This is a genomic window from Leifsonia sp. Leaf336 (genome assembly GCF_001423695.1).
Lineage (GTDB): Bacteria > Actinomycetota > Actinomycetes > Actinomycetales > Microbacteriaceae > Leifsonia.
This window is the reverse complement of the sequence record NZ_LMOZ01000003.1, coordinates 447629-504061: the sequence shown is the minus strand read 5'-3', so window position 1 is coordinate 504061 and position 56433 is coordinate 447629. Positions and strand designations below refer to the sequence as shown.

Annotated in this window: 56 protein-coding genes (2 of these 56 only partly in view); 28 read left to right on the top strand and 28 right to left on the bottom strand. The window is 70.2% G+C overall.

From position 1 onward, the window contains the following. Together ASF88_RS17660 and ASF88_RS17655 are read right to left on the bottom strand one after the other, a co-directional pair. A protein-coding gene (locus ASF88_RS17660; protein ID WP_055921851.1) for an isoprenylcysteine carboxyl methyltransferase family protein crosses the window boundary here: on the bottom strand, positions 1-306 show its 5' portion. 225 nt of this gene lie to the left of the window's left edge; 306 of the gene's 531 nt are visible here — the first part of the coding sequence; it begins with the start codon at positions 304-306; its stop codon lies beyond the left edge, outside the window. After that, a complete protein-coding gene (locus ASF88_RS17655; RefSeq protein WP_055921848.1) occupies positions 303-1412 on the bottom strand; it encodes a type III polyketide synthase in 1110 nt (369 codons plus the stop codon). The genes ASF88_RS17660 and ASF88_RS17655 overlap by 4 nt, the downstream gene beginning before the upstream one ends. Before the next feature lie 135 nt (positions 1413-1547). Here ASF88_RS17655 and ASF88_RS17650 point away from each other — a divergent pair, with 135 nt between their 5' ends. Further along, positions 1548-2123, top strand: coding sequence for an RBBP9/YdeN family alpha/beta hydrolase (locus ASF88_RS17650; protein WP_055921845.1), 576 nt, complete (start codon positions 1548-1550; stop codon positions 2121-2123). Between the two features lie 21 nt (positions 2124-2144). Here the strand turns inward: ASF88_RS17650 and ASF88_RS17645 are convergent, their stop codons facing one another. The 6 genes from ASF88_RS17645 to ASF88_RS17620 all read right to left on the bottom strand — a co-directional run bounded on the left by ASF88_RS17645 (position 2145) and on the right by ASF88_RS17620 (position 7720). Next, entirely contained in the window at positions 2145-3296 is a 1152-nt protein-coding gene (locus ASF88_RS17645; RefSeq protein ID WP_055921843.1) for a mannitol-1-phosphate 5-dehydrogenase, read from the bottom strand. Between the two features lie 13 nt (positions 3297-3309). Beyond that, positions 3310-3747: a PTS sugar transporter subunit IIA gene (locus ASF88_RS17640; protein ID WP_055921840.1), complete on the bottom strand. Its 438-nt coding sequence runs from the start codon at positions 3745-3747 to the stop codon at positions 3310-3312. Then, positions 3744-5360 (bottom strand): PTS mannitol transporter subunit IICB, encoded by a 1617-nt coding sequence (locus ASF88_RS17635; protein WP_055921837.1) that lies wholly within the window; start codon positions 5358-5360, stop codon positions 3744-3746. Before ASF88_RS17635 ends, ASF88_RS17640 begins: the two co-directional genes overlap by 4 nt. A gap of 30 nt (positions 5361-5390) precedes the next feature. Next, the gene (gene ptsP, locus ASF88_RS17630) at positions 5391-7079 is read right to left on the bottom strand and encodes a phosphoenolpyruvate--protein phosphotransferase (RefSeq protein ID WP_055921834.1); all 1689 of its coding nucleotides are present in this window, start codon (positions 7077-7079) and stop codon (positions 5391-5393) included. Positions 7080-7081: 2 nt separating this feature from the next. Further along, positions 7082-7348, bottom strand: coding sequence for an HPr family phosphocarrier protein (locus tag ASF88_RS17625; RefSeq protein WP_055921832.1), 267 nt, complete (start codon positions 7346-7348; stop codon positions 7082-7084). 63 nt (positions 7349-7411) lie between these two features. Then, positions 7412-7720 (bottom strand): PTS sugar transporter subunit IIB, encoded by a 309-nt coding sequence (locus ASF88_RS17620; protein ID WP_055921830.1) that lies wholly within the window; start codon positions 7718-7720, stop codon positions 7412-7414. A 199-nt stretch (positions 7721-7919) separates the two neighbouring features. Between ASF88_RS17620 and ASF88_RS17615 the strand changes: the two genes are divergently transcribed. The 3 genes from ASF88_RS17615 (at position 7920) to ASF88_RS17605 (ending at position 13724) form a co-directional block, all read left to right on the top strand. Next, positions 7920-10649, top strand: coding sequence for a glycoside hydrolase family 97 catalytic domain-containing protein (locus tag ASF88_RS17615; RefSeq protein WP_055921827.1), 2730 nt, complete (start codon positions 7920-7922; stop codon positions 10647-10649). After that, positions 10646-11743, top strand: a complete 1098-nt coding sequence (locus ASF88_RS17610; protein ID WP_055921824.1) for an acyltransferase family protein — start codon at positions 10646-10648, stop codon at positions 11741-11743. The genes ASF88_RS17615 and ASF88_RS17610 overlap by 4 nt, the downstream gene beginning before the upstream one ends. A gap of 79 nt (positions 11744-11822) precedes the next feature. After that, complete coding sequence (locus ASF88_RS17605; RefSeq protein ID WP_055921819.1) at positions 11823-13724, top strand: BglG family transcription antiterminator; 1902 nt, start codon at positions 11823-11825, stop codon at positions 13722-13724. Between the two features lie 48 nt (positions 13725-13772). Here ASF88_RS17605 and ASF88_RS17600 read toward each other — a convergent pair whose 3' ends face one another. From ASF88_RS17600 to nucS, 4 genes are all read right to left on the bottom strand, one after another. Continuing rightward, complete coding sequence (locus ASF88_RS17600; RefSeq protein ID WP_055921816.1) at positions 13773-14183, bottom strand: hypothetical protein; 411 nt, start codon at positions 14181-14183, stop codon at positions 13773-13775. Positions 14184-14265: 82 nt separating this feature from the next. Further along, positions 14266-14961 carry an HAD family hydrolase gene (locus ASF88_RS17595; protein ID WP_055921813.1) on the bottom strand — a complete coding sequence of 232 codons (696 nt, stop codon included), beginning with the start codon at positions 14959-14961 and terminating at the stop codon, positions 14266-14268. Positions 14962-14998: 37 nt separating this feature from the next. After that, a complete protein-coding gene (locus ASF88_RS17590; RefSeq protein ID WP_055921809.1) occupies positions 14999-15421 on the bottom strand; it encodes an SseB family protein in 423 nt (140 codons plus the stop codon). Next, complete coding sequence (nucS, locus tag ASF88_RS17585; protein WP_055921807.1) at positions 15421-16116, bottom strand: endonuclease NucS; 696 nt, start codon at positions 16114-16116, stop codon at positions 15421-15423. The genes ASF88_RS17590 and nucS overlap by 1 nt, the downstream gene beginning before the upstream one ends. A gap of 56 nt (positions 16117-16172) precedes the next feature. On the opposite strand from nucS, the gene ASF88_RS17580 reads away from it, so the two are divergent. Next, complete coding sequence (locus tag ASF88_RS17580) at positions 16173-17225, top strand: lactonase family protein (RefSeq protein ID WP_055921804.1); 1053 nt, start codon at positions 16173-16175, stop codon at positions 17223-17225. A 5-nt stretch (positions 17226-17230) separates the two neighbouring features. On the opposite strand, the gene ASF88_RS17575 is transcribed toward ASF88_RS17580, so the two are convergent. Continuing rightward, on the bottom strand, positions 17231-18490 hold the full coding sequence (locus ASF88_RS17575; protein WP_055921802.1) for an MFS transporter: 1260 nt from the start codon (positions 18488-18490) through the stop codon (positions 17231-17233). A 67-nt stretch (positions 18491-18557) separates the two neighbouring features. Between ASF88_RS17575 and ASF88_RS17570 the strand changes: the two genes are divergently transcribed. Together ASF88_RS17570 and ASF88_RS17565 are read left to right on the top strand one after the other, a co-directional pair. After that, positions 18558-19628, top strand: a complete 1071-nt coding sequence (locus tag ASF88_RS17570) for a LacI family DNA-binding transcriptional regulator (RefSeq protein ID WP_055921799.1) — start codon at positions 18558-18560, stop codon at positions 19626-19628. Positions 19629-19761: 133 nt separating this feature from the next. Continuing rightward, a complete protein-coding gene (locus ASF88_RS17565; RefSeq protein ID WP_055921795.1) occupies positions 19762-20970 on the top strand; it encodes an amidohydrolase in 1209 nt (402 codons plus the stop codon). Between the two features lie 22 nt (positions 20971-20992). Here the strand turns inward: ASF88_RS17565 and ASF88_RS17560 are convergent, their stop codons facing one another. Further along, on the bottom strand, positions 20993-22327 hold the full coding sequence (locus tag ASF88_RS17560; protein WP_235493541.1) for an MATE family efflux transporter: 1335 nt from the start codon (positions 22325-22327) through the stop codon (positions 20993-20995). Between the two features lie 75 nt (positions 22328-22402). Between ASF88_RS17560 and ASF88_RS17555 the strand changes: the two genes are divergently transcribed. The 8 genes from ASF88_RS17555 (at position 22403) to ASF88_RS17520 (ending at position 30584) form a co-directional block, all read left to right on the top strand. Continuing rightward, entirely contained in the window at positions 22403-23029 is a 627-nt protein-coding gene (locus ASF88_RS17555; RefSeq protein ID WP_055921792.1) for a hypothetical protein, read from the top strand. Continuing rightward, positions 23026-23799: an HNH endonuclease family protein gene (locus ASF88_RS17550; protein WP_055921789.1), complete on the top strand. Its 774-nt coding sequence runs from the start codon at positions 23026-23028 to the stop codon at positions 23797-23799. The genes ASF88_RS17555 and ASF88_RS17550 overlap by 4 nt, the downstream gene beginning before the upstream one ends. A 53-nt stretch (positions 23800-23852) precedes the next feature. Continuing rightward, positions 23853-24827, top strand: coding sequence for an ABC transporter ATP-binding protein (locus ASF88_RS17545; protein WP_200935320.1), 975 nt, complete (start codon positions 23853-23855; stop codon positions 24825-24827). Further along, the gene (locus tag ASF88_RS17540) at positions 24824-26524 is read left to right on the top strand and encodes an ABC transporter permease (protein ID WP_055921786.1); all 1701 of its coding nucleotides are present in this window, start codon (positions 24824-24826) and stop codon (positions 26522-26524) included. The genes ASF88_RS17545 and ASF88_RS17540 overlap by 4 nt, the downstream gene beginning before the upstream one ends. 10 nt (positions 26525-26534) lie before the next feature. Beyond that, a complete protein-coding gene (locus ASF88_RS17535; protein WP_055921783.1) occupies positions 26535-27011 on the top strand; it encodes a GbsR/MarR family transcriptional regulator in 477 nt (158 codons plus the stop codon). An 88-nt stretch (positions 27012-27099) separates the two neighbouring features. Then, positions 27100-27501: a hypothetical protein gene (locus tag ASF88_RS17530; protein WP_055921780.1), complete on the top strand. Its 402-nt coding sequence runs from the start codon at positions 27100-27102 to the stop codon at positions 27499-27501. Between the two features lie 32 nt (positions 27502-27533). Continuing rightward, positions 27534-29510 (top strand): M13 family metallopeptidase, encoded by a 1977-nt coding sequence (locus tag ASF88_RS17525; protein ID WP_055921777.1) that lies wholly within the window; start codon positions 27534-27536, stop codon positions 29508-29510. Between the two features lie 159 nt (positions 29511-29669). Further along, positions 29670-30584, top strand: a complete 915-nt coding sequence (locus ASF88_RS17520; protein ID WP_055921773.1) for a serine hydrolase — start codon at positions 29670-29672, stop codon at positions 30582-30584. 28 nt (positions 30585-30612) lie between these two features. Here the strand turns inward: ASF88_RS17520 and ASF88_RS17515 are convergent, their stop codons facing one another. The 6 genes from ASF88_RS17515 to ASF88_RS17490 form a co-directional block, all read right to left on the bottom strand. Then, on the bottom strand, positions 30613-31680 hold the full coding sequence (locus ASF88_RS17515; protein WP_055921770.1) for an NAD-dependent epimerase/dehydratase family protein: 1068 nt from the start codon (positions 31678-31680) through the stop codon (positions 30613-30615). 44 nt (positions 31681-31724) lie between these two features. Beyond that, positions 31725-34286 carry a bifunctional lysylphosphatidylglycerol flippase/synthetase MprF gene (locus ASF88_RS17510; RefSeq protein ID WP_082519046.1) on the bottom strand — a complete coding sequence of 854 codons (2562 nt, stop codon included), beginning with the start codon at positions 34284-34286 and terminating at the stop codon, positions 31725-31727. Between the two features lie 54 nt (positions 34287-34340). Beyond that, on the bottom strand, positions 34341-35729 hold the full coding sequence (locus ASF88_RS17505; protein WP_055921766.1) for a glycine--tRNA ligase: 1389 nt from the start codon (positions 35727-35729) through the stop codon (positions 34341-34343). Between the two features lie 177 nt (positions 35730-35906). Next, complete coding sequence (locus tag ASF88_RS17500) at positions 35907-36683, bottom strand: DUF3800 domain-containing protein (RefSeq protein WP_055921764.1); 777 nt, start codon at positions 36681-36683, stop codon at positions 35907-35909. Between the two features lie 29 nt (positions 36684-36712). After that, positions 36713-37336, bottom strand: a complete 624-nt coding sequence (locus ASF88_RS17495; protein ID WP_055921761.1) for a GNAT family N-acetyltransferase — start codon at positions 37334-37336, stop codon at positions 36713-36715. Positions 37337-37368: 32 nt separating this feature from the next. Next, positions 37369-38673 (bottom strand): glutamyl-tRNA reductase, encoded by a 1305-nt coding sequence (locus tag ASF88_RS17490; protein ID WP_055921758.1) that lies wholly within the window; start codon positions 38671-38673, stop codon positions 37369-37371. A 113-nt stretch (positions 38674-38786) separates the two neighbouring features. On the opposite strand from ASF88_RS17490, the gene hemE reads away from it, so the two are divergent. The 11 genes from hemE to hemL all read left to right on the top strand — a co-directional run bounded on the left by hemE (position 38787) and on the right by hemL (position 48753). Further along, positions 38787-39953, top strand: a complete 1167-nt coding sequence (gene hemE / locus ASF88_RS17485) for a uroporphyrinogen decarboxylase (protein ID WP_055921755.1) — start codon at positions 38787-38789, stop codon at positions 39951-39953. Next, positions 39950-41560, top strand: a complete 1611-nt coding sequence (gene hemG / locus ASF88_RS17480; protein WP_055923055.1) for a protoporphyrinogen oxidase — start codon at positions 39950-39952, stop codon at positions 41558-41560. Before hemE ends, hemG begins: the two co-directional genes overlap by 4 nt. 7 nt (positions 41561-41567) lie before the next feature. Next, entirely contained in the window at positions 41568-41924 is a 357-nt protein-coding gene (locus ASF88_RS17475) for a hypothetical protein (protein WP_200935345.1), read from the top strand. Positions 41925-41960: 36 nt separating this feature from the next. Then, positions 41961-42371, top strand: coding sequence for a phage holin family protein (locus ASF88_RS17470; RefSeq protein WP_055921752.1), 411 nt, complete (start codon positions 41961-41963; stop codon positions 42369-42371). Further along, positions 42361-42576 (top strand): DUF3618 domain-containing protein, encoded by a 216-nt coding sequence (locus ASF88_RS17465; RefSeq protein WP_055921749.1) that lies wholly within the window; start codon positions 42361-42363, stop codon positions 42574-42576. Before ASF88_RS17470 ends, ASF88_RS17465 begins: the two co-directional genes overlap by 11 nt. A gap of 55 nt (positions 42577-42631) precedes the next feature. Further along, positions 42632-43366 (top strand): hydrogen peroxide-dependent heme synthase, encoded by a 735-nt coding sequence (gene hemQ / locus ASF88_RS17460; RefSeq protein WP_055921746.1) that lies wholly within the window; start codon positions 42632-42634, stop codon positions 43364-43366. Then, the gene (locus ASF88_RS17455; RefSeq protein ID WP_055921743.1) at positions 43363-44544 is read left to right on the top strand and encodes a ferrochelatase; all 1182 of its coding nucleotides are present in this window, start codon (positions 43363-43365) and stop codon (positions 44542-44544) included. Before hemQ ends, ASF88_RS17455 begins: the two co-directional genes overlap by 4 nt. Then, positions 44541-45542 (top strand): hydroxymethylbilane synthase, encoded by a 1002-nt coding sequence (hemC, locus tag ASF88_RS17450; protein WP_055921740.1) that lies wholly within the window; start codon positions 44541-44543, stop codon positions 45540-45542. The genes ASF88_RS17455 and hemC overlap by 4 nt, the downstream gene beginning before the upstream one ends. Beyond that, positions 45539-46330 carry a uroporphyrinogen-III synthase gene (locus tag ASF88_RS17445; RefSeq protein WP_055921737.1) on the top strand — a complete coding sequence of 264 codons (792 nt, stop codon included), beginning with the start codon at positions 45539-45541 and terminating at the stop codon, positions 46328-46330. Before hemC ends, ASF88_RS17445 begins: the two co-directional genes overlap by 4 nt. A gap of 114 nt (positions 46331-46444) precedes the next feature. Beyond that, on the top strand, positions 46445-47371 hold the full coding sequence (hemB, locus tag ASF88_RS17440; protein ID WP_055921734.1) for a porphobilinogen synthase: 927 nt from the start codon (positions 46445-46447) through the stop codon (positions 47369-47371). 11 nt (positions 47372-47382) lie between these two features. Continuing rightward, positions 47383-48753, top strand: coding sequence for a glutamate-1-semialdehyde 2,1-aminomutase (hemL, locus tag ASF88_RS17435; protein WP_082519105.1), 1371 nt, complete (start codon positions 47383-47385; stop codon positions 48751-48753). Positions 48754-48765: 12 nt separating this feature from the next. Here the strand turns inward: hemL and ASF88_RS17430 are convergent, their stop codons facing one another. From ASF88_RS17430 to ASF88_RS17410, 5 genes are all read right to left on the bottom strand, one after another. Beyond that, entirely contained in the window at positions 48766-49002 is a 237-nt protein-coding gene (locus ASF88_RS17430; protein WP_055921732.1) for a hypothetical protein, read from the bottom strand. Between the two features lie 38 nt (positions 49003-49040). Continuing rightward, complete coding sequence (locus tag ASF88_RS17425; protein WP_055921729.1) at positions 49041-50294, bottom strand: sugar ABC transporter permease; 1254 nt, start codon at positions 50292-50294, stop codon at positions 49041-49043. Beyond that, positions 50291-51130 carry an ATP-binding cassette domain-containing protein gene (locus ASF88_RS17420; RefSeq protein WP_055923051.1) on the bottom strand — a complete coding sequence of 280 codons (840 nt, stop codon included), beginning with the start codon at positions 51128-51130 and terminating at the stop codon, positions 50291-50293. The genes ASF88_RS17425 and ASF88_RS17420 overlap by 4 nt, the downstream gene beginning before the upstream one ends. Before the next feature lie 128 nt (positions 51131-51258). Further along, a complete protein-coding gene (locus tag ASF88_RS17415) occupies positions 51259-52377 on the bottom strand; it encodes an ABC transporter substrate-binding protein (protein ID WP_055921725.1) in 1119 nt (372 codons plus the stop codon). A gap of 149 nt (positions 52378-52526) precedes the next feature. Continuing rightward, the gene (locus ASF88_RS17410) at positions 52527-53708 is read right to left on the bottom strand and encodes an ROK family transcriptional regulator (protein ID WP_055921722.1); all 1182 of its coding nucleotides are present in this window, start codon (positions 53706-53708) and stop codon (positions 52527-52529) included. A gap of 140 nt (positions 53709-53848) precedes the next feature. Between ASF88_RS17410 and ASF88_RS17405 the strand changes: the two genes are divergently transcribed. Then, on the top strand, positions 53849-54235 hold the full coding sequence (locus ASF88_RS17405) for a hypothetical protein (protein ID WP_055921718.1): 387 nt from the start codon (positions 53849-53851) through the stop codon (positions 54233-54235). 4 nt (positions 54236-54239) lie between these two features. On the opposite strand, the gene ASF88_RS17400 is transcribed toward ASF88_RS17405, so the two are convergent. After that, complete coding sequence (locus tag ASF88_RS17400) at positions 54240-54629, bottom strand: DUF1304 domain-containing protein (RefSeq protein WP_055921715.1); 390 nt, start codon at positions 54627-54629, stop codon at positions 54240-54242. 24 nt (positions 54630-54653) lie between these two features. On the opposite strand from ASF88_RS17400, the gene ASF88_RS17395 reads away from it, so the two are divergent. Further along, complete coding sequence (locus ASF88_RS17395) at positions 54654-55874, top strand: FAD-dependent oxidoreductase (RefSeq protein WP_055921710.1); 1221 nt, start codon at positions 54654-54656, stop codon at positions 55872-55874. Between the two features lie 35 nt (positions 55875-55909). Here the strand turns inward: ASF88_RS17395 and ASF88_RS17390 are convergent, their stop codons facing one another. Both ASF88_RS17390 and acuI read right to left on the bottom strand, forming a co-directional pair. Further along, positions 55910-56290, bottom strand: a complete 381-nt coding sequence (locus ASF88_RS17390; protein WP_055921707.1) for a DUF1304 domain-containing protein — start codon at positions 56288-56290, stop codon at positions 55910-55912. 27 nt (positions 56291-56317) lie between these two features. After that, on the bottom strand, positions 56318-56433 hold the end of the coding sequence (gene acuI / locus ASF88_RS17385; protein ID WP_055921704.1) for an acrylyl-CoA reductase (NADPH). 907 nt of this gene lie beyond the right edge of the window; the window shows 116 of its 1023 coding nt (coding positions 908-1023); the start codon falls outside the window, past its right edge — the gene reads right to left on this strand; the stop codon is at positions 56318-56320.

Below are 56433 nucleotides of genomic sequence, written 5' to 3'. Positions count from 1 at the left end.
GATCACGCGCGTGTTCCAGCGCGGGCCGAGCGTCGCGATGCACCACCACCGCAGCCCCTGGCTCGCGAGCACGAGCACCAGCATCGGCCAGCCGAGCCACGGGAGGAACGGGCGGTCCAGCAGCCACACCTCGGCAAGACACGCCAGCAGGAGGCCGGTGTGCAACGCGACCATCGGCGGGAAGTGCCGCCGGCCGTACTCGACGCCGCCCCGCGCGAACGACCAGCGGGCGTTCCGCGACGACACGACCAGTTCGGCGATCCGTTCCGCCCCCGTGGCGAGGACGAGCACGGTGTACCAGATCACGCGGCCGCTCCGAGCTCCGGGGAGGTGCGCGCGGCCGGGGCCCCGTCGGCCCAGCGCAGCAGCACCAGCTCGCTGGTGACACCGGGGCCGAGCGCGAACAGCAGGCCGATCGTGCCGGGCGGGTGCGCGTCAAGCTGCTCCGCGAGCACGTGCAGCACGGCAGCCGACGACAGGTTGCCGACCCGGGCGAGCGATCGCCAGCTGGCGTCGAGCGCGTCGGGCGGGAGGTCGAGAGAACGGGAGAACGCCTCCAGCACTTTGGGGCCGCCGGGATGCGCGGCCCACGCGCCGACGTCCGAGACCGCGAGGTCGTGCTCCGAGAGCAGGCCCCGGGCGTCGTCGGCGAAGTTGCGGTCGATCACGTCGGGCACGCCGGCGCTCAGCACGATGCGGAACCCGGTGCCGCCGATGTCCCAGCCGATCACGTTCTCCGTGTCGGGGTAGATCCGGCTGCGGGTGTCGATGATCTCAGGACCGGGGAGGCCGAGCTCGCGGGCGCGGTCGTCGCCGGCCATCACCACGGCGGCGGCGCCGTCGCCGAACAGGCCGCTCGCCACGATGTTGGCCATCGAGTCGTCGGCGGCCTGCACCGTCAGCGAGCACAGCTCCACCGACAGCAGCACGGCGATCTCGCCCGGGTGGCCCTGCAGGTAGTCGTTGACCCTGGCGATCCCGGCCGCGCCGGCGACGCAGCCGAGCCCGAAGCTCGGCAGGCGTTTGACGTCGGGCCGCATCCCGAGGCGCTGCACGAGCTGCGCATCGATGGAGGGGGCCGCGATGCCGGTGACGGAGGTGAAGAGCAGGAAGTCGACGTCCGTCGCGAGCAGTCCGGCCGACGCGAGGGCCTGGGTCACGGCCCGCTCGGCGAGCGTGGTGCCCTCGGCGATGAAGAAGTCGTTGGATTCGCGGAACGACCCGAGCGAGCTGTACCGCTCGAGCGGCATGACGAGACTGCGGGTCTCGACGCCGCTGGCCGCGTGGATGCGACGCATGACGGCCTGTCGGCCCGGGTCGCTCGTGATCATCGCGAGGAGCGCGGCGGTGATCTCGCCCTGGCTGTAGCTGCGGGCGGGAAGCACGGGCGCCACGGCCACAATACGGCTCACATGCGAAACGTACCACCGGGGACGGTCGGTGCGGCGGGGTCGCGGGGAACTGCCAGTCCGGCGGGCGGACCGCGCCATCCCAGCGCGGCGGCCTCGACCCCTGGCCGTGCCCGGCCGGGCGCTACGCTCGGCAGCATGCGCGCCTTCCTGATCCTGCACGGCTGGGACAACTTCCGACCTCCCGGGCATTGGCAGCACGAACTCGCGACCGCGCTGCATCGGCGCGGGGAGCGCGTGGTCTACCCGCAACTGCCCGACGCGGCGCATCCCGAGGTGGAGGCGTGGCGGACGGCCGCCGCGGCCGCCCTCGACGAAGCAGCGGCCGGAGGCGCGCGCGTGACGGTCATCGCGCACAGCCTGGCCGCGACGCTCTGGCTGGGCGGCCGGCCCGACGACGCCGGTGCCGGATCCGGTGTCGACCGGGTCCTCCTCGTCGCGCCGCCGTCGCCGGGCTTCCTGCGCGACAACGCCGAGGTCGCGGCGTTCGCGGACCTGCCGCTCAGCCGCCCTGCCGCCGAGACGCGCGTCGTCGCTTCCGACGCCGACCCGTGCTGCCCGGAAGGGGCCGCGACCATCGTCGCCGAGCCGCTCGGCATCCCGCTGACGACGATCCCGGGCGCGGGTCACTTCACGATCGCGTCGGGATACGGCGAGTGGCCGTCGGTTCTCGACTGGGGTCTCGATCCGACGGCCACGATCGTCGCACGGTAGCGGGCTCGGCCGCTGCCGCGATCACGCCTGCGCGGCGCGGACGACCTCCACGAGCGGCTCGAACAGCTCCTCGCCGCGCTGCACACCCATGACGTCGTCGACGATGTCGGCCGCCGCCGCACGCTGGAGCAGCTGCTGCAGCTCGAAGCTCTGCGAGTCCTCCGGCACGTCGAACCGCAACGCGGCACCGACCGCCGCGAGCAGCGCCTCCGGAACGCCGCCGACGTACTGGACGTAGTCGGAGGCCGGCCCGATGAACCGGTCGTTGCGGCCGAGCTTGCGCAGCGGCTCGCGGCCCACGCGGGTCACCTCGTCGACGAGGTACGGGTTGCGGAAGCGGTTCAGGATCTTCGCCCGATAGGCCGCCAGCTCCTCCGGGTCGAGGCCGTGCTTGGCGCTGAGCGCTGCCGAGGTCTCCGCGAGCGCGGCCTCCGCGGCCTCCAGCACCGATGGGATGCCGATCGCCTGGCTGATGGTCGTCGCACCGGCGAGGAAGCCGGTGTACGCCACCGTCGCGTGCCCGGTGTTCACCGTGAACAGCTTGCGCTCGATGTACGGGCCGAGCGAGTCGACGAAGTGCGCACCGGGGATCGCGGGCACGTTCCCATTGAACGGGCTGCGGTCGACGACCCACTCGTAGAACGTCTCCACCGTCACGCCGATACCCGCGTCGGGCGCCTGGGCGGGCACGATGCGGTCGACCGCGGTGTTGGCGAAGACGGCACGGGAGGCGAGCTCGTCGCGGGTGTCGTCGTCGGGGAGGCCGTCCATGAGCTCCGCGCAGAGTAGGTCGGTCGCGCCGATCGCGTTCTCGCACGCCATCACCGCGAGGCGGGGGGCGTCCGACGCGCGCGCGGCCAGGCCGCGCGCGATCACCGGGGCGACGAAGCGCAGGATGCGCGGCCCGACGGCGGTCGTGACCACGTCGGCGGTCGCGATCTCACCGACGAGCGCCTCCTCGTCGGTGGCGCTGTTGATCGCCCGGAACCCGGTGACCGTCTTGGTCTGCGACTCGTCGCCGACCAGATGCACGTCGTAGGAGTCGGCGGCGGCGAGGGCGTCGATCAACTCCGCGTTCACGTCGGCGAACACCACCTCGTACCCGGCTTCGTGGAGCAGGAGCCCCACGAAGCCGCGGCCGATGTTGCCTGCCCCGAAATGGACGGCCTTCATCCGAGCCTCCGCCTCAGTCGTTGACGTCGCCGAGGAGCGCGAACAGGGCGTCCGCGTCCGGCGCGTCGATGAGCTTCTGCACGTCGTCGTCCTCCGAGAAGAGGATGGCGATCTTGCTCAGGATGTCGAGGTGCTCGTTGTTCCGTCCGGCGATGCCCACGACGAACCGCACCTCCTCGCCGCCCCAGTCGAGCGGCGAGGAGTAGCGGACGAAAGAGAGCGCCGATCGCACGATCTCGTCCTTGGACTCGTTGGTGCCGTGCGGGATGGCGAGACCGTTCCCCATGAAGGTGGAGACGGTCGCCTCGCGCTGCGCCATCGAGTCGACGTACCCCGGCTGCACGGCGCCCGCCTGTACGAGCAGTTCGCCGGCCTCCCGGATCGCGTCCTCCCGCGTGGTCGCGCTGCCCGCGGCCACGACGTTCGCCCGGTCGAGAATCGTGTCGGTCATTTGGTGGCGTCCTCCGTTGCGTTCTGGTTCTGCTTGGCGACCAGGTCGACGACCTCGTCGTACTTGGGGCTGTTCATGAAGTTGTCGACCGAGACATGCACCGAGTTCGGCGACTGCCCCTTGGCCCGATCGGTGAGCTCGCGCTGCGTGATGACCAGGTCGGCCGTGCCGTCGAGGTTCGAGATCGCCTGGTTGGTCACCGTGACCCCCTCCACGCCGGCCTTCTTGAACTTGTTCCGCAGCACGGACGCGCCCATCGCGCTCGAGCCCATCCCAGCGTCGCACGCGAACACGATGTTGCGCACCAGTCGATCGGTGGCGTCGCCCTGGGCGTCGCCGGTGTCGTGCTCGCCCTCCTGGACCAGGCTGCCGAGCACCGAGGACTCCTTGCCCTTGTTGGCCTCGGTCTGCGCCACGGCGGCGGTGAGGTCGCCCACGTTGCCGGCGGCGATGTCGCGACGGCGGCTGGCCCGCAGGATGATCGACGCGACGACGAACGAGACCGTCGCAGCGCCGACGACCGAGAGGGCGACGCCGGGGATGCTGGTGAGCGGCGCCTGCACCAGCACGGCGATGATCGACCCCGGGGAGGCCGGGGCACGCAGACCGGAGTTGAACGTCACGTTGATCGCGATGCCGGTCATGCCGCCGAGGATGGCCGCGATGACGATCATCGGCTTCATGAGCACGTACGGGAAGTAGATCTCGTGGATGCCGCCGACGAACTGGATCAGCGCGGCCCCCGGCGCGGTCGCCTTGGCGATGCCCATACCGAAGATCGAGTACGCGATCAGGATGCCGAAGCCGGGGCCGGGGTTGGCCTCCAGCAGGAACAGGATCGACTTGCCCTGCTGCTGCGCCTGCTCGATGCCGAGCGGGGTGAGCACGCCGTGGTTGATGGCGTTGTTGAGGAACAGCACCTTGCCCGGCTCGATCAGGATGCTCGCGAACGGCAGGAGGTGCACCGAGATCAGCCAGTTGACCGCGTTGCTCAGGATGGAGCTCAGCCACTCGACGAGCGGGGCTATCCCGAAGAATGCGCCTAGCGAGAGCAGCATGCCGACGATACCGGCGGAGAAGTTGTTGACCAGCATCTCGAAGCCGGCCTTGATCTTGCCCTCCCAGAGGCGGTCGACCTGCTTCATGACCCAGGCGCCGAGGGGACCCATGATCATCGCGCCGATGAACATGGGGATGTTCGAGCCCACGATGACGCCCATGGTCGCGATGCTGCCGACCACGCCGCCGCGGACGCCGTAGACCATGCGGCCGCCGGTGTTCGCGATGAGCAGGGGGAGCAGGTACGTGATCATCGGGCCGACGAGGCCCACGTACTGCTGGAACGTGTGGCCGCTCGGGTCCTGGGCGAGCACCGTGGCGGCGCCGGTCCAGCCGATCTTGGCCTGGTCGCCGAAGCCGCCGACGATTCCATTGATCGCCCAGCCGGTGTCCTTCAGCCAGCCGGTCGCGATGAACAGGGCCGTGATGAACCCCCAGGCGATGAACGCCGGGATGTTCGGCATGACCATGTTCGAGAGGAAGGTCCCGAAGCGCTGCACGTGGACGCGAGCGCTGCTGGGCTTCTTCGGCGTCGTCGCTGTCGCCGATGTCATGATGGTGCCTCGTTTCTGTGTCGGCCCGCGCTAGGCAGCGTCGGGATGGGTGAACCCGGCGGCCGTGGTTCGGACGGCCTCCCGGGCTTCGGCCGCGCCATCGGCGGCCAGGGCGGCCTCGGCCAGGGTTCGGGCCTGGTCGAGGGTGTAACGGGTGAGGGAGAGCCGCACGTCGGCGAGAGCCGCCGGCGACATCGAGAGGGTCGTCGCGCCGAGGCCGACGAGGACGACCGCGAGGAGCGGGTCTGCTGCGGCCTCGCCGCAGATCCCCACAGGCTTCCCGAGCGCGGCTCCGGCGGAACCGACCTCGCCGATGAGGCGGAGGACGGCCGGATGCCACGGGTCCTGGAAGCCGGCGACCGAGCCGAGGAGGCGGTCGGCCGCGAGCGTGTACTGGGTCAGGTCGTTCGTGCCGATGGAGGCGAACGCCGCCTCGCGCAGGACTCGGTCGGCGAGCAGTGCGGCGGAGGGGACCTCCACCATCACGCCGACGGTCTTGAGCCCGAACTCGGTGGCGAGGCGCACGAAGTACCGCGTCTCCTCCACGGTTGCCACCATCGGGGCCATGACCCACAGGTCGGCCTCCGTCGCGGCGTCCGCTTCGGCGAGGGCTGTCAGCTGCTCGCGCAGGATGTCCTCGTTGGCGCGCAGCGAGCGGATGCCGCGCAGGCCCAGAGCCGGGTTGTCCTCGTGTGCGTCGTTGAGGAACTCCAGCGGCTTGTCGGCACCGGCGTCGAGCACGCGCACGACGACCTTCTTGCCGGGGAACGCCTGCAGCAGCTTGACGTACTGCTCGCGCTGCTGCTCGACGGTCGGCGCCATCCGGGCGTCGAGGAAGAGGAACTCCGTGCGGAACAGGCCGATGCCCTCCGCCCCCGCCTCGACCGCCTTCTCGGCCGCTTCGGCCGAGCCGAGGTTCGCCAGCAGCGGGATGGGGGTGCCGTCGGCCAGCGCGCCCGGCTCGAGTCCACCCGCGAGGGCCGCGTCGCGATCGGCGATGCGTCGCCGTGCGTCATCGCTCTGGTCGTCGCTCGGCGCGACGGTGACCGTGCCGGCTCCGGCGTCGAGGATCACCTCGGTGCCCTCCGCGAGGTCGTCGGCCCCGGCCACTCCGACGATCGCGACGATCGCCTTCTCGCGCGCCAGGATCGCGGTGTGGGAGGTCGGTCCGCCCTCGCGGGTGACCAGGCCGAGCACCTTCGTCAGGTCGAGCAGTGCCGTGTCGGCGGGCGCGAGGTCGGTCGCCACGAGGACGTAGGGCACATCGGACTCGGGGACGCCGGGCGCGGGCCGCCCCTCCAGCGCCGCGATCACGCGCTGGGCCACATCGTCGAGGTCGGTCGCGCGCTCGCCCATGTAGCCGCCGAGGCCGATGAGCATGTCGCGGAACACTCCGAAGCCTTCGAACACCGCGCGCTCGGCGGTGGCGCCGCCGTCGATGCGGGTGGCGACGTCGTCGGCGAGGGAGGAGTCCTCCGCCATCATGGACTGCGCCTCGAGCACGTCGGCGGCAGTACCGGTGACCTTGCCTGCGCGCTCGCGCAGGTCGGCGGCCACGGTCCGGACGGCGGCGCTGACGCGCGTCTTCTCCTCGTCGGGAGTGCGCGTGCTGGGAGCGGCCTCGGGCTCGGGCAGCGGGTCGGACATCCGCAGGACCGGGCCGAGGGCGATGCCCTGGCCGATGCCGGCTCCGGTGAGGACTGTGCTGGTCTCGGTCATGATCAGGCGTCGTGGTCGGTGGTGAGGATCTCGGCGAGGTCGTCGAGCACTGCTTCGGCGTTCGGCGCGTCGGTGGTGAGCACGATCTTGTCGCCGTGGTCGATCCCGAGTGAGATCACTCCGAGGATGCTGCCCGCGTCGACCGTGCGGCCGCCCTCCTTCGAGAGGGACACCTTCGCGCCGGAGGCGCCGACGGCTTCGACGAAGAGCTTGGCGGGACGGGCGTGCAGCCCGTGGGTCGATCCGACGGTGATGATCCGCTCAGCCATGGTTTCGGTCTCCTTCGTTCTCCAGTGGCACAATTCGCCGCGACTCCGCGGCGCCGTTCGTTCTCATCGTGCCCCGGTCTTCGCGTTCAGGGCCAGGTCCAGCGCGCTGGAGCCGTCCAGCGATGCGGGGGAGACGGGCGGGAGGACGGCCACGGCGGTTCCGGTCGTGGTGGCCCGGGCGCGCAGCCCCGGGACGGCGGCCTCCAGGTGGGAGCCGACCAGGACGACGTCGATGCCGGTGAGCGACTCGAGCTGACTCGCGCTGCCCGCGGCGACCTCCACGTGCAGGCCGCGCGCCGCGGCGGCGGAGCGGAGCTTCGCGGCGACGAAGGTGCTGGAGGCGCCCGCGCCGCAGACAACGATGATCTTCATCGACCTCTTGCCTTTCGGTGACACTGGAACGGGTGTGACGGGTGGAGCTGGACCGATGGTCCGGTGGATCGTGACCATCGTCGTCCGCGTCTTCTTCCGGTGCCAGCAGCGTTTCTTCCTGGGGGGAGGAAGCCGCGCAGGAGACGGCATTCATGCCTGAGGCATAAACATCCGAGCTTTGATGCTCTACATTTAAGGCATGAGTTACACCGCCTCTCGAGTCGCCCTGTCCAGGGCGACGCGCACCGTCGTCACGGCCACGCTGGCTCTCGCGTTGGTCGCCTCCACCACCGCGGCCGCGGCGTTCGAAGGTCAGCCGGCCGAGCATCGAGAAGGTATCGCTTCTGCCGACGGGCGCATTTCGGCCGAGCTGAACACGCGAGCCGACGGCTCGCTCGACATCGCTGTCGCTCTGGACGGGAGGCCGGTGCTCGACGCTGTGCGTCTCGGTCTCGTGACCGAGTCGGTCGATCTCTCCTCCGGCTTGATGTTCGAGAGTGCACGGCACCGCCGATTCGACCAGGAGTACGAGCCGGGAGGAGCCGTGAACGGCCCCGTCTCGTCCATCACGGACGAGCTCGTCGCCACGTTCCGCAAGGGTTCGGCGGAGCTGCTGATCAACCTGCGGGCGACCTCCGACGGCATCGCATTCCGCTACGAGGTGTCCCTTGAGGGATCGTCGGCCGTGGTGTCCGAGGCGACGGCATTCGACCTGCACGACGGATCGACGCTCTGGGCAGGAGAGTACGAGCGCAACTACGAGGGAAAGCCGCAACGCCTCACCACCAGCGAGTTCGGGCACCACCGGCTGGCTATGCCGGCTCTCGTCTCCACCCCCGGTGGGCCGTGGCTCCAGCTGACCGAGGCGGATGTCCGGGCGGGCGGCGCCTATCCGGCGGTTCGACTCGACGCCGACGGTAACGGTGACGGCGTGCTTCACACGGCGCTGCCCGGCCCTGACTCCGCCGTTTTCGACACCACGCCGGCCAACGTTCGCGTGCCGTTCTCGACATCGATCGCCACGCCCTGGCGGGTGATCGGGATCGGCAGCGAACTCGGCGCACTGGCCGATTCGAGCCTCCTCACCGACCTCAACGATCCACCCGCGCCCGAACTGACGGGAGACGACGCGAACTGGATCAAGCCGGGCATCTCACTGTGGCCGTTCTGGGCGTACTACATGATCGGTGAGGACTACGTCGCCCTCCACCGTGAGTACGTGGATGCAGCGGAACGGCTGGGCTTCCCCTATGTGACGGCCGACTCGGGCTACACGTCGTGGAGCGAGATCGAGGACATCGCCGCATACGGCGCGGCTCGGGGTGTCGGGGTCTTCGTGTGGATGCACCGCAACGAGTTCCGTCGGGCCGACAAGACGCTGTTCGACCAGGACGAGATCGACGCGGCGATGAAGGCGATCGCGGCTCGCGGCGTTGTGGGTCTGAAGCTCGACTTCTTCGATTCGGACCGGGCCGACATCATGCAGTTCTACGACAGGCTCAGCATCGGCGCAGCGAGGGCGAAGCTCATGGTGAACTTCCACGGTTCGACGAAGCCGGGCGGTGAGCAGAGGACCTATCCTCACGTGCTCACGAGCGAAGGCGTCGCCGGCGCCGAGGGATACAAGAACGGCAATCCGTCGTCCGCGCGCGACAACGTCAACATGGCGCTCGTCCGCGGCCTGGTGGGGAGCGCTGACGCGACGCCCGTCGCTCTTTCGCTCGGGTCTCCGTTGACGACGCAGTCGCACCAGCTCGCGCTCGCGATCGCCTTCTCCTCCGCCCTCACCACCCTGGCGGACTCGCCGACGGCGTACGAGGGATGGACGGGTCTGGACGCTCTGCGATCACTCCCGACGGTGTGGGAACGATCCCGGCTGCTCGACGCGGAGCCCGATAGTCACGCGGTGTTCGCACGCCGATCCGGGGAGACCTGGTGGGTCGGTGCGATCTCCGACGGGGCGAAGGAACTCTCCGTGCCACTCGCGTTCCTGTCCGCCGGGAGCTACACGGCGACCGTCTATCGCGACGGGGACCCGAGCGGTCAGCCCGTCGTCGAGCGGGCGACCGTCACGGCGGGCGATGCGCTCAGCCTCACGCTGGCCGAGCACGGTGGTGCGACGGTGGTCCTGACGCCGGGTGAAGCACCGGAGGTCGTGAAGGCGAATCGTGTGCTCGAGGCCGAGTCGGCGACGATGACCGGCTACGCCCGCGTCACCCCGTGCCCATCGTGCTCCGGCGGCGCCAAGGCGGGCTACGTCGGTCAGACGGGGATCGTTTTTCCCGATGTCGAGGCCGAAGGCTCCTACACCGCCCGGATCGCGTATCTCTCGGGCGAACAGCGAGGACTGACCGTCTCCATCGACGGAGTGCCTGTTCGATCGGTCAACCTGCCCGAGTCGGGCCGCGGCGCTGGCGAGCCGAACGGCTGGAATGTCCCGCGCTCCGTCGAGGTGCCGCTGAAGCTCGCGCCCGGCCGCCACACCATCGTCCTCGCGTCCACCGAGGGTTACGCACCGGACATCGATCGAATGACCCTGATCCGGAGGTACGAAGCGGAGGATCCAGCCAACCTGCTCCTCGAGCCGGCGATTCGAAGGGCGTGCACGGCGCCGGGATGCACCGGCGGGATCGTCGGGAACATCGGCGACGAATCGTCGCTGACCTTCGTCGGGGTCTGGGCCGCGAAGGCGGGTGCCACGACCGTGGGCATCCGTTACTCGTCCCTCCAGAACCGATCGGCCCTCATCCGTGTGAACGACGGGGAGGAACGCCTCGTCGAATTCCCGCCCACTCGGTCCTGGGACGACTGGAGTCTCCGAACGATCACCGTTGATCTCGAAGCCGGATCGAACACGATCTCTTTGTCATCGATACCCGGCTGGTGGAACTGGGCACCCGATATCGACGCCATCGAGGTCGCTCAGTGATCGCTGCGCTCGATCTCCTCCGGTTGGCGGCGGCGCTTTCGGTCGTCGCGTACCACTGGCTGTTCTGGGGGCCTGAGAACGGCGCCATCGTCGCCTTCTCGTCGACCTCCGTCGGCTGGCTGGCGGCGTACGGGTTCCTCGGCGTCCAGCTCTTCTTCCTCATCAGCGGCTTCGTCATCCTCCGCTCGGCATTCGGACGCACGGCCTCCGCTTTCGGGGCCGGGCGTGCCGCGCGGCTCTATCCAGCCTTCTGGGCCGGGGTCGTGCTCACCTCGGCCACTTTGCTGATCACCGCGCAATCGGCACCCTCCGAGCTCCTCCCGAGGGTCCTCGCCAACCTCACGATGATGCCGGGAGTCTTCGGGCAGCCGCACCTCGACGGCGTCTACTGGACTCTGACGCTCGAACTGCAGTTCTACGCATTGGTGTTCTTCTTCCTCGTGATCGGACGACGCCAGTGGCTCGAGGGATTCTTCCCGTTCTGGGCGATCGGCATGCTCGCGACCACCGTCTTCTATCCCGACGTCGCAGCGCTTCCCCTCTGCGGCGACCTTTTCACACTGTTCGCGGGTGGCGCGATCGTCGCGCTGATCTCGCGTTCCGGGTGGAGTGTGCACCGCGCGGCCGGACTGATCGCCAGCGTCGTCGGAGCCGTCGTCGCGACGATCCGCCACGCTGCGGCGGCCGGTGAGGGAGACTCGACCAACCCGGTCGTTCTGGGCGCTGTGGTGGTCCTCCTGTACGCATTCATCTTCGTTCTCACGCTTCCGAGGATGGCCGCGATCCGCATCCCCGGGAGTCGGTTCATGGGAGCGTTGACCTATCCGCTGTACCTCAGCCATGCCGTCGTCGGATACGCGTTGCTGAACCTGTGGGTGAATCCGGCATCGATCGGGATTGGTATCGCGGTCGTGTTCGTCGTCGTCGTCGTCATCGCTCTGTACATTCATCTGGCGGTGGAGAGAGCGGGTGCGCGACTGTGGCGTTCGCTGTTCCGTGTCGTGTTCCTGCCGCTCACATGGTTCGAGGGGCGAGCGATCGGCCGGCGAACCGCATCCGACACGGCGGGGCTCTCGGCCAGCCGCCCTTCCTGAGGGCAGGAAATCTCTCGCGGCCTTCCTGCGCCGACCGCCGGCAAGTGGTTGACTCGATGCGGAAAGGTGGTTGCGGCCGGTGGCTCTCTCGGCGAAGCAGACGAGGATGCTGGACATCCTGTCGCGTCGTGCTGCGTGGGTGACCGCCGCCGAGCTGGCGCACGACCTCGGGGTGACCTCCCGCAGCATCCGCAGCTATGCGGCGGCGCTCGGCGAACTCGTCGAGTCGGGGCCGAACGGTTATCGAGTCAGAGCCGACGCCTATGCCGCCTACCTCGCAGCCGGGACCGCGGGGTCACCCTCGGTGGGATCGCCGCAGGAGCGGCTGGCCTTCCTCGCCCGCCGACTGCTCGACGAGCCGGACGGGATCGACGTCTACGAGACGGCCGAGAGCCTGTTCGTCAGCGACTCCACGATCGAGGCCGACCTGACCCGAGTGCGCGGCCTTCTCGCCGGCACCGAGCTCGAGGTCGATCGGCACGGGGCCATCGCGCGCCTCACCGGCCCGGAGATCGCCCGGCGCAAGCTCATCAGCCGGCTGTTCCGCGACGAGATGCGACAGGGCGTCGTCGACGTCTCCCGCATCCAGGAGGCGTTCGCCTCCGAGGGGCTGGCCGCGTTCAAGTCCGACCTGGTCGAGATGCTGGACGCGCGCGGCTTCTTCGTCAACGAGTACGGCATCAACGACGTCCTGTTGCACATGGCCGTCGCACTCGACAGGGTGGCGAAGGACCGCGTGCTCCCTGCAGCGGGAGCCGCCGATGCTGGGGAGGCGTTGCGCGGACTGGCCGACGACCTCGGCGAGCTCGTGCACAAGCACTTCGACGTCGAGCTCGACCGGACCGAGCTCCGGTATCTCGCGATCCTGCTGCGCACCCGGGTGATCGCGCCTGGCGCGGGCGCGGAGAGCGTGGCGGAGTTCGTCAGCGAGGAGGACCTGGCCGTCGTGCGCGGGATCGTCGCGCGGGCCTCCACCGAGTACCTGGTCGACCTCCGCGACGAGGATTTCATCGTGCGTCTCACCCTGCACGTTCAGAACCTGGTGGCCCGCGCACACGAGAACACCTACTCCCGCAACCCGCTCACCCGCTCGATCAAGAGCTCGTACCCGATGACCTACGAACTGGCCGTCTACATCGCGAGCCGGCTGCAGACCGCCGAGGGCATCGCCGTCAACGACGACGAGATCGCCTACATCGCGATGCACGTCGGCGCCTACCTCGAGCAGCAGTCGCGTCGACGGGACGCCGTCCGCACCGCTGTGGTCTGCCCCAACTACTACGACATGCACATCCTGCTGCGCGAGAAGCTCGAGAGCGCGCTCGGTGACGAACTGGACATCGTGAGCGTCATCACCTCCACCGACGCCGACTGGTCGTCGATCGACGCCGACCTCGTTCTGACGACGATCGATCCGCGCGGACGGCGCGAGAACACCGTGATCGTCCAGCCGTTCCTCACCGAAACCGATGTGGAGCACATTCGCCAGTCGGTCGCGCGGATCCGGCGCCAGCGCCGTCGCGCCGGGATCAAGAACGAGCTGCTCGAGTACTTCGACGAGAGCCTCTTCCTGCGCAACTTCTATGCGCGCGACGCGATCACGATGATCCGGGCGCTCGGCGACCGGATGATCGCGGCGGACGCGATCGGCAGCGACTACGTGCAGCAGGCGATCGAGCGCGAGCAGATGTCGTCGACGGCGTTCACGGACACCCTCGCGGTACCGCACGCGATGACGATGAACGCCAAGCGCACGGCCATCGCGATCGTCGTCAACGACACCGCGATGGACTGGGGCGATGCGCGCGTCAACGTGATCGCATTCATCGCGTTCTCCGAGGGCGGGCGGGCCGCCTTCCAGACCGTCTTCGACCAGTTCGTGGAGGTCTTCTCCGACCGGGAGGCCGTGCTCGGGCTGATCCGCCGCGCCGACACCTTCACCGCCTTCATCGACGAGCTCGTCCGCATCATCGACGCGTGAGTGCCGCCGGGCACGCGGAGGCGTGCCCGGCGGCCGCGGTGGTGCCGGTCAGTTGGCGGTGACGATGTACGTCACGGCCACGCCGGGGGTGCCGACGGCGACGGTGTACTTCGCGTTCGTGTACACGGCCTTGCTGTCGGTCGCGCCGGCCTGAACCGTGTAACCCGCCTTCTCGAGAGCGGCCTTCGCGTCGGCGAAGCCGTTCTTGTCCTTCGGCTGCACGGTGACGGACCAGCCGTTGTCGTGGTCGCCATTGGCGACGATGATCGTGCCGTCGACGATCGGGACGTCCGACTTCGGGAAGTCGGACGGAAGCGACTTGGAGGTCGCCTCCTGCGAGGCCGTCGCCGTGGGCGACGAGCTCGAGCCGCTCCCGCCACCGGAGCAGCCGGTGAGCGAGGCGATGGAGAGTGCCGCGACGATGGCGGCGGGGACGAGCAATTTACTGTTGGTGCGCATGATTCTTCCTAGTGCTGTATGCGTGTGGGTAGTGCAACACCCCAGCCTACTGCGCGACCTCCGACAGGCCGGTGGGGGCGAATCAGCCCAGCAGAAGTGCGCTGAGCTGGTCGGCCGAGTGCACGACCGCGATGGCGCCCGCCGCCTCGGCGGGCGACCCGTAGCCCCACTCGACGAGGATCGTGGGCAGGCCGTGCTCGCCGGCGCCCTCCACGTCGTATTGACGGTCGCCCACCATGACGGTGTGGTCGAGGGCGACCCCCTGCTCGGTCAGTCGACGGAGCGCCTCCGCCACGACGTCCGCCTTCGCGCTGCGGCTCTCGTCGTCGGTGGCGCCCGCGATGACGTCGAAGTACTGGGCGAGCCCGAAGTGCTCCAGGATGCGCGTGGCCTGCGTCTCCGGCTTGCTGGTCGCGACCGCGAGGGGGATGCCCGCCGCGTGCAGCCGCTGGAGGAGTCCGCGGATGCCGGGGAAGACGGCGCTGTCGAAGGCGCCGTGGGCGGCGTAGTCGGCGCGGTAGACGGTGAGGGCCGCGCGGGCGCCCGCCTCGTCGAAGCCGGCCATCGACTGCAGCGAGTCGAGGAGCGGAGGTCCGACGTACTCGACGAGCTCCGCCGGAGTCGGGACGGGCAGCCCGAGGGTCTCGAACATGCGCGCGAGCGACGCGGTGATTCCGGGCGCCGAGTCGGTGAGAGTGCCGTCGAGATCGAAGAGGACGCACGTCCAGGTGCGTGCGACGGTCGCCGTCGGCGGGGTGGTGGTGGTCGGGTTGGTCATAGCCGTCCTATGGTATGTGACGTATTCGAGAGCGACGTCAGCGCTCGCTGAGAGCGGACTCGATATGCGAGCGGGCGACGACCATGGTGTGTGCCGCGCCCGGATCGAACTGCACCGCCACGAAATCGGCATTGTGGATGTACCCGAGCGCTTCTGCGGCCGGTACGATCACGGCCTGCACACGGGTGCCCTTGCCTCCGGCCGCGCCGACGGCGTCGCGCAACGCCTTCATCGAGGTGAACAACGGCAGGACCGGCTCGCCGGCCGTCGACTCGATGGTCCGCAGGCGCACCTCCCCCGGATCCGATCCCGTGACGTCGACGACGAGGCCGCCCTTCAGAGCGGCGCCGAGGAGGGCCTCCAAGTGCTCGAGCGTCGGCTCGGCCGCGATCTCGGCGAGGGCCTTGCGGACCGGGCCGTTCTCGTAGCTCTGCGGGAAGCGCCCCGACGGTGCGGCCATCAGAACAGCCTCGAATCGCTGTCGTCGAGGCCGCGCATGGCGTCGTAGTCGAGCACGAGGCAGCGGATGCCGCGGTCTTCGGCCAGGGTGCGGGCCTGCGGCTTGATCTCCTGCGCCGCGAACACGCCGCTCACGGGCGCGAGCAGCGGATCGCGGTTCATCAGTTCGAGGTAGCGGGTGAGCTGTTCGACGCCGTCGATGTCGCCGCGGCGCTTGAGCTCGACGGCGACGGAGGCGCCGCGCTCGTCCCTGGCGAGGATGTCCACGGGACCGATCGCTGTCATGTACTCGCGGCGCACGAGCACGTGGCCATCGCCCAGGAGGTGGATCTGCTCGGCCAGCAGCTTCTGGAGGTGCGCTTCGACGCCGTCCTTCTGCAGCCCGGGGTCGATGCCGAGGTCGTGCGCCGAGTCGTGCAGCACTTCGTGGATCGAGACGATGAGGAGGTCGGCGGTCTTCGCCTGAGCGACCCGCCACACCTGGGTGATCCCGGCCTCCCGCTGCTGTTCGTCGGGCTCGTCGACCGTGAGCGTGCACGGCGGGCTCATCCAGTTGAGCGGCTTGTACGACCCGCCGTCGGAGTGGACGAGCAGACTGCCGTCGGCCTTGAGCATCAGCAGCCGCTTGGCGAGCGGGAGGTGAGCGCTCAGTCGCCCGGCGTAGTCGACGGAGCAGTTGGCAATCACGAGGCGCACCGGTCAAGTGTACGGTGCGCGCGCCGCCGTGGTCGGCCTGCTGGCAGGATGAGGAGATGGCTCACGACCTCCTCATCGGCACGTACACACAGGCGCTCCCGCACGTCGACGGACATGCGGAGGGCCTGCTCGCCGCCCGGTTCGACCGCACCGCCGTGGTCGACGTCGCGGTGGAGGCGCGGGTGGCCAATCCGTCGTGGGTGGTCGTCGCCGACGGTGGCGCGCACGTCTACGCGGTCGAGGAGACCGGGCCCGACGGCGGCGTCTCGGCGTTCGCCCGGAGCTCGGACGGGACGCTGAGTCCGCTCGGACGCGTGTCCAGCGGCGGTGACTCGCCTGCGCACCTGATGGTGCATCCTTCGGGGCGACTGCTGGCGACCGGCACGTACGTCGGCGGCTCCGTCTCGGTCTTCGCATTGGGCGACGACGGCTCGATAGGCGAGCGGACGGCGTTCGTGCAGCACGAAGGCCACGGGTCGCATCCGCGGCAGGAGTCGCCGCACGTGCACCAGCTCGTCCTCGACCCGCTGTCGGGAGACCTGGTCGTGGTGGATCTCGGGCTGGGTGAGGTGCGCTGGTACGCCCTGTCCGAGACGGGTGCTCTCACCCTGCGGCCGGAGGCGACCGTGACGGTCGGAGCGGCCGGCCCCCGTCACCTGGCTTTCCACCCGGACGGTGTGCACCTCTTCCTCCTCAACGAGCTCGACAGCACGCTCGTCCTGTTGCGCCGGGAGGGCGACCGCTTCGAGCAGGTGGCGTCCCTCGGCACGCGCGGGCCGGAGCGGGCGGGGTCGGTAGCGAACAACCAGACGGCCGCGGTCCGGGTCTCCGCCGACGGGCGCACGGTGCTCGTGACCAATCGCGGAGATGACACGGTCGGAGTGTTCGCGTTCGACGCGGCGGCCTCCACGCTCGAGTTCGTGCGCGTCGTGGAAGTGGGCGGCCGGGCGCCGCGCGATCTGGTGTTCGCGCCCTCCGGTGACCGGGTGCTGGCCGCCTGTCAGGACAGCGACGAGGTCGTCGTCTTCGCGTTCGACGCGGGCTCCCGCTCGCTGACGCGGCTCGGCGCCTCTCCGGTGCCGACCCCGGTCTGCCTCGCGTTCGTCTAGGCGCGCTACTCGGTGGCGGGGGCTGCGGCGCGCGCGCGGCGCTCGGCCAGCGGACGGACGGCGGGCGCGGCCAGGAAGGACGCGACCAGCAGCACGAGGATGAGGTAGAGCGCGTTCAGGAGGCCGAACTCCTTGCCCAGGAAGCCGATCAGGGGCGGCCCGACGAGGAAGGCGCAGTATCCGATGATGGCGACCGCCGACACGCGGGCCGCGGGGTTGTCCTGACCCTCCGAGGCCGCCGACATCCCGAGTGGGAAGCCGAGCGAGACGCCGAAGCCCCAGAGCACGGTTCCGAGTACGACCACCCAGAGCGGGCCTCCGAGGATGAACAGCAGGAGCCCAGCGACGCCCATCGCCGCCGTCGCCCGGATCGCCATGACCCGGCCGACACGGTCGACGATCGGGCCGCCCAGCACCCGGCCCAGGGTCATCGCCGCGACGAAGAAGCCGAACACGACGGCGCCGGTGGAGTTCTGCTGGCCGTGGCCGTCGACCGTCGCCAGCGCGATCCAGTCGTTCGCCGATCCCTCGCCGAACGCCATGCCGAGCATGACCACCCCGATCAGGATGAGTCGCCAGTCGGCCCACACCGCGAGCGAAGCGCGCAGGCGCTGGCCGAACGGCATGCGCGGCTGGGCGTCCGTCTCGTCGCCGAGCTCCGCCTCCCGCGGGATGTACCGGATGGCGACCAGGGCGACCGCGACCATCAGCACCGCGATGACCGAGAGATGCCACGACACCGCGATGTGGAGGGCGGCCGCGGCCGCGCCGATGCCGGCGCCGAGAACCGTGCCGAAGCTGAAGAACGCGTGCATGAGGGGCATCAGCGTCTTGCCGATCTCGCGCTCGACCGCGGTGCCTTCGACGTTCATCATCACGTCGACCATCCCGTTGCCGAAGCCCAGCAGGATGAGGCCGATCGCGACGAGCGGCACCGCGTGGAAGACGCTCGAGCCGAAGCCGATGAGGAGGGTGCCGATGGCGACGATCGTGAGGCTGCCGACCATGCCCTTGTGCGGTCCGAAGCGGACCATGACCAGCGACGAGACCGACAGTCCGACGATGGCGCCGACGGACATCCCGAGGATGAGCAGCCCGACCGACGACGGGTTGCGGCCGAGCCCGAGGTCGTCGCGTACGCCGGGGATGCGGGCGACCCAGGTCGCCATCGCGAGCCCGCTGAGGATGAAGATCACGAAGACGGCGTTGCGCCAGACACGCAACTCGCGGCTCGAACGGGTCGTCGTCGGGGTCGGCTGTGACATCGGCTTTTCCTGGTGAATTCGGCACTCGAATCGTTTCGATCGAAACGATTCGACTAAGCTACCACACGTGAACGACAGCAGCACACCCCTCCTGGGCGCCCGGCCGACGCTGGCCGCGGTCGCCCGGCTGGCCGGTGTCTCCAACTCCACCGCCTCCCTCGCCTTCTCCGGCACAGGACCCGTGTCCGACGCCACGCGCGAGCGCGTGCTCGAGGCGGCCAAGCAGCTCAACTACGCCGGCCCGGACCCGCGGGCCCGCTCGCTGCGCCGCGGTCGCTCCGGCATCGTCGGGGTCGTGATGGAGGAGCGGGTCGGCGACGCGTTCCGCGACCCGATCAAGATCGCCCTGCTCGACGGGATCTCCGACGAGATCGCGGCTATCGACGCGGGCCTGCTCATCCTCACCGACGCGGGCGAGACCGCGCAGCGCATCGAGGACGCGCCGATGGACGCCGTGGTGCTCGTCGGCTGCAGCCCGCGGCTCGACGAGTCGGTCGCGATGCTGCGCCAGCGCGGCATTCCGCTGGTCGCGATCGAGGGAGGCACGTCCGACGACGTCCCGTCGATCGGGCAGGACAACAGGGAGGCCACCCGCCTGGCCGCCCAGCACCTCCACGATCTCGGCCACCGCGACGTCGCGATCGTCGCGCTGCCGCTCACTCGCGACCGCGCGCGCGGACCGCTGACCGCCGAGAACGTGAGCAGCGGCAGTTCCACCACGGCCAAGGAGCGTCTCGAGGGCGCGCGCGACATCTTCCCCTCCGCGGGCGGCTGGATGACGCGGGGCTCGTTCGTCGAGGAGGGCCGGATCGCCGGAATGGCGCTCCTGTCTGACCCGGTCCGGCGCCCGACCGCCGTCATCGCGCAGAGTGACCTGCTCGCCGCCGGCGTGATCCGTGCGGCGGAGGAGCTCGGGCTGGAGGTGCCGGGCGACGTCAGCGTCGTCGGGTTCGACGGCGTGCGCGTAGACGGCCTCTGGCCCTATGACCTGACCACGCTCGTCCAGCCCGCTGTCGACAAGGGCCGCGCCGCCGGCCACGCCATCGTCGAGATGCTGGAGGGCCGCGTGCCGCGCCCCACCTCGTTCACGAGCGAGTTCCACCGCGGCAACACGACCGCGGAGCCGCGCCCGGCCTAGGCGCTGCTCCACGCGGCGAACGGAGGGGATCCGCGCCAGCACAGTCGGGAATCCTCCGTTCCCTGCCGTTTCGGGCATCCCCGGCACCGATCTCCTCCGGTAGCTGCATGCTCGGCACCCATAGGGTGGACCCATGGATCTCGAAGCCCTCTACCGTGACCTCCACGCCCACCCTGAGCTCTCGTTCGAGGAGCACCGCACAGCAGGGATCGTCGCCCAGCAGCTCACGGCGCTCGGCCTCGAAGTTCACACGGGGATCGCCCGCACGGGCGTCGCGGGCGTCCTGCGCAACGGCGAGGGACCGACCGTCCTGCTGCGCGCCGACATGGACGGCCTCCCCGTCCTGGAGCAGACCGGACTTCCGTGGGCCTCCACCGCGACGGCGCCCGGCGACGACGGCCACCCCGTCCCGGTCATGCACGCGTGCGGTCACGACATCCACATCACCTGCCTCCTGGGTGCGGTCGAGCGGCTGGTCGCGACGACCGACGAGTGGTCGGGAACCGTGGTCGCCGTCTTCCAGCCCGCCGAGGAGCACGGCGGCGGTGCCGAGGTGATGGTCCAGGACGGCCTCTACACGAAGGTCCCGGTGCCCGACGTCGTGCTCGGCCAGCACGTGACGCCGTTCCCCGCCGGCATGGTGGGTGCGCACCCCGGTGCGGCCATGGCCGCGGTCGATGCCTTCGAGGTCACGCTGCACGGGCGTGGAGGCCACGGATCGCGCCCGGAGACCACCATCGACCCGGTCATCATGGCCGCGGCGGCGGTGATGCGCCTGCAGACCGTCGTCTCGCGCGAGATCGCGCCGCAGGACACGGCGGTCGTGACGGTCGGCACCCTCCACGCCGGCACGAAGAACAACATCATCGCGCCGACGGCGACCCTCGGCATCAGCGTGCGCAGCTTCGACGAGACCGTCCGCCGACACGTGCTGGACGGCGTCGACCGCATCATCCGCGCCGAGGTGCAGGCCAGCGGCTCGCCGCACGAGCCGACGGTCGAATGGGGCGAGCGCTACCCGGTCACCGTCAACGACGAAGACGCCACCGCCCGGGTCAATGCCGCTTTCGCTGCCGAGTTCGGCGCGGAGGCCGTGCTCGAGCCGGGCGCCCTCTCGGGCAGCGAGGACGTCGGCAATCTCGCCACGGCCGCGGGCGTCCCGCTTGTCTACTGGCTGCTCGGCGGGGGCGACCCGGAGGTCGTCCGAGCGGCGATGGCGGCAGGCACGGTCGACACGGACATCCCGTCGAACCACTCGCCGTTCTTCGCCCCGCTGGCCCAGCCGACCATCGACATCGGCGTTCGCGCCCTCGTGGTCGCGGCGCAGGAGTGGCTCGCCTGAGCTTCAAAATGGGGCGCTACAGCTAGCGCTCGGCGCCCGGCCGCATCCACGCCTGCCCCCTCGCGCGGAGGCCGAGGGTGAGCGCCCGCGCGCCGAGGTACCCGAACGCGAAGGCCGCGGTCAGCGCGGCGAGGCCACCCGCGTCGTGCGATCCCCACGCGACCACGGCCAGCGCGAGGGGGATGAACACCGCGACGTTGAGCACACCCGTCAGCGCCAGGTAGCGCGCGTCTCCGGCCCCGATGAGCACGCCGTCGAGCACGAAGACGTACCCGCCGAGGGGCGCGCTCACTCCGATGATCGCCAGTGCGACGGGCAGGAGGGCCGCGACCGACGGGTCGCTCGTGAACAGCCCGGCGGCCACCGGGCTGAGCGCGAGAGTCGCGGCGCCGAGCACCACCCCGGCTCCGAGTCCCCACTGCACGCAGCGGCGGAGGACCTCGCGCACATCGTCGAGCCGCCCGGCCCCGAGGCCCTTGCCGACCAGCGCCTGCGCGGCGATCGCGAGAGCGTCGAGCGCGAAGGCGAGCGTCGCGAACACCGTCATCGTCACCTGGAATGCCGCGAGTTCGTCGGGCCCCAGCCGCGTCGCCGCGAAGACCGCCAGCAGCATCGCGGCGCGCAGGCTCGCGGTGCGCAGGAACAGCCAGCCTCCCGCACGCGCGGTGCGGCCGATGCCGCCGTGGTGGGGGAGCAGCGGAGCGCCCACACGGCGGGCATGGCGCACGACGATCACCGCGTAGACGACGACCATCGCCCACTGGGCCACCACGGTGCCGAGCGCCGACCCGGCGATTCCGAGACCGGCGACGTAGATGAAAACGAAGTTCAGGATGATGTTCGCCCCGAAGCCGCCCACAGCGACTGCCAGCGGCGTCCGCGTGTCCTGCAGTCCTCTCAGCAGGCCGGTCGTCGCGAACACGAGCAGCATGGCGGGGAGGCCGAGCATCGACAGCGTGAGGTAGGTCGTGGCCTCGGCGGTGACGTCGGGCGAGGCTCCGAACAGCCCGACGAGGAACGGTGACGCGAGCCAACCCGCCGCCGCCAGCACGATCCCCAGGCCGAGCGCCAACCAGCTGCCGTCGACGCCGGCGGCCACGGCCCCGCGTTCGTCGCCGGCACCGAGGCGCCGCGCGACCGCCGGCGTCGTCGAATAGGCGAGGAACACCATCAGGCCGACGATCGTCTGCAGCACCGCGCTCGCGATCCCGAGGCCGGCCAGCGGCGCGACTCCGAGGTGACCGACCATGGCCGAGTCGGCCAGCAGGAAGAGGGGCTCGGCAACAAGCGCGCCGAGCGCGGGCACGGCGAGACGCAGGATCTCTCGATCGAGCGGACGGCGGAGGAGGACGTTCACGGCTCGACAACGCTTCCGCGGGCCTCCGACGTGTCGTGCGGGCCCGGTGTCGGAGGCTCTTCCTAGGGTGAAGGCATGAGCCACCTGATGCCGGAACTCCTGTCCACCTGGTCCTGGCGTCTCGATCGCGTCCGCAACGGGCGCACGGTGCTCACAAAGGGCCAGGCGGCCTCCGCTCGCACCGATCTGGCGCACGATCGGTCGGCCCACCCGTCGGATTACGCCGGGTACGAAGAGGAGTACGCCTCGGCGGTGGATGCGCTCGAGGTCCTCGCGCACCAGGCCAACCGCAGCGACGACCTCCTCGCGGTCCTCCGCGCGGAGCGGCGCGCGAGCGATCAGCCCGCCCGCGAGCGCTATGCGACTGCACCCGACGCCGCGGGAGTCCCGCGCGCATCGCTCGCCGCCGAGCACGACCGGGTTCCCGCAGGGCTGCCCGAGGCGCTCGACGAGTGGGTGCACCGGCTCATCCGGTATAGAGGTGGTGCCAAGGTCATCACGGCGCTCGAGGCCGCGCGCGCCGAGATCCGGCTGCGCAACGAGGCCGACCTCCACCCCGGCGCGTACCGGAACGCGACGGCCGCTCCTTTCTACGGCCGCGTGATGCGGGAGCTCGGCGAGATCGCCACGTCGCAGCGGCCGGGCGTGCACGTTTCGCGTCGCGGGCTGCACCGCGGGCTCGCGGACGATTCCTACCTGTGACGCGCGCCGGCACCCGACGGCGTCGCACGGCCCCCTGGCCGATCGTTGCCGCCGTCCTTCTGATCGCACTCGCGAGTGCGGGAGGCTACGCCGCCGTGAGCGGCGGCACAGCGGACGGCAGCGGGCAGGCGGGCGCGACGAGCTCGGTCGCACCGACAGCCTCCGCCCCCGCCGGCGCGCGCGGCGCCGTCGGCCTCCTGGACGCCGCTGCAGCACGCACCGCGCTCGCCGGCCTCCCGGTGAAGGGCAGGGCGCCTGCCACCGGATACGACCGTGTCGCCAAGTTCGGCGAGGCCTGGCTCGATGTCGACCACAACGGGTGCGACACCCGCGACGACATCCTTGCCCGTGATCTCTCCGGCGTCACGCGGCAGTCGGATTGCCGCGTGCTCACCGGTACTCTTGCCGATCCGTACACCGGCACGACGATCGCCTTCACGCGGGGCCAGCAGACCTCGGCCAGGGTGCAGATCGACCATGTGGTCGCTCTCCTCGACGCCTGGGAGACCGGCGCTCAGTCGCTGAGTCAGGAGACGCGCGTCCGACTCGCCAACGATCCGCTCGAACTCCTGGCCGTCGACGGCCCCACCAACCAGGCGAAGGGCGCCGGCGACGCGGCGACCTGGCTGCCGCCGGCCGTCGGCTTCCGCTGCGAGTACGCCGCCCGCCAGGTGGGCGTGAAGGTCAAATACGGGCTCTGGGTCAAGCCGGCGGAGAAGGCGGCGCTCCAGCACATCCTCTCCGGATGCCGACCGCCCGACACGCCGTAAGGATTCCGTTAATAGATTTCACAAATTACTGAAATAAGCGTAGAGTCCCGCCCATGATCACAGTGATTGAGGCCTCTGGCCTCGAGAAGCGATTCGGCCGGGTGCGGGCTCTCGACGGGCTCGACCTCGCCGTCACCGAAGGAGAAGTGCACGGATTCCTCGGGCCGAACGGCGCGGGCAAGTCCACCACCATCCGTGTGCTGCTGGGCCTCGCCCGCTCCAGCGGCGGCAGCGCCAACGTCTTCGGGAGCGATCCCTGGCGCGACGCCGTCGCCCTCCACCGTCGCATCGCGTACGTCCCGGGCGACGTCAGCCTCTGGCCGAACCTCTCCGGCGGCGAGGCGATCGACCTCCTCGCACGCCTGCGCGGGGGCACCGTGGACAAGGCGGTGTACGCCGAGCGCAAGAAGCGGCTGGTCGACGTCTTCCAGCTCGACCCGACCAAGAAGGGGCGCGCCTACTCGAAGGGAAACCGGCAGAAGGTCGCGCTCGTCGCCGCCTTCGCGACGCCGGCCGACCTGTACATCCTCGACGAGCCGACCAGCGGCCTCGATCCGCTGATGGAGGCCACCTTCAATGCCGAGATCGCCCGCGTCGCCCGCGAGGGCGCGACCGTGCTGCTGTCGAGTCACATCCTGTCCGAGGTCGAGCAGCTCTGCGACCGGGTGAGCATCATCCGCGCGGGCAAGACCGTCGAGTCCGGCACGCTCGAGCAGCTGCGACACCTGACCCGTACCGAGATCTCGTTCGCGGGCGACGGTGTGACGCAGGAGCAGCTCGCCCGGATCCCGGACGCGCACGACCTGCGCGTCGACAACGGTCGCGTGAAGTTCACCGCCGACAGCGACGCGCTTCCGCCCGTGCTCGCGGCGCTCGCCGGCCTCGATGCGAAGAGCCTGACGGTCGCGCCTCCGTCGCTCGAGGAGCTGTTCCTCCGGCACTACGGCGACGAGCTGGCCGCCGTCGAGCAGGCCGATGCCGATCGTGACGGAGCCGATAAGGCCGGCGAGGGGGCGAAGACGCGATGAGCGCCACCACTGCCGATCGTGCGGCCACCCGCTCGGGAGGCCACTCCGCCTCGCCCGCGCGCGGGGGAGGCGGGACCGTGCGCGTCCTGCTGCGTCAGCGCCTGCGGCGGGACCGCTGGCAGCTGGTCATCTGGATCCTCTGCATCGCGTTACTCGCGCTGTTCTCCGCCGCGAGCATCGACCAGACCTACGGCTCGGCGTCCGGCCGCGCCGAGCTGATCCGGCTCGCGATCGCGAACCCGACGGTGCTGGTGCTGCGCGGCCTCCCGCAGGGGACCGGCCTCGCCGCCGTCACCTTCTTCGAGATCTACACCTTCCTCGCGCTGCTCGCCGGCCTGATGAACACGTTCCTCGCCGTGCGGCACTCGCGCGCTGAGGAGGAGTCCGGTCGCGCCGAGCTCGTCGGCTCGACACCCGCGGCACGGATCATGCCGACGATCGCCACGGTCATCCACGGCGTCCTCGCGAACATCGTGCTGGCACTCGCCACCGCGCTCGGCTTCATGGCCTCGGGTCTTCCCGTGTACGGATCGCTCGTCGCGGGCGCGGCGGTCGGCGGAGCCGGAGTCGCCTTCCTCGCCGTCGGCCTCCTGCTGGCGCAGGTCATGAGCACCTCTCGCGGCGCGAACGGCCTCGCCGCCGCCGTCGTGGTGGCCGCCTGGGCACTGCGTGGAATCGGCGACGCCATCGGCACCGTCACCAGCACCGGCACCACGATGGTGTCGGGATGGCCGACGTGGCTCAGCCCGATCGGCTGGGGCGAGCAGTTCTCGCCGTACGTGCAGAACGACTGGTGGCCACTGCTCCTGCAGCTCGGCTTCGCGGCTGTCCTCATTGCCGGCGTGTTCGCCCTCCAGGCCGTGCGCGACTCGGGAGCGGGCATCGTGCCCGAGCGCGCGGGCCGACGGAACGCGCTGCCCATGCTGAACGGGCCGCTCGGCCTGGCGTGGCGGCTGCAGTGGCCGATCATCCTCGGCTGGACCGTCGGCGGCCTCCTTACCGGCGTGCTCGCGGGTGCGCTCGGGAGTGTCGTGAGCTCGTCCATCGCCTCCGACCCGAACCTCTCCAACATCCGGGAGGCCGTCGCCCACCTGGGCGCGGGCGGCTCCGGTCCGATGACCGCGCTCTTCCTCTCGGCGATCATGTCGATCGTCGGCGTGCTCGCGGCGGCGTGTGCGGTCCAGGCGGTCATCCGGCTGCGCCAAGAGGAGGTCGGCGGGTCCGCCGAGGTGATGATGGCGACGCCCGTCTCGCGGGTCCGCTGGCTGCTCGAGTTCGTGCTCGTCGGCCTGATCGCGATCGTGCTGGTCCTGGTGGCCGCCGCGCTCGCCGCAGGACTGTCGGCGGTAGCGGCGGGTGAGACGGCCTCCACGTTCAACGACGCCTTCGCAGCGGCGGCCGCGCAGTTCCCGGTGGCACTGGTGTATCTGGGCGTGCTCACCCTGGTGTTCGTCCTGCTGCCGAGCTGGACGGCGCCCGTCGGCTGGGCGGCCCTCGGCGCCGGCGCCTTCATCGGGATCTTCGGAGCACTGATCAAGCTGCCTGATTGGCTGCGGCACGTGTCACCGTTCGCGGACGCGCCGGTCGTCGTCGGAAAAGTCGATTGGACCGGGGGATACTGGATGTTCGGCATCGCGCTGGTCGCGCTCGCCGCGTCCGCGGCCCTCATCCGTCGCCGGGACTTCGCGATCGGCTGAGGAGGGCGGCATGGCCAGGGACGAGCAGGCTCTCACCGAGATGATGGAGCATTCGGCGGCGGTGCTCACCGCCGCCGGGTTCCCCAAGATGCCCGCCCGGGTGCTGATGGCCCTGACGGTGACCGACTCCGCCGGCCTCACCGCATCGCAGCTCGCGGAGCGTCTCGACGTGAGCGCCGCGGCGATCTCGGGCGCCGTGCGCTACCTCCAGACGCTCGGGATCGTGCGCCGGCTGTCGCAGAACGGCAGCCGGCGGGATCTCTACCAGATGCCGGCCGACTGGTACTCGCTCATGGTGCGCAACAGCCCGATCTACGGTGTGCTCGCCGACCAGGCCGACACCGGTCTGGCGGCGATCGATGACCCGGCCGACCCCGCGACGGAGCGACTGCGCGACATGGCCGGCTTCTACCGGTTCATGCAGGACCGCCTCCCGGCCATGATCAACGAGTGGGAGCAGATCCGCGCGCAGCGTTCCGACAGGTGATTCATTCGGGCTGACGCGATCCGGCGTGCCGTCCGCGACTCCTCGCCAAAATCTGAAATCCTAGCTAGGAATTCACCCAGGGGGCAGCATGCGTTTCACCAGTCCGGCTCAGAAGGCGCTCGTCGTCGCCGTGCTGCTGGGGGTCGATCTGGTGCTGGCGCTCGCGTTCGACGCCCTGCACTCCGAGGCCGCGTCCATCGTCCTGACCGTGCTACAGCTGCTCGGCTGGTATGTCGCGTCGAGAGTGTTCCGCGGCCCGGGGGAGTCGGTGCGCGCCGCGCGCCCGTGGTGGCGGATGACGAACCGGCCGCTCCTCTCCGGCGTGCTCGGCGCGGGCTACGGTCTGCTCGCGGTGGTCAACATCGGGTTCTCGCTCGCCGGCTACGGCAGCCTCTCGGGCGCGGTTTCGATCCTTGCGGAGATCGTCCTCGCCGCCCTCTTCCTCTTCTCGTTCTCGCGACTTCGCGCGACCTCCCCGGCGCGCGCCTGACAGCCGCTGGCCCGGCCACGTAGGCTGGCTCCATGACGCTCACCTCCGGAATCGCGACCGACGACCTCGACCCCACGATCCGCCCGCAGGACGACCTGTTCCGGCACGTCAACGGCAGTTGGATCTCCCGCACCGAGATCCCGTCCGACAAGGCACGCTGGGGCTCCTTCATGGAGCTCGCCGAGCAGTCGGAGGCAGCCGTCCGCGCGATCGTGGAGGCGGCGCAGAACGCGCCGGAAGGCACCGAGGAGCGCAAGTTCGGCGACCTCTATACGAGCTTCCTCGATGAGGAGCGCGTGGACGGGCTCGGGGCGAAGCCGATCGAGGCGCAGCTGGCGATCGCGAGCGACGTCGACAGCATCCCGGCCTTCCTCGAGACCCTCGGCCGCCTCGAGCGCCACGGTGTCGGCGGGTTCTACCAGCTCTTCGTCGACAACGACCCGGGCGACCCGGAGCGGTACCTGGTGTTCGCCGAGCAGGCCGGCATCTCGCTCCCGGACGAGTCCTACTTCCGCGAGGAGCGGTTCGCGCCCGTGCGTGAGGCGTTCGCCGCCCACATCCAGCGGATGTTCGAGCTCGCCGGGTTCGACGACGCCCCCGAGCGCGCTCAGCGCGTCTACGACCTCGAGGTCGAGATCGCCGCGCAGCACTGGGACAACGTGCGCTCGCGCGACTCCGAGAAGACCTACAACCTGTACTCGTGGGCCGACGCGGCGAAGCTGTTCGCCGGCGGCGGCGACAGTGGAGGCGCCGCGAGCCTCGACAGCTGGGCCGAGGGGCTGGGGGCGCCGGACGGCGCACTGGCCGAAGTGGTCCTGCGCCAGCCGTCCTTCACCTCCGGTATCGCCGGCCTCCTCACCGACGACCGCCTCCAGTCATGGAAGGACTGGCTGGCCTGGCAGATCATCCACGGCTCGGCTCCGTACCTCTCGGGCGACTTCGTCGACGCCAACTTCGACTTCTACGGGCGCACCCTCACCGGCACGCCCGAGATGCGGGCCCGGTGGAAGCGCGGCATCTCGCTCGTCGAGGGCGCGATGGGGGAGGCCGTCGGCCGCATCTACGTCGAGAAGCACTTCCCGCCCACGGCCAAGCAGGCGATGGACGGCCTCGTCGCCAATCTGATCGAGGCATACCGGGAGAGCATCCAGAAGCTCGAGTGGATGGGTGAGGACACCCGCGACCGCGCGCTCGACAAGCTCGCCAAGTTCACTCCCAAGATCGGCTACCCGGTGAAGTGGCGCGACTACTCCTCGCTGGTCATCGACCCCACCGACCTGATCGGCAACGTGCGCGCCGGTGCGTTGTTCGAGTTCGACCGCGAGCTCGGCAAGATCGGCAAACCGCTCGACCGCGACGAGTGGTTCATGACCCCGCAGACGATCAACGCCTACTACAACCCCGGCTTCAACGAGATCGTCTTCCCCGCCGCCATCCTGCAGTACCCGTTCTTCGACGAGACCCGCGACGACGCCGCCAACTACGGCGCCATCGGCGCGGTGATCGGGCACGAGATCGGTCACGGCTTCGACGACCAGGGGTCCAAGTTCGACGGCGACGGCAAGCTCGAGGATTGGTGGACCGCCGCCGACCGGGCAGCATTCGAGAAGCGCACCGGCAGCCTCATCGCGCAGTACGACGTGCTCGCCCCCGCGCAGGTCCCCGACCATCACGTCAACGGCGCGCTCACCATCGGAGAGAACATCGGCGACCTCGGCGGCCTCGGCATCGCCTGGAAGGCGTATCTGCTGTCCCTCGGCGGCGCGCAGCCTCCCGTCGTCGACGGACTCACGGGTGCCGAGCGGTTCTTCCTCTCGTGGGCGCAGGCCTGGCAGCAGAAGTCGCGCGACGAAGAGGTCATCCGGCTCCTTGCGATCGATCCGCACTCGCCGAACGAGTTCCGCTGCAACCAGATCGTGCGCAACATCGACGCGTTCTACGACACGTTCGGGGTGACCGAAGCCGACGCGTTGTGGCTCGCGCCGGAGGACCGCGTCACCATTTGGTGATGCGGTCGCGGCCGACCCGCGAAAGGTCTCTGACGTGACCCCCCGATCGGGGTAACATCATCCCTATCGTGTCGGGGTGCCCTCCCCGCCGCGACGCGGGCCGGGGGGACCGCTGAACCAGCCGATGCCCCGACTCGGAAGAAAGCTCCAGCGCGACTCGTGACGATCCAAACCCCGGAGACCGACCACCGACGCCGTCATGTCACCACGCGCCGAGGGCGCCACCGCGGATCGGCTGCGGCCACGCCGGAGGTGTTCACCCGCGGGTTCGACGCGCTCGGACGGCTCGCCGTCCAGGGCGTGCAGGTGTCCGCCCGCGCGACCGACCTCTCCACCGGGGAGGTGCTGTTCACGGTCGACGACCACGTGGTGATGCCGACCGCGAGCATCGGCAAGGTGCTCCTCCTCGTGGAGGTCGCCGCCCGGCTGCAGTCGGGCCAGCTGAGCCCGTTGGTCCAGCTCGATCGGGCGCCGCAGGACGTCGCGGGCGACTCCGGGATCTGGCAGCACCTGCAGGTGCCCGCCCTTCCCGTGTCCGACCTCGCCGCCCTGGTCGGGGCGACCAGCGACAACCTGGCCACCAACGTGCTCCTCCGCCGCGTCGGCCTGGAGGCCGTGAGCGCTCGCACCGAGTCGCTCGGCCTGACCCGCACAGCCCTCCTCGACCTCGTCCGCGACCACCGCGGGCCCGATGATGCGCCGCAGCTGTCGGTCGGCAGTGCCAACGAGCTCACGTGGCTGTTCTCGGCGCTCGCCCGAGGGGAGGTCGTCGACGCGCAGACCAGCCGCCAGGTCATCTCGTGGCTGTCGCTCAACAGCGACTTCTCGCTGGTCTCGAGCGCGTTCGGTCTCGACCCGCACTCGCACCGCCACCCCGAGCACGGCATCCTGCTCGTCAACAAGACCGGCACCGACGCGGGCGTCCGCAGCGAAGTCGGCGTGCTCCGCGGTCCGCGCGCCGGCGTCACCTACGCGGTCTCGACCTACTTCGACGACACCTCCCTCCCCGCCCGGCTGGCGGTCATCGACGGGATGCGCACCGTCGGCCTCGACCTCCTCGAGTACGTCTTCTAAAGCTGCTCGAGGCGACCCGAATCCGGGGTCAGCCGCGCATGAACGCGTCCTCGGCGCCGTAGTCGAACCATCGGTCCGCCTCGGCCCGTTGCGCGATGGAAGGGAACACCTTCTCCCAGCTCTCCTGACGACGATCGGCGGCGCGCGCTTCGCGGACGGCCCAGTCGACGGCCGCGGCGACGGCCTCCGCGTAGCGGACGGGCTGGTGGTAGCCGAGCTCGACGGTCGCCGCCGCCATGCTGAGCAGCAGCGGGTTCGCGACCGTCCAGGGCGTTCCGCCGAGGCCGTCCTCCGGCGGACCGGGGAACGTCACGACCTCCACCTCGCGGTCGAGCGCGGCGTACACGGATCGGGCGATCTCGGCGACGCTCAGATTGTCCTCGTCCACTGCGTTGAGCACGCGACGGCCGGGGTGCGAGGCGCACAGCGCCACGAGCTCCGCGATGTTGTCCGTGGAGGACGTGCTGAACCGGTTGGCGCCGCCGTCCGACAGCAGCACCCGATGGCGGCCGTCGAGGGCGCGCTTGATGAAGTACCACTCGCGCAACGCCGGGCTGAACGGCCCATAGATCGCACCGGGCCGCAGGATACTGACCGGCAGCCCCTCCACGGCGAGCAGCCGCCGCTCCATCGCGGCCTTGAGCGGCGAGTATGTCCGCTCGGTGTTGTCGATGGTCGGGTCGGTCTCGCGCAGCGGCACGGGATAGTCGGGGAAGTCATCCGGCCCGGTGACGATGTCGAGGTAGCGGCCCTCCCGGTCGGTGTAGACCGAGCCGGTCGAGATCACGACGAGCGAACCGACCTCCCCGGCGAGGCCGGCCAGCTGGTCGGCGTGCCGGGGCTCGTACGCGACCGTGTCGAGCACGAGGTCGTGGCCGCGGGCACGGGCCAGCAGCGCGTCCGTGTCGTCGCGGTCGAGCCGGATGCTGGTCACGTCGTGCTCGGTCAGCTCGGTGTCCCCGTGGTGGCGGCCTCGGTGCGCGATCAGCACCGACCAGCCGGCGGCCGCCAGCCGCCGCGCGACTGCCGAGCCGATCTGTCCGGTGCCCCCGATGATCATCGCGGTGCGCGCAGCGGCGCCGGTGTCGACCTTCATGAGGCCACCGTACGCCGCTGGACCACGCGCCCAGCGCATCGGCGTCAGCGCATCAGCGTGCGGGCGAGCGCCACGTACTCCTTCGCGTTCGCGTCGGGGAGGTACGCGCGCCCGATGGCGTTGCCGATCGCGGGCAGCGCGACCGCGTCGGGGTAGGCCATCCACAGGGTCTCGTAGGTCGGGTTGAACTTGCTCTTGAAGCTGAACAGCGAGGCGAAGCCGTACGCCGGCTCCAGGGTCTTCGCGAGGAACGCCAGCAGACGGTCCATGATGGCGGGCTCGCCCTCCGCGTCCTCATCGTCGAGGACGCTCGCCGGCTTCGTCGCGAGAGGAGCGCCGGACAGACTGAGCACCTCCACGCCCTCCCCGCGCATCCGCTGGGCCGCGGAGGCGATCACGAACTCCATGATGCCTGGAATGCTGCGGTCGGCGCGTCGCATGAAGTCGATCGTGTACCCGACGATGCGGTCGTCGCGCCAGCTCGGCAGCCAACTGGTCACGGCTTGGAGGTCGCCCTGCGGATCGTAGGCCAGGTAGAGACGCACCTCCGGGTCCTTCAGCTCGGCCATGCCGCCCAGCGTGAAGCCCATCTCCGGCAGCTCCTTCTCGGACACCCATTGCTCGCTGAGCGACACGATCTGGCTCTGTTGCAGAGGAGCCAGCTCGTCCCACGTCGTCCAGAGCGTCGAGATGCGCTCCTTGACCCCACGGTTGTGCGCCTGCCGCACCTTCTGCCAGGGCTTGCCCTGCATGTCGAAGGTCTGCGGGTGCATGAGCGTCTCCTCGCCCACCGACACGGTCTGCCAGCCGAGCGACTCGAACACGGGCAGGAACGAGCCGTGGATGCTGTAGAACGCCGGGGTCCAGCTGTTGGCGTCGCAGAACCCGATGAAGTCGATGACGGTCTGCTCGGCGCGCTCCGGCCGGCAGACGGGATCCGACAGCGTGATTGCGACGCCGTTGATGACACGGTACGCGACGGCCGCCTCGCCGTCCTCCGAGAACCAGTACACATTGCCGGGCCACGTGCCCATGAAGCCGAGGGTGCCGCCTCCGCCCGCGTGCAGGAGCTCGCGGAACCGCAGCTCGTCACCGAGGGTGCGGCCGGTGGAGGTCGCACGGTACAGCCGCATCGTGCCGATGACGAAGATCGTCCAGAACGCCGGACCGACCCACTGGTAAAGGAACACGACGAACGGCGAGGTCGGAACGATCACTGGGCCGAGCACCGACTCGAAACCCGAGGGGACGAAACGCCGGAGCGTGGACATGAACACGTCGCCGATACTCGCCTCGGGCACGAACGAGGTCAGAGTGGCGAGCCCGGCGATCAGGTAGGCGACCGCGAGCAGCGCGAACGAGACCACGACCAGGATCGTGAATCGCACGACCGCATCACGTGGCGCGCGGATCTGGAACTGGCGGCGGGTCGCGAGCAGCAGCACGATCGACGCGAACGGCACCAGGAACGCGGCCAGCAACCAGAGCAGCACCTCGATCGCCGGCGCGAGGGCGTCGAGACTGTCGACGTGCACGTTCACGTCGCCGCCGGGGAGCGCGGTGAACGGCAGCACGATCATCGCGACGTTCACGACGATCCCGAGCAGCCACGCGAAGTGGCGGCCGCGGCGGAGGCCGATGGCCGTCACGATGAGCAGCACCAGCGGCAAGAGCGTGAGCAGCAGGGGACCGACACCCTGGACCGAGACCGCCGCGAGCTCGTCACGGCAGTTGGAGGTGTCCACCGCGCGGCACGCCGCCAGCACGGAGGCCGCGTCGACCTCCTGGTGCAGGAACAGCGCCGCGACGAACGACAGCGGGCCGAGGCCACCCGGCGGGAGGAGCGCCGCGAGCGGCCCGACGGCGGTGATGGCCACGATCGCGGCGACGAGGTTGCGCGTCTCGGCGTGCGAACTGCGGCGCATCCGGTGCAGCCTCCCGCGACGGAGGATGACGCCGAACGCGAGACCGAGCAACGCCGCGATGAGGCGGTAGACGTTGTTCTGGTCGCCGTTGTAGAGCACGAACATGATCACGACGGCGAAGGTCAGCAGCCGGATGCGTCGTCGCCAGAGTGTGCTGGCGAAGGCGCTCGCCGTCATCAGCGCCCCGACGATCCCGATGGTCGGATCGAGGGTGAAGTCGAACTCCGTCGCTCGCGCCAGGATCTCTCCGACGCTCGCCGCAGCCCACTGCCCGAGGACGCCGAGCGTGATGCCGACGACGCCCGTGACGAGGAAGGCGACGACGAGCCTGGCTGTGCTGAGCAAACGCTCGGCGACGGCCAGCAGGGTCAGGGTGAGCACGAACGAGATCACGAACTGCGCGGGATCCTCCGGCACGAAGAGCGCCGTCAGCGGAGTCCACCAGAAGCCCGCGTGGATGGTCGTCGACACACCGGCCGCCCAGACCAGCGCGCCGCCGCCCGCGGTCGCGACGCTCCACAACGTACCGGTGGCGATGGAGGTCACGAGCACGATCAGCGCGAGGGCCACGCTCGCGGGCGCGACCTGAACGTAGGCGCGCAGTGTCGCCCAGCCCTTCGGGCGTCCCGGTGAGGGAGCGACCGGGGGGGCCGGTGCGGTGTTCGGGGGAGCCGTGCTCATCGTTTCTCCGTCGCGGTGGCCACCACCCTAGCGGTCGGTGACCGCATCCGGAGGTCAGATCTCGCGCAAACGCTCCGCGAGGTAGCGGTCGAGGCCCTCGAGCGGGATGCGCTCCTGCTTCATGGTGTCGCGGTCGCGCACGGTCACGGCGTCGTCCTCGAGCGAGTCGAAGTCGACCGTCACTGCGAGGGGCGTGCCGATCTCGTCCTGGCGGCGGTAGCGGCGGCCGATCGCGCCCGAGTCGTCGAAGTCGACGTTGCGGCGCTTGCGCAGCTTGTCGGCCAGGCCGCGGGCGAGCGGCGACAGGGCCTCGTTGCGGGAGAGCGGGAGCACGGCGACCTTGACCGGCGCGAGGCGCGGGTCGAGGTGCAGCACGGTGCGCTTGTCGGTGCCTCCCTTGGCGTTCGGCACCTCCTCTTCGTCGTAGGCGTCGACCAGGAACGCCATCAGCGCGCGGGTGAGGCCGAAGGACGGCTCGATCACGTACGGCACGTAGCGCTCGTTCTTGTTCTGGTCGAAGAAGCTGAGGTCTTTGCCGGAGTGCTCGATGTGGGTCTTCAGGTCGAAGTCGGTGCGGTTGGCGACGCCCATCAGCTCGCCCCATTCGCTGCCGACGAAGTCGAACTTGTACTCGATGTCGATGGTGCGCTTGGAGTAGTGCGCGAGCTTGTCCTTTTCGTGCTCCAGGCGGCGGATGTTCTGCGGGTCGATGCCGAGGTCGACGAACCAGTCCCAGCAGAGGTCGATCCAGGTCTGGAACCACTCCTCGTCGGTGCCGGGCTCGACGAAGAACTCGATCTCCATCTGCTCGAACTCACGGGTGCGGAAGATGAAGTTGCCCGGCGTGATCTCGTTGCGGAACGCCTTGCCGATCTGGCCGATGCCGAACGGCGGCTTCTTGCGGGCGGTCTGCAGCACGGCGGCGAAGTCGGTGAAGATGCCCTGCGCGGTCTCGGGGCGCATGTAGTGGAGGCCGGACTCGTCGTCCACGACGCCCAGGAAGGTCTTCATGAGGCCCGAGAACTGACGGATCGGAGTCCACTGGCCCACCTTGTCCGGGTGGTCGGGGTCGGCGATGTCGTCCAGGCCATTCGCCGGCGGATGGCCGTGCTCGGCCTCGTACGCCTCGAAGAGGTGGTCGGCGCGGTAGCGCTTGTGCGTGATCAGCGACTCGGTCAGCGGGTCGCTGAAGACCTGCACGTGGCCCGAGGCCTCCCACACCGCGGTGGGGAGGATGATCGCCGAGTCGAGGCCGACCATGTCGCCGCGGCCGCGCACGAAGGCGTTCCACCACTCGCGCTTGATGTTCTCCTTCAGCTCGACGCCGAGGGGGCCGTAGTCCCACGCCGAGCGGGTACCGCCGTAGATCTCGCCGGAGGGGAAAACGAATCCTCGGTGCTGCGCCAGCGTGATGACGGAATCCAGTCTCGACGGTGCGGCCATGGGTGCTCCCTGTTCGGTGCCGGGTGGTGGGGGGACCCGTCCATCCTACTGAGGATGCGAAGTCATCGTTTGGGACTCGTCAGTGCACCGAATATCACGCTGTAGTAGGGTGGGTAACGCAAAACTCCATGCAGGGTTGAGGACTGCTCGCGGGGTATTGCGATGCAGACCCCTGGCTCAGGCCGGGGGTTCTTGCGTTGCGCTGAGCCAGTGAACGCCTTCGTCGCTCTCGGCCCCCCAGTGGGCCGAGGTCTGCATGTATGCCGCGATCGCAGCGTGTGACGGTTGAAACGAGCCGCCCCAGACGTCTGGAAACGTGTGACGGTGCTTGTGGTACGCGCCATAGGCGATCAAGTCCGCAGCTTGAATGAGCTGGCTGTAACGACTGTCCTGCATGACGACGTCCTCCACGATCCGGCGTGTAGACAGATCCAGGGATCGATGGACTTCACGATATGGTCCGGCCGCGCGCAACGCCCTTTCCCAGAGCTCATGTCGCTCCCTCGCGTCGAGTGTTCCGGTCTCATCGATGCCGTGCTGTCCGTCGTAGAAGATCATCACGCGTGTGTCATGAAGCGTCGCCCAATCCTCGAGCCACGCGATGAATCTCGCGTACATCACATGCGGTGATCGCTCGGCGGCGCCGATGGTGATGAGTTCGAAACGACCGCGCTCGCTCAAGTAACTCAGCGCGATGCGGGCCGCCTTGGCACGTGCCCGGCCTGTGAATGCCGACTCCTGCTCCGGGTTTTCGCAGAATTGTCCGCGTCCCTTGAACAGCTTGTTCGCGTGGAGTTCCTTGCGTTTGTGAATGCCGAAGAGGCGATGCAATTCTTCACGACCTGTGAGCCAGGCATCGAGCACCTCGGCCCAATCAGAGTCACGAATGAGGAGGGCGGTCAGAAGCTTCCCCCGCGATGGGTCGCCTGAATCATCGACATAACATAGATGCACACATCTATGATTTCAGATATGCGAAGCCCTCACCGGCCCGCGCGGAAGTCCTGGTCCAGGATCGCGTAGACGGCGGTGTCCGACCACTCTCCCTTGAAGATCTCGGTCTGGCGGAGCAGGGCCTCCTGGCGCATCCCGAGGATCTGGCAGAGTCGGGCCGAGGCTTCGTTGCGGGCGTCCAGCTGCGCGAACACGCGGTGGCCGCCGAGGGTGTCGAAGCACAGCTCGAGGAGGCGGGTCGTCGCCTCGGTGGCGTAGCCGCGGCCGTGCACGGCCGGGTGGAACACCCATCCCATCTCGAACTTCGCCCACGCCGCCTTCTTGAGGAACAAGCTTACGTGGCCGATCACCCGGCTGTGGCCGCCCTCGGGGTCCGGGAGCTCGACCGCGTAGACGATGCCGTCGCCGTCGGCGGCGAGCCGATTCATGGCGATGCGCTTGCGGAGGTGCTCCGCCGACTCGTCGTGGTCGTGCACCTCCCAGTACAGATAGCGGGCCACATCTTTGAGGCGCTCGAACTCGTGCCCGTTCTCGAGATCGCCGCTGTTCAGCGCACGCAGCAGCAGACGCTCCGTGCGGAGATCCTCCGCTGCGTACGGGAGCCCGGTCGCGGCGTGCGGTGCTTCGGTGGTGATCGTGGCCTCGTCGCTCACGTGTCCTCCTCGGTCGGTTGTCGGGTGATCCGTCAGGATGCGGCGCTCTCGTCGTCGACGGCGCGCAGCGTGCGTGCCGACGGCGCCTCGTCTACCTCGAGGCCGAAGAGCGCGGAAGTCGCGTCGATGAACTCCTGCGCGTCGCCCTGACGGGCGAGCTCCCTGGCCCGCACCGACGGGGTGTGCAGCAGCACGCCGGCGAGGTGGCGCAGCGCGGCCTCCGTCTGCTCCGAGGAGTCGCCGCGCGAGCGGGCCCGCGCGATCTCGGCGTCGAGGACGCCGAAGACGTGCGAGCGTAGTGCGACGAGCGCGGGCGTGACGGCCTGCTCGGAGGTGCGGGCGGCGAACTCGGCCGCGGCGGCGCCGACGAGCTCGCGGGCGTCGGCCGCGGCGTTCAGCTCCTCCACGGGCGCGTGGATGCTGATGGTCTCCAGATCGAGGAGCTCGACGCCGGTCAGCTCCGCGACGGAGGGATCGACGTTGCGGGGGAGGCCGAGGTCGATCACCAGGCGTCGCTCGGCGGCGCCGGGGAGCCCGAGCGCCTCGGCCAGCAGGTCGCGGGTGACGACGTGGTCGGTGACCGCCGAGCAGGTGACGACGAGGTCGGCGCCTGCGAGCTCGTGGATGAGGCCGTCGGCCTCCACCGCGGTCACGTCGTGCGACAGAGCGAACTTGGCCGCCCGGCCGGTGGGGGAGTACACGCGAACGTCGGTCACGCCGTGGTCGCGCAGCGCGGCCAGGCTGGCGCCCGCGTACTTGCCCGTGCCGACCAGCAGCACGCGGACCTGCGTCCAGTCGGTGATGCGGCTCTCGGCCAGCTCGAGCGCGAGGCGGACCATCGAGCGCCCTGCGCTCATGATGCCGGTCTGGTTCTTGACGCCGCGGGAGGTGCGCGAGGCGACCTGGAAGACGCGCTCCAGGTCTCCGGTGACCGTGCCCGCATGGCGGGCCGCCTGCAGTGCGCGGCGCACCTGGCCGGCGATCTCGCCCTCGCCGACGACGACGGACTCGAGACCGCTGGAGACGGAGAAGAGGTGCTCGGCGACGGCGTCGTCGCGGTAGACGGCGCTGGAGGCGCGCAGCACGTCGGCGTCGATGCCTGCGGCGAGGCTCACCGCCTCGATCACGGCCTCCGCCGAGACCGCGCGTGCGGCCGGGAGAGGCTCGTCGATGTCGAGATACGCCTCGAAGCGGTTGCAGGTCGCGAGGACGACTGACCCGCTCACGAGTTCGCTGTGCTCTGCGAGTGCCGCGGTAACGGCCGGCGCATGACGCTCGAGCCGTTCGAGGAGGTCGAACTCCGCAGTGCGGTGGCTCGACGAGAAGCAGAGAAGCACGGGGGAAAGACTACGCTCGCCGTCGGCGTTCCTCGAATCGGGATACCCCGTCCCACGGGCGTTCGGCGGGATTCCCGGAGGATTGGCAGATTCGTCCCTGGAAGAATGGTCGGGTGACCTCCCTCGACCCGTCCCACCCGCTCTCCGCTGGCCTCACCGCCGACAGCCGCCTCGTCCGCTCCTATCAGGGCGAGCGACAGGAGGTCGTCCCCGTCTGGTTCATGCGCCAGGCCGGCCGCTCGCTGCCGGAATACCGTGAGCTGCGCGTGGGCACCCGCATGCTCGACGCGTGCCTCGACCCCGCGATGGCGAGCGAGATCACTCTGCAGCCCGTGCGCAGGCACGGCGTCGACGCGGGAATCTTCTTCAGCGACATCGTCGTGCCGCTCAAGCTCGCCGGGGTCGCCGTCGAGATCCAGCCCGGACGGGGCCCGGTCTTCGACCAGCCCGTGCGCACCGCTGCCGACGTCGCCCGGCTCGAGGAGGTCGACCCGGCCTCCCTCGACGCCGCGACCTTCGCCCCGATCGCCGAGGCCGTGCGGCTGACGACCGACGAGCTGGGCAGTACGCCGCTCATCGGCTTCGCCGGAGCCCCGTTCACCCTGGCCGCGTACCTCGTCGAGGGCGGCCCGTCGAAGGACCACATCCGGGCCCGGACGATGATGCACGCCGATCCCGAGACCTGGGCGCGGCTCATGGCCTGGAGCGCCGACGTCACCGGCGCCTTCCTGCGGGCGCAGCTGCTCGCGGGGGCGAGCGCCGCCCAGCTCTTCGACTCGTGGGCGGGCTCCCTCTCGCTGCGCGACTACGTGGAGCACGTGGCGCCGGCGTCGGCGCGCGCTCTCTCGCACATCCGCGACCTCACCTACGACGTCCCCCGCTCGCCCGCTGCGGACACGGAGACGGCGGAGGCCGGAGAGGCCGCCGGCATCGAGGAACCGCTGCTGCGCAATGTCCCGATCGTCCACTTCGGCGTCGGCACCGGCGAGCTTCTCAACGCGATGCACGACGTGGGCGCCGACACGGTCGGCGTCGACTACCGCACCCCGCTCGACGAGGCGGCACGCCGGCTCGGCCATGTCGTCCCGCTGCAGGGCAACGTCGACCCGGCGATGCTCGATGCGCCGTGGGACGTCCTCTCCGCTCACGTGGTCGACGTGCTGGAGCGCGGTCGCGAGGCTCCGTCGCACGTCCTGAACCTCGGCCACGGCGTCCCGCCCGAGACCGATCCCGCCGTGCTGACCCGCGTGGTCGAGCTCGTCCACGAGTGGCGGCCATGACCACCGGGCCGCTCGATCACGACGCCGTCGCGGCGGAGATCCGGCACGCGGTCGAGGCTCCGGCCACCCGCGTCGTGGTGGTCGGCGGAGGCGTCTCAGGGCTCGTGGTCGCCCGCGAGTGCGCCCGGCCCGGGTTCGCGGTCACCGTGCTGGAGGCCTCGGGCCGCGTCGGCGGTTCGGTCGCGCCGCTGGAGCTCGCCGGTCTGACCCTCGACGCGGGAGCGGAGAGCTTCGCCACCCGCGGCGGCCATGTCGCCGCGCTGCTGGAGGACCTCGATCTCACGGAGGAGATCGTCACGCCCAACCCCGCCGGGGCCTGGGTGCGGAACGGATCGCGCACCGTCCCCCTCCCGAAGGCCGGCCTGCTGGGGATCCCGAGCTCGCCCCTCGCCGCCGACGTCGTCGCGGCGATCGGCTGGGGCGGCGCTGTGCGCGCCTACCTGGACCGGCTGATGCCGGTGCTCAAGATCGGACAGGAGCACAGTCTCGGCACGCTGGTCCGCAAGCGGATGGGCGCGAAGGTGCTCGACGAGCTGGTGGCGCCCGTCGTGACCGGTGTCTACTCGGCGAACCCCGACGAGCTCGACGTGGACGTCGTCGCGCCAGGGCTCAACGCCGCGCTGACCCGACTCGGCTCGCTCTCCGGCGCGGTCGGCGACCTCCGGGCGTCGGCGAAGGCGGGCAGTGCCGTCCAGGGCCTCCGTGGTGGCATGTGGAGGCTGCCCGCGGCGCTCGCCGACGATATCTGCGCGCGCGGCGGTGTCATCCGCACCGATGCGTCGGTCGTCGCGGTGGAGCCCTGGGTCGCGCCGGATCCCGAGGAGCTCGCAGCCGTCGCCGTCGAGGAGGCCCTGGCCGGCCTGGACGAGGATGCGGCGGCCGACGCTGCGACGCCTCCCGAGGCCGCCGCCGACGAGCGGCCGGCGCGCTGGACCCTGCGTCTCGCCGACGGCTCGACCCTCGACGCCGACGTCGTCGTCGTGACCGCGCCCGCCGATGCGGCGCTCGCACTCATACCCGGGTTCGATGACGACCTGGCCGAGTTGGCAGCGCTCGACTGGCCTGCGGCATCGAGCGTTGAACTCGTCACCCTTGTGCTCAGCGACGACCGCGTCGGCGCGGCCCCGGTCGGCACCGGCGTGCTCGTCGCCGACAGCGAGACCTCGGGCGTCGGTGCGAAGGCGATGACGCACTCGAGCGCCAAGTGGGCCTGGGTGGCGGAGGCCGCCGGCCCCGGCCGGCACGTCGTCCGGTTGTCGTACGGCAGGGCCGGGCGCGCAGCCGAGACGCTCGCTTTGAGCGACGCCGAGCTGCGGGAGCGCGCCGTCGCCGACGCCGCAGCCCTCCTGAATATTCCGCTCGCGGCATCCGATGTCTCCGCATTCGCCCGGACCCCCTGGACGAACGCCCTTCCCTATGCAACAGTGGGGCAGCGGGAGCGCATCCAGCGCGTCCGCGACGAGGTCGAGAACATCGAGGGCGTCGAGGTGACCGGCTCCTGGCTGACCGGCACCGGGCTGGCGTCCGTCATTCCGGACGCGCGCCGGGTGGCGGAGCGGGCACGGGGTCTACGCTGGAAGGCACTGACCGACGACCTGGAGAGGTGAGGGACGAATGCGGGGAAAGCTTCTCTTCGTGACGGGCGCGGCGGTGGGCTACGTGCTCGGCACGCGAGCCGGACGCAAGCGCTACGAGCAGATGAAGTCGGCGGCGCTCAAAGTCTGGGAGTCGCCGGGGGTGCAGAAGCAGGTGAACGCCGTCGAGGACTTCGTGGCCGAGAAGGTCGGCGAGGTGCCGGAGGCCGTTTTCATCACGGTCAAGAAGGCCGTCGTGCGGGCGAACGACCGCCGTCGAGAGGCCCGCCTGCCCGATCGGCAGCCGTCTGCGCCCGATCGGCAGCCCGCTACGCCCGATCCGCAGCCCTCGGGGGTGGCCGTCGTTCCCGCGACGCGGGATGATTCGCAGGAATAGCGGCCGTCGAACGCGACCGAAGGGGCAGGTGAGCGGATGACCGATCGAGAGCGGGCCAGATCCCAGTCGCTCGGAGAGTTGATCACGGCGTTGCCGCGGCTCCTCATCGAGCTGCTGAAGGCTGAGCTGGCTCATCTCCGGGCCGAGTTCGCCGAGAAGGCGAAGTATGCCGGTGTCGGCATAGGGCTGTTCGCGGTCGCCGCGGGTTTCCTGTTCTTCGCTCTCGGAGTGCTCGTCGCCGCCGCGATCCTCGGGCTCGCGGTCGTGCTGCCGGGATGGGCGTCGGCGCTCATCGTCTTCGGCGCGCTCCTGATCATCGCGGCCGTGCTCGTTCTGATCGGCGTCTCGTCGCTCAAGAAGATGAACGGGGTCGCACCATCGGAGACGATCGCGAGCGTCAAGACCGACATCGACGCACTCAAGGGGCTGGGCAAGTATGACAACTGACCGCAGCGACGTCGACCGCGCACGCGCCGAGCTGGCCGCCACCGTCGACGCGATCACGTACAAGCTGAACGTGCCCCAGCGCACCGCCGAGCGCGTGCGCCGATTGCGGGACGACAACCCGCTCGCCCTGCTCGGCATCGCGGTCGGGGTGGCCGTGGCCGTGGGCGGGGCCGTCTGGGGGATAGTCGCGGCCTCCCGCCGCTGACCGCCCTGTCCTTGCCGGTTTTTGCCTTCTCAGGTTTGCGAGGGAGACTGTCGGTATGAGTACCCCGGCTGCCGTTCCGGCAGAGTCGACCTCCCCCGAACCGAGCGCCCCCGAGAACCCCAGCGGTTTCACCCTCTGGGCCGTTCTGCGCCGTGACCCGGCGCGCCCTGACGACCTCGACGGCACCGACGTCCCCCACGCGGTGCAGGAACTCGAGGGCGTGATCGCCGATCTCGAACTGCACGATGTCACGACCCGCGGTCTGTACGACGTGAGCGGGCTCCGCGCCGACGCCGACCTGATGATCTGGCTGCACGGCCCGGAGGCCGAGGCCCTGCAGTGGGGGCTGCGCCAGCTGCGCCGCACCCGCCTCCTGAAAGCCCTGCTGCCGACCTGGAACGCGATGGGCGTGCACCGCGACGCCGAGTTCAACCGTTCGCACGTCCCCGGCTTCCTGCGCGGCAAGGAGCCGAAGGGCTGGCTGTGCGTGTACCCGTTCGTTCGCAGCTACGAGTGGTACCTGCTCCCCGACGAGGAGCGGTCGCAGATGCTGGCCGAGCACGGCCGCAAGGGCGCCGCGTTCCGCGGGGTCCTCGCCAACACGGTCGCGTCGTTCGCGCTCGGCGACTACGAGTGGATCCTCCCGCTGGAGGCTGACGAGCTCACCGACCTCGTCGACGTCATGCGCGACCTCCGTTACACCGAGGCCCGCCGCCACGTGCGCGAAGAGGTGCCGTTCTTCACCGGTCGCCGCATCCTGCCGGCCGAGGTCGTGGAGGTCCTGCAGTGACGGGAACCGAAGCCGTCCCGCGGGTGCTGGGGGCCACGCCGGCCGCCGCGTCCGGACCAGAGCACGTCACCGAGCCGGTCGCCTATGACGCGATCCTGCTCGCCGGTTTCGGTGGGCCGGAGGGCCAGGACGACGTCATCCCCTTCCTCCGCAACGTGACCCGCGGCCGCGGCATCCCCGAGGAGCGGCTCGAGGAGGTGGCTCACCACTACCGGCACTTCGGCGGTGTGAGCCCGATCAACGACCAGAACCGGGAGCTCAAGGCGGCGCTGGAGGCCGAGCTCGCCTCGCGCGGCATCCACCTCCCCGTGCTGTGGGGCAACCGCAACTGGGACCCGTACCTCGAGGACGCGCTGCGCGAGGCGGAGGAGCGCGGCTTCACGCGCATCATCGCGATCGCCACGAGCGCGTACTCCTCGTACTCGAGCTGCCGTCAGTACCGCGAGGACTTCGCGCGCGTGCTGGAGGAGACCGGGCTGGAGGGCACCATCCAGATCGACAAGGTGCGCCAGTTCTTCGACCACCCGGGCTTCGTCGAGCCGTTCATCGACGGCGTGAAGAACGCGGTCGCCGAGCTGGAGGAGAAGATCCCCGGCATCGACGCGGCGACCGAGGTGCGCATCCTGTACTCGACGCACTCCATCCCGTCGACCGACGCGGCCAAGTCCGGGCCGGCCGAGCGCGGCTTCGGTGAGGGCGGCGCCTACGCGGCTCAGCACCTCGCCGTCGCGGAGGTCGTCTCCCAGGCCGCGACCGGCGGCACGATCGGATGGGACCTCGTCTACCAGTCGCGCTCGGGGCCGCCGTCGATGCCGTGGCTGGAGCCCGACATCAACGACCGCATCGCGGAGCTCCCCGCGCTCGGCGTCAAGGCCGTCATCATCGTGCCGCTCGGCTTCGTCAGCGACCACATGGAGGTGCTCTGGGACCTCGACAACGAGGCGATGGAAACCAGCGAGGAGAACGGCCTCGTCGCCGTGCGCGTGCCCACGCCCGGGACCCAGGCGCGTTACGTCCAGGGCCTCGTCGATCTCGTGCTCGAGCGCCGCGACGGCGTGCCGGTCGATCAGCGTCCGGCTCTGACCTCCCTCGGCCCCTGGTACGACGTGTGCCGGCCGGGCTGCTGTGAGAACGTCCGCCTGGGCTTCAAGCCCGCCGCCGCAGGGCTCGCGCCGTGACCGGCACGGTGAGCCTGGCCGAGGGCGCGTCTGGTCGACGCGACGGAGTGCTGCGCATCGGCACTCGTGGCAGCGCCCTGGCGGTCGCGCAGACCCGCGCGGTCGCCGAGTCGATCGCGCGAGCCACCGGCCTCGACGTCGAGCTCGTGACCGTCACCACGCACGGCGACATCTCCCGCGAGTCGCTCTCCGAGCTCGGCGGAACCGGTGTCTTCGCCACCGCGTTGCGCGAGGCGCTGCGGGCCGACGAGTGCGACCTCCTGGTGCATTCGCTCAAAGACCTCCCGACCGCCGCGGCGCCTGGGCTCGTCATCGGCGCCGTCCCCAAGCGTGCCGATGCCCGCGACGCCCTGTGCGCACGCGAGGGCTGGACGCTGGAGACGCTGCCGGAGGGCGCGAAGGTGGGGACCGGATCCCCGCGCCGTGTCGCTCAGCTGAAGTCGGTGCGGCCGGACCTCGACGTGATCGACATCCGCGGCAACGTCGACACCCGGCTCGGGAGGGTGGCCGAAGGCGACCTCGACGCCGTCGTGCTGGCGGCGGCCGGCCTCGGCCGGCTCGGCCGGCTGGAGGCGGTCACCGACTTCTTCGCCCTGTCGCAGGTCCCGACCGCGCCGGGCCAGGGCGCTCTGGCGCTGGAGGTCCGCGCCGGCGAGCAGAACGGCCGCGGCGACGTCGCTCGCGCGCTGAAGGCCGTCGACCACACGACCACCCACGCCTGCGCGACCGCCGAGCGCGCCGTGCTCGCCGGCCTCGAAGCCGGCTGCGCCGCGCCGATCGGCGCATCCGCTCTCGTCGACGACGGGCTGCTCTTCCTCACCGCCAGCGTCTACCGTCCCGACGGGACGGAGCGGCTGACGGCCTCCCACGCCGCTACCCCCGAGTCCTTCGGGGCCGCCGACCTCGATGAGGCGGCGCGCGATGTGGGTGCGCGAGTGGTCGCCGAGCTGCTCGCCGCGGGAGCGGCTGACCTGGCCCCGCTCGGGAGCACGCGATGACCTCCACGTCCCCCTCCCCGAAGCCGCTCACCGGCTGGCGCGTGCTCGTGCCGCGGGGCGGCCCGTGGGGCGACTCCGTCGCCGCCGATCTGCGCGCGAAGGGCGCGTCGCCGGTCGTGGCGGCGATGATCAACTTCGCGCCGACGGCGGACGCGCCTGCACTCGAGGCCGCCCTGACGCGCCTGGCCGAGGGCGGGTTCGACTGGGTCACCGTCACCAGCGCGACGACCGTCGACGTCTTGAGCGCGGCGCGTGCCGTCGTGCCGCCCACGACGCGGATCGCGGCGGTCGGCGAGACCACCGCGGCCGCACTCGCCGCGGCCGGGTACGCCGTGGACCTCGTCCCCGCCGAGGACAATTCCGCCCGTGGACTCCTGGAGGAGTGGGAGGCGGCGACCGAGGGCGTGGTGCCGCTGCGCATCCTCACCCTGCGTTCGGAGATCGCCAAGCCCCTCCTCACCGAGGGGTTGCGGCGCATCGGGCACCAGGTCGAGTCCGTCGTCGCGTACCGCACCGTCGGCATCCCTGTGCCCGAGAGCATCGCCGCCGACGTGCGCGACGGACTGGTCCAGGCCATCCTCGTCACCAGCGGTTCGGTGGCCGAGCAGGTGCAGGTGCAGCTCGGCCCGATCCCCGAGACGACCCTGGTCGCGGCCATCGGGCCGCAGACCGCACGCGACGCCCGCGAGTACGGGTTGCGGGTGGACGTGATCGCCGAGGAGCGCACGGCGGCCTCCCTCATCGAGGCTGTGGCGGCGGTCGCCGCCGCCCGCGCCGACGCCTCCTGACGGCGGTCCCGATCGGCCTGCTGGACGGGCACTCAGCCCCGCGGGCGTAGGCTGGGGAGAGTGAGTGAGTTGCATCCCGTTGTGCGGCCGCGGCGGCTCCGGCAGTCGCCCGCCATGCGCCGTCTGACCGCCGAGACCCGCCTCCACCCGGCCGAGCTGATCCTCCCGCTGTTCGTGCGCGAGGGCGCCTCCGAGCCGCAGCCGATCGCCTCCATGCCGGGTGTCGCGCAGCACAGTCTCGATTCCCTCAAGCGCGCAGCGGTGGAGGCCGCCGAGGCCGGTGTCGGCGGGGTCATGCTCTTCGGCGTGCCGCAGACCCGCGATGCCGTCGGCAGCGCGGCGACCGATCCGGACGGCATCCTCAACGTCGCCACGCGGGCGGTCGTCGACGAGGTCGGCGATGCGCTCGTCGTGCAGACCGACCTCTGCCTCGACGAGTTCACCGACCACGGCCACTGCGGCGTGCTCGACGGCGAGGGTCATGTCGACAACGATGCGACGCTGCTGAGGTACCGCGACATGGCGATCGCGCAGGCCGAGGCCGGGTCGCAGCTGCTCGGGTTGAGCGGGATGATGGACGGCCAGGTGGCCGCCGTCCGCGACGCCCTCGACGCGGCAGGCCGCACCGACGTCGTCATCCTCGCGTACGCCGCGAAGTACGCGTCCGGTTTCTACGGCCCGTTCCGGGAGGCTGTCGACTCGCAGCTCTCCGGCGACCGCCGTGCCTACCAGCAGGACCCGGCGAACCGCCGCGAGGGCCTGCGCGAGGCGTGCCTCGACCTCGAGGAGGGCGCCGACATCCTCATGGTGAAGCCGGCGCTGAGCTACCTCGACGTGCTGAGCGACGTCGCCGCGATCAGCGATGTGCCGGTCTGGGCCTACCAGGTCTCCGGCGAGTACGCGATGGTGGAGGCCGCGGCCGCGAACGGCTGGATCGACCGCGAGCGCGTCATCGAGGAGACCCTGATCGGCGTGCGCCGCGCGGGTGCCGATGCCGTGCTCACCTACTGGGCGACCGAGGTCGCGGGATGGCTGCGATGAACGCGTTCGACATGCACGACGGCACGACGGGCGACACCCAGGACCTGCAGGGTCTTGCCGACGGCGCCGCGATCGGCGACGTCAACCTCGCGCAGTTCGAGCGCGCCCAGCGCGTGATCCCGGGCGGCGTCAACTCGCCGGTCCGGGCCTTCCGCTCGGTCGGCGGCACGCCGCGCTTCATGGTGTCGGCGCACGGCCCCTACATCACCGACGCCCAGGGCCGCGAGTACGTCGACCTGGTCGCGTCGTGGGGTCCGGCCATCCTCGGGCACGCGCACCCCGCCGTCGTGTCGGCGGTGCAGGAGGCCGCGGCCCGCGGGCTCTCGTTCGGCGCCTCCACACCGGCCGAGACCGAGCTGGCGGAGGCCGTGCTGGCGCGCGTCCCGTTCGTCGAGAAGCTGCGGCTGGTGTCGACCGGCACCGAGGCGACGATGACGGCGATCCGACTGGCGCGCGGCTACACCGGTCGCCCGCTGCTGATCAAGTTCGCCGGCCACTATCACGGCCACTCCGACAGCCTCCTCGCCGAGGCCGGTTCCGGGCTCGCGACCCTATCGCTGCCCGGATCCGCCGGCGTCACCGAGGCGACGGCCGCGCAGACCCTCGTCCTCCCGTACAACGACCTCGACGCCGTGCGCGCCGCCTTCGAAGCGAACGGCCCCGACATCGCGGCCGTGATCACCGAGGCCGCGGCGGCGAACATGGGCGTCGTCGCACCGGATGAGGGCTTCAACGCCGCGCTGACCGACCTCGCCCACGAGTACGGCGCGCTGCTCATCCTCGACGAGGTGCTCACCGGGTTCCGGGTGAGCGAGGCGGGGTTCTGGGGTCTCGACCGCGGTTACACGCCCGATCTGGTGACGTTCGGCAAAGTCATCGGCGGCGGGATGCCGCTCGCGGCTGTGGGAGGTCGCGCCGACCTGATGGACTTCCTCGCACCGACCGGGCCGGTCTACCAGGCGGGGACGCTGTCGGGGAACCCGGTGGCGGTGGCCGCCGGTCTCGCCACCCTGGCACTCGCCGACGAGGCGGTCTACGACCGGCTCGACCTCGTGGCGGACACGCTCGCGAACGCCGTCTCCGACGCGCTGTCGGCCGAGGGCGTCGCCCACCGGGTGCAGCGGGCCGGCAGCCTGTTCAGCTTCGTGTTCGGCGACTTCGCCTCGGCGCCCCGCACCTACGCGGAGGTGCAGTCGCAGGAGGCGTTCCGGTACCGGCCGTTCTTCCATGCCATGCTCGACGCCGGGGTCTCGCTGCCGCCGAGCGTCTTCGAGGCGTGGTTCGTCACGGCAGCGCACGACGACGCGGCGGTCGACCGCGTCCTCCAGGCGCTGCCGGGCGCTGCGCGAGCCGCCGCGGCGGCCTCCAGCAACCCCGCCTGATCGGGGGTCCGCTCACTCGTCGGCGGCGGAGGGCTCCCGCGAAAGCGATTCGACGTACGTGTACGTCGCCGACGTCGGCCAGCCGTCGGCGTCGAGCAGGGCGTAGACGTCGAAGTTGAGCTGACCGCCGCCTCCCGCCGCGCGCCGCAGCGTGCGGGGAGGAACGTCCGAGGACGCCCGCACCGTCACCGTCTGCGGGTCCACCCCGGAACGCAGAAGACGGGCGTGGAAGGTGGTGGTTCGGGTCACCGGTCCACCTTCTCACACCCGTCTCGGGTCGCCGGCCGCTATGCCTGCCCGTGCGATTCGCGCGAGCGGCGGGACAGCGAGTCGATGATGACCGCTAGCAGCAGCACGGCGCCCGTGATCATGAAGCGGTACGACGAGTCGAGGTTCAGCAGCGTCAGGCCGTTGGAGATCGACTGGATGACCAGGATGCCGAGCAGCGCCGACCAGGCCGATCCGCGACCGCCGAAGAGGCTGGTGCCGCCGATGACCGCCGCGGCGATGGCGTTCAGGTTCGTGTCGGTGCCGCCGGACCCGGCGCTCACGGACGCGAGGCGCGCCGCGGCCAGCAGTCCGCCGATGGCGGCGAACGTCGAACACAGGATGAACACGCTGATGAAGATGCGGTTCACCTTGATACCGGCACGCCGTGCGGCCTCCACAGAGCCTCCGACCGCGAAGACCGAACGGCCCCACTTCGTGCGGGTGAGGAAGAAGTTCATGATGATCACGAGGATCACGAAGAACAGGAACATCGCCCCCGTGCCGCGGTCGGTCGACAGATACCAGACGGCGATGCACAGGCCGATGAGCATCAGCCCGGCTTTGATGAGGACGACCAGCATCGACCCCTCGGACAGTCCGGCCTTGCGCCGGCGCACGTTGCGTCGCCAGTCGGACCAGAACATCGAGAGCGCGGCGATCGCGGCGAGCGAGTACGCCGCCCACGGCGGCAGGAAGGTCTGCTGGGCGAACTTCACGATCCAGGAGTCGTACGGGATGTTGATCGAGCTGTTCGGACCGAGGATCCAGAGCTGCACGCCGAGGAAGCCGAGCAGACCGGCGAGCGTGATCACGAAGCTCGGCACGCCGAAGCGGGTGAACAGTATGCCGTAGAGGAAGCCGATGGCCGAGCCCGCGAGGATGGCGACGATCACGGTGAGGGCGAGGGGCCAGTGCAGCTGGGTGAACCCGACGCCGAGGATGGCCGCGGCCACACCGCTCACCGAGCCGACCGACAGGTCGATCTGGCCGAGCAGCAGCACCAGCACGATGCCGATCGAGATCGTGCCGATCGCGGCACACTGGAGGGTCAGGTTCACCAGGTTGTTCGCGCTCAGGAAGTTGGGGTTGAGGAACTGGAAGACCACCCAGATCACGATCAGGCCGACGACGACCGGCAGCGAGCCGAGGTCGCCGCCTCGCACCCGCCGGCCGAAAGCGCGGAGCGCGCCGCCCAGCCCCTCGTCGCGGATGAGGCGCTCGTCCTGGAGGTCGGCCGCGATCTGGGCCGGGGTCTCGGGTGCCTTGGTCATCGGTCCTGCTTCCCTTCCGTGCGCTCGTTGAGCTCGACGCGCTCTTCGATGCGTTCGGCACGCTGTGCGACGACATTGTCGGTCGCACCGGTGATCGCCGAGATGATCTCTTCGTAGCTGACGTCGGGAACCCGGAAGTCCCCGTTGTTGCGGCCGAGCCGGAGCACGGCGACGCGATCGGCCACCGCCTGCACGTCGGCCATGTTGTGGCTGATGAGGAGCACCCCGAGACCGCGTTCCCGGAGACGCTCGATGAGGTTGAGGACCTCGGCGGTCTGAGCGACGCCGAGAGCGGCGGTCGGCTCGTCGAGGATGACGATGCGCGGGTCGCCGATCAGGGAGCGCGCGATCGCGACCGTCTGGCGCTGACCTCCCGAGAGCGATGCGACCGCGATCCGCACCGACGGGATGCGCGCGGAGAGCTGCCGGAGGAGGCTCCACGACCGCTTCTCCATCTCCTCCTCGTCGAGGGTTCCGCGCGTGATCTCGCGCCCGAGGAACAGGTTGGACACCACGTCGAGGTTGTCGCAGAGCGCGAGGTCCTGGAACACGGTCGCGATTCCGAGCGCGCGGGAGGCGGAGGGCGACGGGATGTGGACGTCCTGGCCGTCGAACGTGATGGTGCCGGAGTCCTGCGGGTGCACGCCGGCGAGGATCTTCACCAGGGTGGACTTTCCCGCTCCGTTGTCTCCGACGAGGGCGACCACTTCGCCGGGATACACGTCGAGGTGGATGTCGGTGAGCGCCTGGACGGCGCCGAATCCCTTCGAGACGCCTCGGAGCGAGAGGACGGGCTCTCGGCTGGAGGGCTCCTGGTCGGTTACCGCGGATTCCATCGTCACGGCGTTCTCCTTCGGGCCTGACGCGATCGTTCGCGTGCTACTGGGCTAACTGTATGGCGGAACCACCCGGCCTGGGAGGGGCGGATGTCCGCCTCCCAGGCCGGGTGGGTAGTGCTCTCGGGTTACTTGATGCCGTACTTGTCGCAATCCGCCTTGTAGTCCGGGGTGCAGATCTTCGAGGCGGAGTCGGGGCCGTAGAAGTTGTCCTTCACGACCGTGGACTCGATGTTGTCCGTGGTGACCGCGACCGGGTTCAACAGGATCGACGCGATCTTCGCGCCGCCCGCCGTGGCGACCTCGGTGGTCTTCTCGGACGGCTTCTGGCCCTTCGTCAGAGCGACGGCGAGGGTAGCCGCCTGCTCGGCCTCGGGCTGGAGCGCCTTGTAGACCGTCATGTACTGGTCGCCGGCGAGGATCCGCTGGATGCCCGCGAGCTCGGCGTCCTGACCGGTGACCGGCGGGAGCGGGCTCACGTTGGCCGCCTTCATGGCCGCGATCGCACCGCCGCCGGTGCCGTCATTGGCCGCGTAGACGCCCTTGATCTGGTCCTTGAACTGCGAGACCTGGCCGGACACCCAGTCCTGGGCCTTGGCGGGGTCCCATCCTGGTGTGTCGAACTCGGCCAGCACCTTGTAGCCGCTGGAGTCGATGACGCTGTGCGCGCCCTTCTTGAAGAGGGTCGCGTTGTTGTCGGTCGGCGAGCCGTTGACCATCAGGATGCCGCTGCCAGAGGCCACGTTGTCCTTCTTCAGCTTGTCGACGAGCGCCTGGGCCTGCAGCTGGCCGACCTTCTCGTTGTCGAACGAGATGTAGTAGTTGAGGTCGGGGCTGTTGATGAGGCGGTCATAGGAGATGACCGGGATGTTCTTGGCCTTCGCCTCGCCGACGATCGAGGCGGCCGCCTCACCGTCGAACGGGTCGAGGACGAGCACCTTGACGCCCTGGGTCAGCATGGACTCTGCCTGCTGCTGCTGCTTGCTGGCATCGCCGTCGGCGTTCGCATAGAGCACCTGGCAGCCGGAGCAGAGGTCCTTGACCTTCGCCTCGAAGAACGGCTTGTCGGCCGACTCGTAACGAGCGGTGACCGAGTCGGGGAGGAGGAGGCCGATCTTCGCGTTCGCGGCGCCCGACGCGTTGTTCGTCGAAGAATTGCCGGAACCGTTCGAACATGCTGTGAGAGTGAGGGCTGTGGCCAGGATCGCGGCGGATGCGACGACCGCTCTCTTGGTGGCGATCTTCATTGAAAAACCTCCGATTCGAGGCCGCCTTCGTTGGCGGCTGGGTTGAGTGTGTCAGTGTGGCGCGCTTGGCGTCAATACTTGAATTCAAGCTTTCGATAACGGTTCGTCACGGACGGGGGGCACGGCGCGTCCGGGATGGTGGCCGAGCGTCACACGGCGACCCCGACGCTGGTGATCGAGAGGCTGTCGACGGCGTGGGCGACCGCTCCCAGAGTCGCGGCGCGTACCCCGAGCTGCCCCTGGACGATGTCGGGCATCAGGTCCTCGTTCACGATGATCGAGCGCTCCACAGCGTGGCGCATCGGGCCGAGCAGCAGCTCGCCCGCCCGCGCCAGCTCGCCGCCGACGACGACGCGCTCGGGGTCGAGGAGGTTGCACAGATTCGCCGTGGCCACCCCGATGTGCTTGCCCGCATCGGCGATGGCGCGGATGCAGCGCGCGTCGCCCGCCATCGCCTGCAGCACGACGTCGCCCAGCTTGAGGCTGCCGAGGTGGTCGCGCAGCTCGTCGAGGATGGCGGGACCTCCGGCGAGCGCCTCCAGGCAGCCGCGGTTGCCGCACCGGCACAGCGGGCCGTTCTCGCGGATCGTGGTGTGGCCGAACTCGCCGGCGACACCGTTGTTCCCGCGGAAGAGCTGGCCGTTGAGCAGCAGCCCCGCGCCGATCCCGTCGCCCAGGTCGAGCGTGATCGTCGTGCGCTTGCCGCGCCCGGCGCCGAGCCGCGACTCCGCGAGCGCCGTGAGGTTCGCCGCGTTGTCGATGAACACCGGCCGTTTGACTCGTCGCTCGAGGGCGTCGGCGATGACCACGCCGTCCCAGCCGCGCATGATGCCGCTGCGGGCGATGGTGCCGGTGGCGCGGTCGAGCGGCGCGGGCACCGCCAGGCCGACGGCGAGCACCTCGTCGCGCGACGCGTCGACCGAGTCGAGCATGTCGGTCAGCAGCATCGAGACCTTGTCGAGCTCGTTGTCCGCCCGGTGGTCCTTCGCCAGCGGCATGTGGTTCTCGGCCACCACCGTGTTGGCGACGTCGGCGAGCGCGACCCGGAGGTGGCGCGTAGAGAAGTGCACCCCGACGACGAGGCCGAGCGCGTGCGCGAGGGTCACGTGCTGGGCACGGCGACCGGAGCGGATGCTCTGCGCGGTGTGCAGCACTCCGGAGGTCGACAGCTCCTTGACGATGTTCGAGACCGTGGCCGGCGAGAGGCCGGTCGCGCCTGCCAGTTCGACCTGGGTCAGACCTCCGTGCTTTTTGATGGCGTCGACGATTCGAGCCCGGTTGGCTTCACGAAGTGAAGTCTGCGAGCCCGGAGTCCGCCGCTGCGTTGCCACGACGAGAAGGATACATGGCACGCGCGCGACCGGATCATGAGAGTTGACGGCGGCCTCCGCGCCTGCCCTCCAAGGCAACGGTTATGGCTTTGTGAGATTCACGACCCCCACCGACGGCGGCCGCCGGGCAGGATAGACCTATGGCCGACCTGCACGTTCACCCCGACCGCCTGGAGATCCATCTCACGCGGGCCGAGAAGGTGCTGTCGATGCGCAGGGACGATCTGGTGATCCCCCGCGACAGCATCCGGTCGGTTGCCATCACCGAAGACCCGTGGATCTGGATCCGGGGCATCCGCGCACCGGGCGCCGCCGTTCCGCTCACGCTCTCGGTCGGCACCTGGAAGTTCCACGGAGGCAAGGACTTCCTGCTCATCAAGGGCAAGCAGCGCGCCGCCGTCGTGGTCGACCTCGACGGCGAGGAGTTCTCGCGCGTCATCGTCTCGACGCCGCACGCTGCGAAGCTCGTGGAGGCGCTGCGCGTCGACGTCAACGAGATCCCGGCCGACGGCGAGATCATCGACTAGCTGCTCACCCCGCGTGCCCGAGCGAGAGCACGACCAGCGCGACCAGCGGCGGGAGCCCCTGCACCAGTGCTGCGCGCCAGTAGCGCCGGCCGGTCGTGAGCAGCACCATCGCGGCGAGCACCATGCACGTGCCGGTGAAGAAGATCAGTCCGAAACCGACGTGCCGCAGCGTCGTCCAGTACAGCACCAGGCCGACCGCGCCGCCGGCGGCGAGGAAGAGATTGTAGAAGCCCTGGTTGTACGCCATCGGGCGTACGACGTCGGCGTCCCGCTGGTCGGCGATCCCGAATCGGCGCCAGACGTTCGGTGACGACCACAGCATGCTCTCCATAGCGAAGAACACGAGGTGCACGACCACCGCGAGCGCGATGAGAACGGATCCGATGATCGCCATGTGGGGAGGATACGCTTCGGGATCATGGAAGTGATGCAGGCGTCCTGCGCCATCTCCGGTGGCGGCCCGGCGGGCATGATGCTCGGCCTCCTCCTCGCGCGTTCCGGTCTCGACGTCGTCGTGCTCGAGAAGCACGCCGACTTCTTCCGCGACTTCCGTGGCGACACCATCCATCCGTCGACGGTCGGGGTGCTCGGCGAGCTGGGGCTGCGCGACGCGTTCCTCGGCCTCCCGCACACCAGCATCCGCACGCTCGACGCGGTCGTCGACGGCACCCGGTTGCACCCGATCGACTTCGGGAGGCTGAAGCCGCCGGACGACTTCCTCGTCCTTGCGCCGCAGTGGGACTTCCTGACCTTCCTCGCTCAGGAAGCCGAACGGTATCCGAACTTCCGGCTCCTGCTGCAGACCGAGGCCACCGATCTGATCCGGGAGGGCGACGTCGTGCGCGGGCTCGAGGCACGCGGGCCGGAGGGCGGGCTGCGAGTGGAGGCTGATCTCACCGTGGCGGCCGATGGTCGCGACTCGGTGCTCCGTGCCGCAGCCGGCCTCCGCCCCCGTCGCTTCGGGGTGCCCATCGACGTCATCTGGTTCCGGTTGCCCAAGCCGGCGGACACGCAGCCGTCGACGCTCGCGTATCTCGGTGGGGGCGCGATGGTCGTCACGATCGATCGCGGCGACTACTTCCAGACCGGGCTGGTGATCGCGAAGGGCGGCATCGACGCTCTGCGCGAGGCCGGCCTCCCCGCGTTCCGGTCCGCCGTCTCTGGTGCGGCGCCGTTCCTGCGGGAGTCGTTGGAGACGATCACGGACTGGGAGTCGCTCAGACTGCTGAGCGTGCAGATCGACCGCCTTCCGCGGTGGTATCGGCACGGGTTCCTCGCGATCGGCGACGCAGCGCACGCGATGTCCCCGGCGTTCGGCGTCGGCGTCAACTACGCCGTGCAGGATGCCGTGGCGACGGCCAACGCTCTCGCGACTCCGCTGCGCTCCGGCCCGGTCGATCTGCGGCTGCTGGACGCACTGCAGCGGCGGCGGCTGCCTCCGGTGGAGTGGATGCAGCGCATCCAGCTGGCGGCGCACCGTCGCCTCACTCGGCCGGGCGCCGGCCCGATCCTGGCGTCACCGCCGTCTCCCGCGATGCGGCTGGCGATCGCCGCCGCGACACCGTTCGCGCAGCGCTTCACCGCGCAGCTGATCGGACGCGGGCTGCGACCCGAATCGGTCGCGCCCGAACTCCGCTGACCCGGCCGCCGGCCGCGCGTCAGGAGAGCGGCGCGTCAGGAGAACAGCATCAGCACGATGCCGATCAGCGGCAGCACGCCCTGGATGATCGCCGGGCGGAGGTAGCCGCGGCCCGTGGTCACGAGCACGATCGACGCGGCGAGCATGCTCGCCATGGTGAAGTAGATGAGCGCGAGCCCGGCGGCGTGCAGGCCGACTCCGAACAGGATCAGCCCGATGATCGCGCCGATCGCGAGGAACAGGTTGTAGAAGCCCTGGTTGTAGGCCATCGGCCGGGTGGTGTCGGCCGCGGCCTGGTCGGCGACGCCGAAGCGCTTCCAGATAGCGGGCCGCGCCCAGGCGACGCTCTCCATCACGAAGATCCCGATGTGCAGAGCTGCGGCCAGGGTGACGACGACGGTCGCGAGCACGATCATGCGGTCAGCCTACGGCAGGGGTGGAGGTCAGGCCCGGACATCGACGACGGTGCGCCCATGCAAGCGGCCCGCCAGGATGTCCTCGGCGGCCGGGACGGCCTCGGCGAGCGGGATGAACCGGGTCATCGCCGCCAGTGCCTCCT

Coding starts and splice junctions, on each gene's coding strand:
- ASF88_RS17650 (WP_055921845.1), top strand. CDS start 1,548: ATGCGCGCCTTCCTGATCCTGCACGGCTGGGACAACTTCCGACCTCCC.
- ASF88_RS17645 (WP_055921843.1), bottom strand. CDS start 3,296: ATGAAGGCCGTCCATTTCGGGGCAGGCAACATCGGCCGCGGCTTCGTG.
- ASF88_RS17640 (WP_055921840.1), bottom strand. CDS start 3,747: ATGACCGACACGATTCTCGACCGGGCGAACGTCGTGGCCGCGGGCAGC.
- ASF88_RS17635 (WP_055921837.1), bottom strand. CDS start 5,360: ATGACATCGGCGACAGCGACGACGCCGAAGAAGCCCAGCAGCGCTCGC.
- ptsP (WP_055921834.1), bottom strand. CDS start 7,079: ATGACCGAGACCAGCACAGTCCTCACCGGAGCCGGCATCGGCCAGGGC.
- ASF88_RS17625 (WP_055921832.1), bottom strand. CDS start 7,348: ATGGCTGAGCGGATCATCACCGTCGGATCGACCCACGGGCTGCACGCC.
- ASF88_RS17620 (WP_055921830.1), bottom strand. CDS start 7,720: ATGAAGATCATCGTTGTCTGCGGCGCGGGCGCCTCCAGCACCTTCGTC.
- ASF88_RS17615 (WP_055921827.1), top strand. CDS start 7,920: ATGAGTTACACCGCCTCTCGAGTCGCCCTGTCCAGGGCGACGCGCACC.
- ASF88_RS17600 (WP_055921816.1), bottom strand. CDS start 14,183: ATGCGCACCAACAGTAAATTGCTCGTCCCCGCCGCCATCGTCGCGGCA.
- ASF88_RS17595 (WP_055921813.1), bottom strand. CDS start 14,961: ATGACCAACCCGACCACCACCACCCCGCCGACGGCGACCGTCGCACGC.
- ASF88_RS17590 (WP_055921809.1), bottom strand. CDS start 15,421: ATGGCCGCACCGTCGGGGCGCTTCCCGCAGAGCTACGAGAACGGCCCG.
- ASF88_RS17580 (WP_055921804.1), top strand. CDS start 16,173: ATGGCTCACGACCTCCTCATCGGCACGTACACACAGGCGCTCCCGCAC.
- ASF88_RS17575 (WP_055921802.1), bottom strand. CDS start 18,490: ATGTCACAGCCGACCCCGACGACGACCCGTTCGAGCCGCGAGTTGCGT.
- ASF88_RS17565 (WP_055921795.1), top strand. CDS start 19,762: ATGGATCTCGAAGCCCTCTACCGTGACCTCCACGCCCACCCTGAGCTC.
- ASF88_RS17555 (WP_055921792.1), top strand. CDS start 22,403: ATGAGCCACCTGATGCCGGAACTCCTGTCCACCTGGTCCTGGCGTCTC.
- ASF88_RS17545 (WP_200935320.1), top strand. CDS start 23,853: ATGATCACAGTGATTGAGGCCTCTGGCCTCGAGAAGCGATTCGGCCGG.
- ASF88_RS17540 (WP_055921786.1), top strand. CDS start 24,824: ATGAGCGCCACCACTGCCGATCGTGCGGCCACCCGCTCGGGAGGCCAC.
- ASF88_RS17535 (WP_055921783.1), top strand. CDS start 26,535: ATGGCCAGGGACGAGCAGGCTCTCACCGAGATGATGGAGCATTCGGCG.
- ASF88_RS17530 (WP_055921780.1), top strand. CDS start 27,100: ATGCGTTTCACCAGTCCGGCTCAGAAGGCGCTCGTCGTCGCCGTGCTG.
- ASF88_RS17525 (WP_055921777.1), top strand. CDS start 27,534: ATGACGCTCACCTCCGGAATCGCGACCGACGACCTCGACCCCACGATC.
- ASF88_RS17515 (WP_055921770.1), bottom strand. CDS start 31,680: ATGAAGGTCGACACCGGCGCCGCTGCGCGCACCGCGATGATCATCGGG.
- ASF88_RS17510 (WP_082519046.1), bottom strand. CDS start 34,286: ATGAGCACGGCTCCCCCGAACACCGCACCGGCCCCCCCGGTCGCTCCC.
- ASF88_RS17505 (WP_055921766.1), bottom strand. CDS start 35,729: ATGGCCGCACCGTCGAGACTGGATTCCGTCATCACGCTGGCGCAGCAC.
- hemG (WP_055923055.1), top strand. CDS start 39,950: ATGACCACCGGGCCGCTCGATCACGACGCCGTCGCGGCGGAGATCCGG.
- ASF88_RS17475 (WP_200935345.1), top strand. CDS start 41,568: ATGCGGGGAAAGCTTCTCTTCGTGACGGGCGCGGCGGTGGGCTACGTG.
- ASF88_RS17470 (WP_055921752.1), top strand. CDS start 41,961: ATGACCGATCGAGAGCGGGCCAGATCCCAGTCGCTCGGAGAGTTGATC.
- ASF88_RS17465 (WP_055921749.1), top strand. CDS start 42,361: ATGACAACTGACCGCAGCGACGTCGACCGCGCACGCGCCGAGCTGGCC.
- hemQ (WP_055921746.1), top strand. CDS start 42,632: ATGAGTACCCCGGCTGCCGTTCCGGCAGAGTCGACCTCCCCCGAACCG.
- ASF88_RS17445 (WP_055921737.1), top strand. CDS start 45,539: ATGACCTCCACGTCCCCCTCCCCGAAGCCGCTCACCGGCTGGCGCGTG.
- hemB (WP_055921734.1), top strand. CDS start 46,445: ATGCGCCGTCTGACCGCCGAGACCCGCCTCCACCCGGCCGAGCTGATC.
- hemL (WP_082519105.1), top strand. CDS start 47,383: ATGCACGACGGCACGACGGGCGACACCCAGGACCTGCAGGGTCTTGCC.
- ASF88_RS17425 (WP_055921729.1), bottom strand. CDS start 50,294: ATGACCAAGGCACCCGAGACCCCGGCCCAGATCGCGGCCGACCTCCAG.
- ASF88_RS17420 (WP_055923051.1), bottom strand. CDS start 51,130: ATGGAATCCGCGGTAACCGACCAGGAGCCCTCCAGCCGAGAGCCCGTC.
- ASF88_RS17415 (WP_055921725.1), bottom strand. CDS start 52,377: ATGAAGATCGCCACCAAGAGAGCGGTCGTCGCATCCGCCGCGATCCTG.
- ASF88_RS17405 (WP_055921718.1), top strand. CDS start 53,849: ATGGCCGACCTGCACGTTCACCCCGACCGCCTGGAGATCCATCTCACG.
- ASF88_RS17400 (WP_055921715.1), bottom strand. CDS start 54,629: ATGGCGATCATCGGATCCGTTCTCATCGCGCTCGCGGTGGTCGTGCAC.
- ASF88_RS17395 (WP_055921710.1), top strand. CDS start 54,654: ATGGAAGTGATGCAGGCGTCCTGCGCCATCTCCGGTGGCGGCCCGGCG.
- ASF88_RS17390 (WP_055921707.1), bottom strand. CDS start 56,290: ATGATCGTGCTCGCGACCGTCGTCGTCACCCTGGCCGCAGCTCTGCAC.